The organism is Haloactinospora alba, from assembly GCF_006717075.1.
GTDB classification, from domain to species: domain Bacteria; phylum Actinomycetota; class Actinomycetes; order Streptosporangiales; family Streptosporangiaceae; genus Haloactinospora; species Haloactinospora alba.
This window is the reverse complement of sequence record NZ_VFQC01000002.1, coordinates 172,355-229,004: the sequence shown is the minus strand read 5'-3', so window position 1 is coordinate 229,004 and position 56,650 is coordinate 172,355. Positions and strand designations below refer to the sequence as shown.

The 56,650-nt window shown below is 69.2% G+C and carries 56 protein-coding genes (2 of these 56 cut by a window edge); 32 read left to right on the top strand and 24 right to left on the bottom strand.

Translation table 11 applies throughout. From position 1 onward, the window contains the following. Positions 1-1,416, top strand: the 3' portion of a protein-coding gene (gene pdxR / locus FHX37_RS18625) for a MocR-like pyridoxine biosynthesis transcription factor PdxR (protein ID WP_246062438.1). It extends 69 nt beyond the left edge of the window; only the last 1,416 of its 1,485 coding nucleotides appear in the window; its start codon lies off the left edge, out of view; its stop codon occupies positions 1,414-1,416. Between the two features lie 48 nt (positions 1,417-1,464). Here the strand turns inward: pdxR and FHX37_RS18620 are convergent, their stop codons facing one another. Further along, positions 1,465-2,088 (bottom strand): sulfotransferase family protein, encoded by a 624-nt coding sequence (locus FHX37_RS18620; protein ID WP_141925517.1) that lies wholly within the window; start codon positions 2,086-2,088, stop codon positions 1,465-1,467. Between the two features lie 47 nt (positions 2,089-2,135). On the opposite strand from FHX37_RS18620, the gene FHX37_RS18615 reads away from it, so the two are divergent. After that, positions 2,136-2,900, top strand: coding sequence for a TetR/AcrR family transcriptional regulator (locus FHX37_RS18615; protein WP_141925516.1), 765 nt, complete (start codon positions 2,136-2,138; stop codon positions 2,898-2,900). A 246-nt stretch (positions 2,901-3,146) separates the two neighbouring features. Here the strand turns inward: FHX37_RS18615 and FHX37_RS18610 are convergent, their stop codons facing one another. From FHX37_RS18610 to FHX37_RS18595, 4 genes are read right to left on the bottom strand one after another with little or no spacing between them, the layout of a single operon-like run. Further along, positions 3,147-4,499 (bottom strand): acetyl-CoA carboxylase biotin carboxylase subunit, encoded by a 1,353-nt coding sequence (locus tag FHX37_RS18610; RefSeq protein WP_141925515.1) that lies wholly within the window; start codon positions 4,497-4,499, stop codon positions 3,147-3,149. Beyond that, positions 4,499-4,735, bottom strand: a complete 237-nt coding sequence (locus FHX37_RS18605) for an acetyl-CoA carboxylase (RefSeq protein ID WP_141925514.1) — start codon at positions 4,733-4,735, stop codon at positions 4,499-4,501. Before FHX37_RS18605 ends, FHX37_RS18610 begins: the two co-directional genes overlap by 1 nt. A 35-nt stretch (positions 4,736-4,770) precedes the next feature. Beyond that, positions 4,771-5,748: a 5-oxoprolinase subunit C family protein gene (locus FHX37_RS18600; protein ID WP_141925513.1), complete on the bottom strand. Its 978-nt coding sequence runs from the start codon at positions 5,746-5,748 to the stop codon at positions 4,771-4,773. Beyond that, entirely contained in the window at positions 5,745-6,647 is a 903-nt protein-coding gene (locus FHX37_RS18595; RefSeq protein WP_141925512.1) for a 5-oxoprolinase subunit B family protein, read from the bottom strand. The genes FHX37_RS18600 and FHX37_RS18595 overlap by 4 nt, the downstream gene beginning before the upstream one ends. Before the next feature lie 194 nt (positions 6,648-6,841). Between FHX37_RS18595 and FHX37_RS18590 the strand changes: the two genes are divergently transcribed. Beyond that, on the top strand, positions 6,842-7,615 hold the full coding sequence (locus FHX37_RS18590) for a LamB/YcsF family protein (RefSeq protein ID WP_141925511.1): 774 nt from the start codon (positions 6,842-6,844) through the stop codon (positions 7,613-7,615). Positions 7,616-7,624: 9 nt separating this feature from the next. On the opposite strand, the gene FHX37_RS18585 is transcribed toward FHX37_RS18590, so the two are convergent. The 4 genes from FHX37_RS18585 to FHX37_RS18570 form a co-directional block, all read right to left on the bottom strand. Next, the gene (locus tag FHX37_RS18585; RefSeq protein WP_141925510.1) at positions 7,625-8,665 is read right to left on the bottom strand and encodes a 5-oxoprolinase subunit C family protein; all 1,041 of its coding nucleotides are present in this window, start codon (positions 8,663-8,665) and stop codon (positions 7,625-7,627) included. Further along, positions 8,662-9,597, bottom strand: coding sequence for a 5-oxoprolinase subunit B family protein (locus FHX37_RS18580; protein ID WP_141925509.1), 936 nt, complete (start codon positions 9,595-9,597; stop codon positions 8,662-8,664). The genes FHX37_RS18585 and FHX37_RS18580 overlap by 4 nt, the downstream gene beginning before the upstream one ends. A gap of 20 nt (positions 9,598-9,617) precedes the next feature. Continuing rightward, a complete protein-coding gene (locus tag FHX37_RS18575) occupies positions 9,618-11,132 on the bottom strand; it encodes a PucR family transcriptional regulator (protein WP_170181638.1) in 1,515 nt (504 codons plus the stop codon). Between the two features lie 144 nt (positions 11,133-11,276). Next, positions 11,277-12,284: a zinc-binding dehydrogenase gene (locus tag FHX37_RS18570; RefSeq protein WP_141925507.1), complete on the bottom strand. Its 1,008-nt coding sequence runs from the start codon at positions 12,282-12,284 to the stop codon at positions 11,277-11,279. 365 nt (positions 12,285-12,649) lie between these two features. Here FHX37_RS18570 and FHX37_RS18565 point away from each other — a divergent pair, with 365 nt between their 5' ends. The 4 genes from FHX37_RS18565 (at position 12,650) to FHX37_RS18550 (ending at position 16,687) form a co-directional block, all read left to right on the top strand. Beyond that, positions 12,650-13,678: an NAD(P)-dependent alcohol dehydrogenase gene (locus tag FHX37_RS18565; RefSeq protein WP_141925506.1), complete on the top strand. Its 1,029-nt coding sequence runs from the start codon at positions 12,650-12,652 to the stop codon at positions 13,676-13,678. 306 nt (positions 13,679-13,984) lie between these two features. Then, on the top strand, positions 13,985-14,338 hold the full coding sequence (locus tag FHX37_RS18560; protein WP_141925505.1) for a hypothetical protein: 354 nt from the start codon (positions 13,985-13,987) through the stop codon (positions 14,336-14,338). Between the two features lie 241 nt (positions 14,339-14,579). Beyond that, entirely contained in the window at positions 14,580-15,581 is a 1,002-nt protein-coding gene (locus tag FHX37_RS18555; protein ID WP_141925504.1) for an NAD(P)-dependent oxidoreductase, read from the top strand. Continuing rightward, complete coding sequence (locus tag FHX37_RS18550) at positions 15,578-16,687, top strand: DUF1015 family protein (RefSeq protein ID WP_141925503.1); 1,110 nt, start codon at positions 15,578-15,580, stop codon at positions 16,685-16,687. The genes FHX37_RS18555 and FHX37_RS18550 overlap by 4 nt, the downstream gene beginning before the upstream one ends. Positions 16,688-16,723: 36 nt before the next feature. On the opposite strand, the gene FHX37_RS23005 is transcribed toward FHX37_RS18550, so the two are convergent. Then, positions 16,724-16,882, bottom strand: a complete 159-nt coding sequence (locus tag FHX37_RS23005) for a hypothetical protein (protein WP_170181637.1) — start codon at positions 16,880-16,882, stop codon at positions 16,724-16,726. Positions 16,883-17,147: 265 nt separating this feature from the next. Between FHX37_RS23005 and wrbA the strand changes: the two genes are divergently transcribed. The 3 genes from wrbA (at position 17,148) to FHX37_RS18535 (ending at position 20,735) form a co-directional block, all read left to right on the top strand. Then, positions 17,148-17,753, top strand: coding sequence for an NAD(P)H:quinone oxidoreductase (gene wrbA, locus FHX37_RS18545; protein WP_141925502.1), 606 nt, complete (start codon positions 17,148-17,150; stop codon positions 17,751-17,753). 255 nt (positions 17,754-18,008) lie between these two features. Beyond that, positions 18,009-18,668 carry a TetR/AcrR family transcriptional regulator gene (locus FHX37_RS18540; RefSeq protein WP_141925501.1) on the top strand — a complete coding sequence of 220 codons (660 nt, stop codon included), beginning with the start codon at positions 18,009-18,011 and terminating at the stop codon, positions 18,666-18,668. A gap of 411 nt (positions 18,669-19,079) precedes the next feature. Further along, the gene (locus tag FHX37_RS18535; RefSeq protein WP_141925500.1) at positions 19,080-20,735 is read left to right on the top strand and encodes an ABC-F family ATP-binding cassette domain-containing protein; all 1,656 of its coding nucleotides are present in this window, start codon (positions 19,080-19,082) and stop codon (positions 20,733-20,735) included. A gap of 198 nt (positions 20,736-20,933) precedes the next feature. On the opposite strand, the gene FHX37_RS18530 is transcribed toward FHX37_RS18535, so the two are convergent. Beyond that, complete coding sequence (locus FHX37_RS18530) at positions 20,934-21,428, bottom strand: hypothetical protein (RefSeq protein ID WP_141925499.1); 495 nt, start codon at positions 21,426-21,428, stop codon at positions 20,934-20,936. A 227-nt stretch (positions 21,429-21,655) separates the two neighbouring features. On the opposite strand from FHX37_RS18530, the gene FHX37_RS18525 reads away from it, so the two are divergent. Beyond that, positions 21,656-21,844 (top strand): hypothetical protein, encoded by a 189-nt coding sequence (locus FHX37_RS18525; protein WP_141925498.1) that lies wholly within the window; start codon positions 21,656-21,658, stop codon positions 21,842-21,844. Between the two features lie 582 nt (positions 21,845-22,426). Here FHX37_RS18525 and FHX37_RS18520 read toward each other — a convergent pair. Beyond that, positions 22,427-23,080, bottom strand: coding sequence for a TetR/AcrR family transcriptional regulator (locus tag FHX37_RS18520; RefSeq protein ID WP_141925497.1), 654 nt, complete (start codon positions 23,078-23,080; stop codon positions 22,427-22,429). A 95-nt stretch (positions 23,081-23,175) separates the two neighbouring features. Between FHX37_RS18520 and FHX37_RS18515 the strand changes: the two genes are divergently transcribed. Further along, positions 23,176-24,414: a DUF418 domain-containing protein gene (locus tag FHX37_RS18515; RefSeq protein ID WP_141925496.1), complete on the top strand. Its 1,239-nt coding sequence runs from the start codon at positions 23,176-23,178 to the stop codon at positions 24,412-24,414. Positions 24,415-24,450: 36 nt separating this feature from the next. After that, on the top strand, positions 24,451-24,807 hold the full coding sequence (locus FHX37_RS18510; RefSeq protein WP_141925495.1) for a YrhK family protein: 357 nt from the start codon (positions 24,451-24,453) through the stop codon (positions 24,805-24,807). 45 nt (positions 24,808-24,852) lie between these two features. Here FHX37_RS18510 and bla read toward each other — a convergent pair whose 3' ends face one another. Then, positions 24,853-25,776, bottom strand: coding sequence for a class A beta-lactamase (gene bla, locus FHX37_RS18505; protein ID WP_141925494.1), 924 nt, complete (start codon positions 25,774-25,776; stop codon positions 24,853-24,855). Between the two features lie 148 nt (positions 25,777-25,924). Here bla and FHX37_RS18500 point away from each other — a divergent pair, with 148 nt between their 5' ends. Together FHX37_RS18500 and FHX37_RS18495 are read left to right on the top strand one after the other, a co-directional pair. Then, the gene (locus FHX37_RS18500) at positions 25,925-26,812 is read left to right on the top strand and encodes a LysR family transcriptional regulator (RefSeq protein WP_141925493.1); all 888 of its coding nucleotides are present in this window, start codon (positions 25,925-25,927) and stop codon (positions 26,810-26,812) included. Beyond that, entirely contained in the window at positions 26,809-27,711 is a 903-nt protein-coding gene (locus FHX37_RS18495; RefSeq protein WP_141925492.1) for a serine hydrolase, read from the top strand. Before FHX37_RS18500 ends, FHX37_RS18495 begins: the two co-directional genes overlap by 4 nt. Before the next feature lie 20 nt (positions 27,712-27,731). On the opposite strand, the gene FHX37_RS18490 is transcribed toward FHX37_RS18495, so the two are convergent. Next, positions 27,732-28,367 carry a hypothetical protein gene (locus FHX37_RS18490; protein ID WP_141925491.1) on the bottom strand — a complete coding sequence of 212 codons (636 nt, stop codon included), beginning with the start codon at positions 28,365-28,367 and terminating at the stop codon, positions 27,732-27,734. A gap of 154 nt (positions 28,368-28,521) precedes the next feature. Here FHX37_RS18490 and FHX37_RS18485 point away from each other — a divergent pair, with 154 nt between their 5' ends. Continuing rightward, positions 28,522-29,571 (top strand): type III polyketide synthase, encoded by a 1,050-nt coding sequence (locus tag FHX37_RS18485; protein WP_141925490.1) that lies wholly within the window; start codon positions 28,522-28,524, stop codon positions 29,569-29,571. Between the two features lie 36 nt (positions 29,572-29,607). Beyond that, positions 29,608-30,081 (top strand): nuclear transport factor 2 family protein, encoded by a 474-nt coding sequence (locus FHX37_RS18480; RefSeq protein WP_141925489.1) that lies wholly within the window; start codon positions 29,608-29,610, stop codon positions 30,079-30,081. A 24-nt stretch (positions 30,082-30,105) separates the two neighbouring features. Here the strand turns inward: FHX37_RS18480 and FHX37_RS18475 are convergent, their stop codons facing one another. The 3 genes from FHX37_RS18475 to FHX37_RS18465 form a co-directional block, all read right to left on the bottom strand. Next, positions 30,106-31,125, bottom strand: a complete 1,020-nt coding sequence (locus FHX37_RS18475) for a methyltransferase (RefSeq protein ID WP_246062437.1) — start codon at positions 31,123-31,125, stop codon at positions 30,106-30,108. A gap of 178 nt (positions 31,126-31,303) precedes the next feature. After that, on the bottom strand, positions 31,304-31,552 hold the full coding sequence (locus FHX37_RS18470) for a DUF397 domain-containing protein (protein ID WP_141925488.1): 249 nt from the start codon (positions 31,550-31,552) through the stop codon (positions 31,304-31,306). Continuing rightward, complete coding sequence (locus tag FHX37_RS18465) at positions 31,549-32,409, bottom strand: helix-turn-helix domain-containing protein (protein ID WP_141925487.1); 861 nt, start codon at positions 32,407-32,409, stop codon at positions 31,549-31,551. Before FHX37_RS18465 ends, FHX37_RS18470 begins: the two co-directional genes overlap by 4 nt. A 186-nt stretch (positions 32,410-32,595) precedes the next feature. Between FHX37_RS18465 and FHX37_RS18460 the strand changes: the two genes are divergently transcribed. From FHX37_RS18460 to FHX37_RS18415, 10 genes are all read left to right on the top strand, one after another. Further along, positions 32,596-33,156, top strand: a complete 561-nt coding sequence (locus tag FHX37_RS18460; protein WP_141925486.1) for an ATP-binding protein — start codon at positions 32,596-32,598, stop codon at positions 33,154-33,156. Positions 33,157-33,250: 94 nt separating this feature from the next. Further along, positions 33,251-33,622 carry a hypothetical protein gene (locus FHX37_RS23735; protein ID WP_246062436.1) on the top strand — a complete coding sequence of 124 codons (372 nt, stop codon included), beginning with the start codon at positions 33,251-33,253 and terminating at the stop codon, positions 33,620-33,622. 158 nt (positions 33,623-33,780) lie between these two features. Beyond that, positions 33,781-34,731 (top strand): phosphoenolpyruvate carboxykinase (ATP), encoded by a 951-nt coding sequence (locus FHX37_RS18450; protein WP_141925485.1) that lies wholly within the window; start codon positions 33,781-33,783, stop codon positions 34,729-34,731. 632 nt (positions 34,732-35,363) lie between these two features. Further along, positions 35,364-35,594, top strand: a complete 231-nt coding sequence (locus FHX37_RS23300) for a hypothetical protein (RefSeq protein WP_211351953.1) — start codon at positions 35,364-35,366, stop codon at positions 35,592-35,594. Between the two features lie 18 nt (positions 35,595-35,612). Continuing rightward, positions 35,613-36,317 (top strand): HAD family hydrolase, encoded by a 705-nt coding sequence (locus FHX37_RS18440; protein WP_141925484.1) that lies wholly within the window; start codon positions 35,613-35,615, stop codon positions 36,315-36,317. Positions 36,318-36,627: 310 nt separating this feature from the next. Continuing rightward, positions 36,628-37,212 (top strand): MDR/zinc-dependent alcohol dehydrogenase-like family protein, encoded by a 585-nt coding sequence (locus FHX37_RS18435; protein WP_141925483.1) that lies wholly within the window; start codon positions 36,628-36,630, stop codon positions 37,210-37,212. After that, on the top strand, positions 37,205-37,999 hold the full coding sequence (locus FHX37_RS18430) for an apurinic/apyrimidinic endonuclease family protein (protein WP_141925482.1): 795 nt from the start codon (positions 37,205-37,207) through the stop codon (positions 37,997-37,999). The genes FHX37_RS18435 and FHX37_RS18430 overlap by 8 nt, the downstream gene beginning before the upstream one ends. Further along, entirely contained in the window at positions 37,996-39,027 is a 1,032-nt protein-coding gene (locus FHX37_RS18425; RefSeq protein WP_141925481.1) for a glycosyltransferase, read from the top strand. The genes FHX37_RS18430 and FHX37_RS18425 overlap by 4 nt, the downstream gene beginning before the upstream one ends. A gap of 81 nt (positions 39,028-39,108) precedes the next feature. Next, a complete protein-coding gene (locus FHX37_RS18420; protein WP_141925480.1) occupies positions 39,109-40,152 on the top strand; it encodes a phosphotransferase enzyme family protein in 1,044 nt (347 codons plus the stop codon). Positions 40,153-40,286: 134 nt separating this feature from the next. Next, positions 40,287-42,887: a Gfo/Idh/MocA family oxidoreductase gene (locus FHX37_RS18415; protein ID WP_141925479.1), complete on the top strand. Its 2,601-nt coding sequence runs from the start codon at positions 40,287-40,289 to the stop codon at positions 42,885-42,887. 773 nt (positions 42,888-43,660) lie between these two features. Here FHX37_RS18415 and FHX37_RS18410 read toward each other — a convergent pair. After that, positions 43,661-44,395, bottom strand: coding sequence for a hypothetical protein (locus FHX37_RS18410; RefSeq protein WP_141925478.1), 735 nt, complete (start codon positions 44,393-44,395; stop codon positions 43,661-43,663). Between the two features lie 689 nt (positions 44,396-45,084). Between FHX37_RS18410 and FHX37_RS18400 the strand changes: the two genes are divergently transcribed. After that, a complete protein-coding gene (locus FHX37_RS18400; RefSeq protein WP_246062435.1) occupies positions 45,085-45,414 on the top strand; it encodes a hypothetical protein in 330 nt (109 codons plus the stop codon). A gap of 318 nt (positions 45,415-45,732) precedes the next feature. Here the strand turns inward: FHX37_RS18400 and FHX37_RS18395 are convergent, their stop codons facing one another. Continuing rightward, on the bottom strand, positions 45,733-46,302 hold the full coding sequence (locus FHX37_RS18395) for a TetR/AcrR family transcriptional regulator (RefSeq protein WP_211351952.1): 570 nt from the start codon (positions 46,300-46,302) through the stop codon (positions 45,733-45,735). Between the two features lie 93 nt (positions 46,303-46,395). Between FHX37_RS18395 and FHX37_RS18390 the strand changes: the two genes are divergently transcribed. Further along, the gene (locus FHX37_RS18390) at positions 46,396-47,598 is read left to right on the top strand and encodes an MFS transporter (RefSeq protein ID WP_141925476.1); all 1,203 of its coding nucleotides are present in this window, start codon (positions 46,396-46,398) and stop codon (positions 47,596-47,598) included. Between the two features lie 279 nt (positions 47,599-47,877). Continuing rightward, a complete protein-coding gene (locus FHX37_RS18385; protein WP_141925475.1) occupies positions 47,878-49,140 on the top strand; it encodes a L,D-transpeptidase in 1,263 nt (420 codons plus the stop codon). A gap of 76 nt (positions 49,141-49,216) precedes the next feature. On the opposite strand, the gene FHX37_RS18380 is transcribed toward FHX37_RS18385, so the two are convergent. The 5 genes from FHX37_RS18380 to FHX37_RS18360 all read right to left on the bottom strand — a co-directional run bounded on the left by FHX37_RS18380 (position 49,217) and on the right by FHX37_RS18360 (position 55,245). Continuing rightward, positions 49,217-49,882: an ATP-binding cassette domain-containing protein gene (locus FHX37_RS18380; protein ID WP_141925474.1), complete on the bottom strand. Its 666-nt coding sequence runs from the start codon at positions 49,880-49,882 to the stop codon at positions 49,217-49,219. 46 nt (positions 49,883-49,928) lie between these two features. Beyond that, complete coding sequence (locus FHX37_RS18375; protein WP_141925473.1) at positions 49,929-51,998, bottom strand: bacteriocin-associated integral membrane family protein; 2,070 nt, start codon at positions 51,996-51,998, stop codon at positions 49,929-49,931. A 144-nt stretch (positions 51,999-52,142) separates the two neighbouring features. After that, the gene (locus tag FHX37_RS18370; RefSeq protein ID WP_141925472.1) at positions 52,143-52,472 is read right to left on the bottom strand and encodes a lactococcin 972 family bacteriocin; all 330 of its coding nucleotides are present in this window, start codon (positions 52,470-52,472) and stop codon (positions 52,143-52,145) included. Positions 52,473-53,268: 796 nt separating this feature from the next. Then, positions 53,269-53,550, bottom strand: a complete 282-nt coding sequence (locus tag FHX37_RS18365; protein WP_141925471.1) for a hypothetical protein — start codon at positions 53,548-53,550, stop codon at positions 53,269-53,271. Between the two features lie 12 nt (positions 53,551-53,562). Then, on the bottom strand, positions 53,563-55,245 hold the full coding sequence (locus FHX37_RS18360; RefSeq protein WP_141925470.1) for a sodium:solute symporter family protein: 1,683 nt from the start codon (positions 55,243-55,245) through the stop codon (positions 53,563-53,565). A gap of 472 nt (positions 55,246-55,717) precedes the next feature. Between FHX37_RS18360 and FHX37_RS18355 the strand changes: the two genes are divergently transcribed. Beyond that, a complete protein-coding gene (locus tag FHX37_RS18355; RefSeq protein ID WP_141925469.1) occupies positions 55,718-56,512 on the top strand; it encodes a DeoR/GlpR family DNA-binding transcription regulator in 795 nt (264 codons plus the stop codon). Then, on the top strand, positions 56,509-56,650 hold the 5' end (the start) of the coding sequence (gene galT / locus FHX37_RS18350; RefSeq protein WP_141925468.1) for a galactose-1-phosphate uridylyltransferase. 938 nt of this gene lie beyond the right edge of the window; the window shows 142 of its 1,080 coding nt (coding positions 1-142); it begins with the start codon at positions 56,509-56,511; the stop codon falls past the right edge of the window. Before FHX37_RS18355 ends, galT begins: the two co-directional genes overlap by 4 nt.

Sequence of the window (56,650 nt, the reverse complement as noted above, 5' to 3'; positions counted from 1 at the left end):
ACCGGCGGAGGGGGCCGGGAGCCGCGGTCGGACGACGGCACCGGTTCCGATCTCCACCTCGACCTCAGCGGCGGTGGGAGCCTCCGCGCGCGGCTCATGCGCGCCCTGCGCGAGGCGGTGATCTCGGGTCGGCTGGCGCCCGGGACGCGCCTGCCCTCCTACCGTGCGCTCGCCGCCGACCTGGGCATCGCGCGTAACACGGTGGCCGACGCCTACGCTGAGCTCGTCGAAGAGGGGTGGCTGACCGCCCGCCGCGGGGCGGGAACCCGCGTGGCCCAGCGGGCCGCGCCGTTGGAACCGGAGCGTCCGCCCCGCACGGCGCCGACCGGACGCCGCCCCGCGCACGACCTGCTTCCCAGCTCGCCGGACGCCGCCGCGTTCCCGCGTTCGGCCTGGGCTGCCTCGGCCCGGCGGGCGTTGGAGAACGCCCCCACCGAGGCGTTCGGTGTCGGCGACCCCCGCGGACGCGGCGAGCTGCGGCGCGCCCTCACCGGCTACCTGGCGCGCACGCGGGGCGTGCGCACCTCCGCCGACCGTGTCGTGGTGTGCTCCGGTCTCGCGCACGCGCTGCAGCTGCTGCGTGCGGCGCTGGGCGGGACGGTGGCGGTGGAGTCGTACGGTCTCGCGTTCCACCGCGACCTCCTCACCGGGGAGGGGAGCGGTACCGTGCCCGTCACGGTCGACGAGTGCGGGGCCCGGGTGGGGGAGTTGTCCGGTACGGAGGCCGAGGCGGTGCTGCTGACTCCCGCCCACCAGTTCCCCCTGGGCGGGCCGCTGCGTCCGGAGCGTCGGGCGGCGGTCGTGGACTGGGCCCGCACCACGGGGGGAGTGGTGTTCGAGGACGACTACGACGGGGAGTTCCGTTACGACCGCCAGCCCGTGGGGGCGGTCCAGGGGCTCGACCCCGAGCACGTCGTCTACCTCGGCTCTACCAGTAAGAGCCTCTCCCCGGCACTGCGGCTGGGATGGATGGTCCTGCCGGGGTGGCTGGTGGACCGGGTCCTCGCTGTGAAAGGATCCCGGGAGACCTCCACGGGGGTCGTGGACCAGCTGACCCTCGCCGACTTCGTGGAGCGGGGAGGCTACGACCGTCACCTGCGCCGGATGCGCCGGGTGTACCGGCGGCGCCGGGACCAGCTCGTGTCCGTGTTGGCCGAACGCGCGCCGCACGTCGGGGTCAGCGGTATCTCCGCCGGACTGCACGCGGTGCTCGACCTGCCCCCGGGAACCGAGGACGCGGCGCTGCGCGCCGCGTCGCGGCAACGGTTGGCTCTGGAACCGCTCACCGCCTACCGGCACCCGGACAGTGTGGCGCCTCGGCGGGAGGGGCTGGTCATCGGTTACGGGACACCGCCCGAGCACTCCTATCCGGGTGCGCTCGAGGCGCTGTGCCGGTCGCTTCCCGCTGCGCCGTGACGCGCCCGGGGCCTGACGCGGGGCCCTGGGCGCGGCGGAGTCACCGGTTCACCGCTCGAAGGAGGGGGCGTAGGTGGACAGGATCCGGTGGAACTCCGAGGAGTCGTTGACGTGGGGGAACGGTTCGTCGGGAGGGGTGGCTCCGAGGAAGTCGCACAGCGGCTGCCATCCCTGGGCGACCTCGAAGACCAGGAGTTGCTCGGCGGGGACGCTCGCTTGCACCTCCTCGTTGTGCCGCTGGAAGGCGGTGATGGCGCGCTCCCGGTCGTCGGGGCCGCCGTCCAGCACCCCCGCCATGAGTTTGTTGATGAGTTCTCCCATCGGTCCTTCCCGGCTGGGCAGGGCGCCGCTGTCATTGTTGAAGAACGTGGAGTTCACGCTCTGCCACCAGCGTTCAGGGTCGCGCACGGTGAGGATCACCTTCGCTTGGGGGTACTGCCGGGTCAGCTCGCGCCAGAAGGCGCATCCGGGCCAGTCCACCGTGGCCTGGTACCCGTCGAATATCCGCGGCCAGTCCGCCTGGCCGTCGGCGGCCGACAGCCACAGGGGCGCCTGTTCGGGGCGTTTCAACAGCTCGACCATGTGGTAACAGGGTCCGAAGCCGAGCCGCTCCAGCGCCGACTTCAGCGACAGCGTCCCGGTACGCCCGAATCCCGCTCCGAGCACCATCATGTCCGATCGCCTCCCGCATCGTTGTTCAACGCATGTTGAAGAACACTATGGCAGAGAAACCCGGATGCCGACAGGGGGCGGTGTACGGTCAACGGCACGACAGGGGCGGTAGTCTGAGCGGCAACCGAGCGAACCAGCAGATCACCGAGGCGAAACCGGTCAGGTACCACGTGCAGCACGGCGACACCGATCCGGCCGCACGGCACGATCCGCCCTCGCGGCGCACCGGCCGCTGGCGGACGGGGCAACGGAACCGGGAGAGACTCCTGGAAGCCGCGCGGGCGCGTTTCACCCGGGAGGGATACGACCGGGCCACCGCCCGCGCGATCGCGGCCGACGCCGGCGTCGACGTCGCGATGGTCTACTACTTCTTCGGCAGCAAGGAACGGCTGTTCGCCACCGCCGTCGTCGCCCCGCAACACCCCTTCCAGGTCCTGTCCGACCTGCTGGAGGACGGCACCGAGGACCTCGGGGCGCGGCTGGTGCGCGCGTTCCTGGAGCGCTGGGAGAGGGAGGCGTTCGAACCGTCCCTGGCCCTGTTCCGCTCCGTCTTCGAACACCAGCCCTCGCGGACGGCGCTGCAGGAAGCGCTGCAGGGACCGGCGGTGGAGCGGCTCGCGGCCAAGGCCGGGGTCAGTGAGCCCGGCCTGCGGGTGGAGCTGGTGACCGCGCACCTCATGGGGCTGGCCGTAGCCCGCTACGAGATGACCAACGGCCCGCTGGCGAACGCCGACATCGACACCCTCGTCGCCTGGGTGGGGCCGGTGGTGCAGCGCTACCTCACCGGTCCGACACCGGAGGCGGGGAACTAAGGCCTGTTTCGGTGGACGCTTGTCCTGCTACGCGTCGCCCCAGCGCCGCCTGGCCGCGTTCTCGCCGGTCGGCAGAGGGTCCCCGTTCCACCTCCCCTCTCGGCCTTGCCATACGGCGCTGGATGCGCCGCTCGCGACGAACAGACCTCCGGGCCCCGGAACGAGAACGCCGACCGCGACGCGAGAGGAGAGGAGGGAGGGGCATCGCGGCCGGCGTCTTCCCGGCGGGGTGTCGCACCCGCGCGTTCATTCCCGGTGGGAGAGCCACTCCTCCAACCAGGCGGTGTGGAACGTGGCCTTGCGTACCTCCGGGGAGGCGAGGAGCGCCTCGTGCAGTGGCCGGGTGCTGGCGACCCCCTCCACCCCGAGCTCGCTGACGGCCTGCCCCGCCCGGGCGAGGGCCTGCTCCCGGTCGGTTCCCCAGCAGACGAGCTTGGCGATCATGGAGTCGTAGAACGGGGTGATCCGGTCGCCCGGGACGAACCCCGTGTCGATCCGGATCCCCGGGCCGCCGGGCAGGTCGAACCGCGTCAGCTCACCGGGGGTGGGCATGAAACCGTTGTCGGGGTCCTCGGCGTTGATGCGCAGTTCGACGGCGGAACCGTCGAGGGCCACGTCCTCCTGGCGCAACGCCAGCGGCCCCCCGCTGGCCACACGCAGCTGCTCGGCGACCAGGTCCACACCGGTCACACACTCGGTGACGGGGTGTTCCACCTGGATGCGGGTGTTCATCTCCAGGAAGTGGAACTCACCGTTCGGCGCCACCAGGAACTCCACGGTTCCCGCGCCGCGGTAGCCGACGTGGGCGGCCAGGCGGGTGGCGGCGGCGGTGATCTCACCGCGGAGCTTGGGCCCGATCCCGGGGGAGGGCGCCTCCTCGAGGAGTTTCTGCCGGCGGCGCTGGACGGAGCACTCCCGATCGAACACGTGTATGACGTTGCCGTGGTCGTCCGCGAGTACCTGCACCTCCACGTGCCGCGCGCCCTCCAGGGAGCGTTCCAGGTACACCGTGTCGTCGCCGAAGGAGGCGCGCGCCTCCGCGCGCGCCGTCGCGAGCACCCCGGGCAGTTCCCCGGCCCCGCGCACCGGCCTGATCCCCTTTCCGCCGCCGCCCGCGGACGCCTTGACCAGGAGCGGGTAGCCGATGTCCGGTGCCGTTTCCAGGGCGGCGTTCTCGTCGGCGAGAGGGCCGCTTCCCGGGATGACCGGTACCCGCGCCTCCTCCGCGGCCGCCCGGGCCGCCGCCTTGTCCCCCATCCGCGCGATGACGGGGGAGGGGGCGCCGACGAACACCAGCCCCGCCTCGCTGACCCGCCGGGCGAACTCGGCGCTCTCCGAGAGGAAGCCGTAGCCCGGGTGGACGGCGTCCGCCCCACTGGAGCGGGCGGCCTCCAGGAGCGCGTCGGCGTTCAGGTACGACTTGGCCACCGACGACGCGCCGATGTGCACCGCGTCGTCCGCGAGGCGCACCCACCGGGAGTCGCGGTCGGCGTCGGAGTACACCGCCACCGCCTCGATCCCGGCCGCGTGGCACGCCCGGACCACCCGCAGCGCGATCTCACCCCGGTTGGCCACGAGGACTCGCCGCATCCCGCCCATCAGCCGTCCACCTCGGCGATCTCCTGGCCGATGGACACCTCGTCGCCGTCCTCGACGAGGAACCGGGTGAGGGTGCCCTCCCGTTCCGAGCTCAGCTCGTTGAAGTTCTTCATCACCTCGATGAGGGCGACGGTCTGGCCGCTGGCCACCGTTCCGCCCTCCTCCACGTAGGGAGCGGCCTCCGGGGCGGGCCGCCGGTACACCACTCCGGGCATGGTCGCCTTGATCGTCGCCATCCTGTTCTCCTCCCTCGTCAGGCCGTGAGTACTCGTCAGGCCGTGAGTAGTTCGCGCACCCGGGCCAGGCGCTCGCCGCGCTCCCGCCGCGCCTCGAGCGCGTCCTCCAGCCCGACCGACACGAAGGACACCTGGTCGCCCGTCTTGGTCTGGGCCATCCGGTCGCGGTCGACCGAGACCACCGTGCCGATCGTGGCGTAGCCGCCGCCGGTGACCGCGTCGTTGAGCAGGACGATCGGCTCGTCCCCTCCGGGGACCTGGATCGAACCGACCGGATAGCCCAGGTCGACCACGTTCGCCGGCCCGCTTCCCGCGCCGTGCGGCTGCTCGCGCGGGACGAAGTCCAGCGACCAGCCGCTCATGCGGTACCCGATGCGGTCCGCGTCCTTGGTGACCTTCCACGGTTCTCCCAGGAACGACTTCAGGGCGCCGTGGGTGAACCGGTAGGAGCACAGCCCCACCACCGTGCGCGCCTCGGTCACCTCCGGGAACCCGGGCCGAAGCTCCTCCGGGACGGGGCGCCCGGAGGCCGGCGGCACCTCGGTGGCGCCGAGCGGGAGCCGGTCTCCGTCGGCGAGTTTCCGGCCGTCCAACCCGCCGCCCCCCGTCAGGGTGTAGGTGGAGCGGGAACCGAGGTACTCGGGCACGGCGATCCCGCCGCTGACCGCCACGTAGGGGCGGGCGCCCCCGGTGACCGGGGAGAGCGAGAGCACGTCGCCGGGTCCCACCGGCAGCGCCCGCCAGGTGTCGGCCGGTTCGCCGTTGAGGGTCACCGGGGTGTCGGCCCCGGTGACGGCGACCAGCCGCGTGTCGGTGAACTCCAGCCGCGGCCCGATGTAGGTGGCTTCCAACGCCGCCGCGCCCTCGCTGTTCCCGACGAGCAGGTTCCCGACCCGGAACGAGTACTGGTCCATGGCTCCGGAGGGCGGCATACCGATGGCGTAGTGGCCGTCGCGACCCGCGTCCTGGACCGTCGTGGACAGTCCGCCCGTGTGCACGAGGAGTTCGGTCAACGGTAGAGCACCTCCAGCAGGTCGCGGTTGACACCGTCGGGGTCGGACAGGAACTCGGCCGGGCGGAACTCCGCCTCCCGGATGCGGTACCGGAACGTTCCCGCATCGACCTCCGAGCGCAGCCGCTCGTACTCGGCCGTGTCGATCGCCCGGTACCGCAGGATGTCGCCCGGCCGGGGGAACACGACGCCGGAGGCGAAGTCGGGCAGCCGCTGCTCCGCGTCGAACACCGGCGCCGGGGCGATGCCGAACAGCTGGTAGCCCCCCGCCCCGCGTACCGGGTACACCACCGCGAACGCTCCGCCGTAGCCGAACGACCGTTCCGGGGTGTCCGTCCGGGGGCGGACGTACTTGGGCACCTCGATCTGCCGCTCCCGGGGGACCATCTGGTAGCTGAACGGTAGGCCCGGGACGAAACCGAGCATGGTGACGATGAACGGGGCGCCCGACAGCGCCTCGGTGAGGCGTTCGACGCTGGAGAAGCCGTTGATGCGCGCCGCGTACTCGAGGTCGGTCGCCTCCGGGTCCTGGTGCCGGTCGCGGAACCGCAGCACTGTCTCGCGGGTCCACGGGTCGTCGTAGAGCACCGGCACGTCGACCACGCGGGTCCGTAACGTGCGGTCGGCCGCCACCTCGGACTGGGAGCGTTCCAACCGCTGCAGCTCGGCCACGAGCTCCTTGGGGTGGAGGCGCTCCGGGTCCACCCGGATCATGTAGGACGCGTTGGAGGGGCAGATGTCGACGATCCCGTCGAGGCCCTCCTCGCGCAACGCGGAGGTGATCGCCATGGCCTTGAAGTTGGCCTCCAGGCTCATCGCCTGGTCGATCTCGACGAAGACGAACTCGTCCGCGCCGAACTCGTAACGCGCCGGCGGCAGCGTTACCGCTGTCGTGGTCACATCGCCCTCCTCGCAGTGGTGGTGTCCGACGCGTCGCCGGCCCTTCCGCCTGGTTGCCCCACAGCCTGTGGGATACGCCACGCGACATCCAGTGGCCCACTCGGACAACGCCGGCCGAGCGGTTGTACGAACCGTTCAATTGCCCCTCTCAGGGGCGGGGCGCACAGTGGTCGCGCACTGTTTGGAGGTGACCCATGAAGGAACTGGTCGACCTGAACGCCGACGCGGGGGAGAGCTTCGGCCGGTGGCGACTGGGGGACGACGGCGCCCTGCTGCCCCAGGTGACCTCGGTCAACGTCGCCTGCGGCTGGCACGCGGGGGACCCGGCCACCATGCGGGACTCGGTCGAGTTGGCGCGGGACAACGGTGTGGCGCTCGGGGCGCACCCCGGTTTCCCCGACCTCGCCGGGTTCGGACGGCGCGCGATCGCGTTCTCGCCCCGGGAGGCGGCCGACGCCTGCCTGTACCAGTACGGGGCGCTGCGCGGGTTCGCCGACGCGGCCCGAACCCCGGTCACGCACGTCAAACCGCACGGTGCGCTCTACGGGCTGACCATCCGCGAACCGGACGTCGCCCGGGCCGTGGCCGAGGCGGTGGGGTCGGTGGACGAGGAGCTGGTGGTGATGCTGCACGCCGGCTCCCCCGCGGAGTCGGCCGCTTCCAGCGGGGCCCGCGTCGCGCGGGAGGCGTTCGCCGACCTCGACTACGGCGACGACGGGCGCGTCGTCATCGAGCCGGAGCCGCAGGAGAAGGACCCGCACAAGTGCGCCGACCAGGCCGCGGCGATCCTGCGCGGCCAGGTCACCACCATCAGCGGCGGGACCGTCGACATCGACGCCGACACGATCTGCGTGCACGGCGACCGGCCCAACGCCGCGGCCGTCGCCCGGGCGGTCCGCGCCAGGTTCGCCGAGGAGGGGGTGGCCGTGGCGCCGGTGCGGGACGTCCTCGCCGCGCGCCGCGGCTAAGGGCGGCGGTTACGGGAGTTGTTCCAGGTGCCGGGGGTCGAGGGGGTACTCCATGTGCCGCGCCAGCGGCACCGCCTCCTCGGCGTCGATCTCGCGGAACCGGACCGTGTCGTGGCCGGGGCGCAGCTGCCCCACCCGCCACACGGCGGCGTGCACCACCGTGGCCACCACGGCGAACCCGCCCGAGGTGGGGCCGTCCGGACCGAGGATCATGGGGACGTCGCCGTTGATGACGACCCCGCCCAGAGGGAAGCTGACGTCGAGCACGTTCGAGGGGTGGCTCCCGGCGACCCCGCCGTCGGAGCGGGGCCAGGCGAAGGTGTGCGCGTTCAGCCGGGTCGACAGCCGGTCGGATCCCAGGTCCACCCGCCAGGCCGTGGTGCGGAACTGCGCCCACGCCTCCTCGGTGAAGAACTCGGGAGGGTCGTGCGGCCCGCGCATCACCTCCACCTCCCAGTGGCGCCCGTACACGGGGCGCAGCGGAGGAGGGACGCGCAGTCGGGCGGGGGCCGGGCCGGCGGGCATCCCGTCGAGCAGGTCGCCCCGGACCAGGGCGCGTCCCTCGAACCCGCCGATGGCGCCGACGGTGTGCGTGGCGCGCGAACCGAGTACCCGCGGCACCGTGAATCCGCCGGACACCGCCAGGTACAGCCGGAAGCCCGGGCCCCGCGCGGTGCGGCACACCAGCAGGTCCCCCGGAGCCACCGGAACCGACTCCCACAGCGGCACGGCGCGCCCGTTCAGGGTCGGCTTCGCCCCGTCGGCCCCGCACAGCGCGACCGTTCCCCGACGGCGGAGGCGGGCGGCGAAGCGCCCGGCGGGTATCTCGAGCGCCGCCGTGCCCTCGGGGTTGCCCGCGAGCACGTTGGCCAGCCGGAACGCGAGGTGGTCCGCGGGGCCCGCCGGGAAGAGGCCCCGGCGCTGCAGTCCCAGCCGGCCGGGGTACTCCTGGACGGTGGTCTGCACGCCCGGGTCGAGCACCTCGATCGCCGGGGGAGGAGGGGCGTTGCCGCCCGAACCGGTGTGGCGCGGGGAGTCCGTTCCGGTCATCCGGCCCCCGTTCCCGCCGCGCGGGAGGGGTCGTGTCCCCACCGCGCGAGGTGGTCCGCCACGGAGAACGGCTCCTCCGCGATCCGGTACCGGTAGCGGCCCTCGAAGACCTGTTTCCGGGCGTCGCGGAGTTCGCGTTCGCTGACGCGGGTGAAATGCACCCGGTCCGCCGGCCTGACGAGGAAGGGATCCGTGGCGAAGGCCGGGTGGTGGCCGACCATGTCGTAGATCGGTACCGTCCTGCCGAGCAGTTGGTAGCTGCCCGGTGACTCGACGGGGTAGATGGCGGCGCACGGCCCGCCGAGGCCCACCGATCCCTCCGCCGTCCACCCCCGGGTCGGGTTGTACTTGGGCACCGACAACCCCAGTCCCGGTTCGAGCGGCAGCAGGAACGGAAGCCCGGGGGCGAAGCCGGTGAACGCCGTCCACAGCTCGGTTCCGGTGACGGCGGCGTACAGCGCCTCCGCGGTGGGGAACCCGGTCTGTTCGACGATGTAGTCGATGTTGCTGCCGCCGGCGGTGTTGGCGGCGTCCGGACGGATGGTGGTGACGTAGCGGCGCACCGCCTCGCGGCAGGACGTGTCGTCGAAGGCGATCGGCAGCGTGATGACGCGGCTCGGCAGCACCAGGGAGGTGATGTCCGGTTGCGCGTCGTGGGTCGCGCGTAACCGTTCGATCAGCGCGTCCCGGCCGGTCCGGCGGGGGTCGAATCGCACCAGGATCGAACGCAGCCCCGGAGCCGCCTCGACGAGGCCCGGCGGGGGGTCGGTGGTGAGGCGGTCGAGCACCGACACCACCAGGAAGTTCAACCGCAGGTCCAGTTCGTGCTCGCCGTACTCGATCATCACGTACTGGTCGCCCGCCTGCCGGTACGTGACGGCGGGCCACCCGCCGGCGGGGCCGGTGACCCCGATGGTCGCCGTCGCGGCCACGCTCGTGCCTCCTTCCCGGGTCAGGAGAGTTCCCGCACGCGCAGCGCCAGCCACAGTTCGGCGCGCGCCGTCGGGTCCTCGAGGGATGTCTCCAGCAGTTCCGTTATCCGGTCGAGCCGGTGGCGCATGGTGTGCCGGTGGATTCCCAGCGCCGTCGACGACCCGTCGATGTGCCCGTTGTGCTGCAGGAAAACGCGGAGGGTGCCGGACAGGTCGACCCGGGACCGGTTCGCGTAGCGTTCCAGCGGTTCCAGCAGCGTCTCGGCCCAGCCGCGCACCGCCGGGGTGTCGAGGTGGGTGAGCAGGCCGGCGGTCGCGACGTCGCGCGCGAGCAGGAGCCTCTCGGGGCTCTCGCGGCTCCCGGCCTGTACCGAGCGCACGCGCCGCAGGGCGTCGGGGAGCTCCCCGAAGGCCACGGGTTCGCTCGCCACGGCCCTTGACCGCGGGACGAGGTGCAGCACCTCCTCCAGCGCCTGCAGGTCGCCCTCAGCCGCCGTCACCAGGACGGCCACAGTGGCGTCGCCGTACGGGGCGACCAGCGCCCCGGCCTGGTTCAGCGCCCGCTGTTCCTCCGCCGTCCGGAGCAGGTGCTCCGCCCGCTCGGCGGGTGCGTTCAGCAGCGCCACCCGCAGCGGCTCCCCGGGAAGCACCACGTCCAGGGCGGCGGCGTTGTCCTCGGCCGGCCGGGCGTCGCCGGACAGTGCCAGGCGCAGCACGGCGGACCGTTCCCGGCGCCGGGCCTCGCGCGTCTCCCGTTCGCCGGCCAGGTCCAGGGCCAGCACCCCCGCCGCGGTGGCCAGGACGGAACGTTCCGCCTGACTGAGGCCGTCCGCCCGGGCGGCGGCGAGGTACCCGTCGGCGCCGCCGGCGTCGAGCGGAAGGACCGAGACGTGCTCGCCCGCCACGGTCAGGGAGGCGGAGTGCGCCGGCGTGTCCGGCGGCAGCTCCTCCAGCTCCGCCCGGATACGGGCGGCGTACCGGTGCGCGGAGTCGGGGGAGGCGTAGCGCACCCTCCCGTGCCCGTCGAACACCAGTACCCGGCAGCTGAGTGCCGCGGCGAGCCGGTCGGTGACCGGCCGGGGACCGCCCGGGGAGGACCCGGCGGTGACCAGTTCCCGCTGCGCGTCGACCGCGGAACTGAGCGCGTCCTCCTGGTCGTAGGCGATGGTGGCCGCCACGGTCTCACTGATCGCGATGAAGGGGGTGTCCCGCGGCACCAGGACCAGGGGCAGGTCGTGGTGCCTGGCGGCGTCGACGAGCCCTGTCGGGACCTCCGCGTGGTCGAACCCGACGCCGAACCCCACTCCCGCCACACCGCGCGTGGCGAGCCGTTCGATGTAGGGGTGCCAGTGGGCGGCGGTGTCGGGGGCGTTGAGCCCGGTGGTCAGCAGTAGTTCGCCGCCGGAGAGGAACGGCGCCGGGTCGTCGAGTTCACTGACGTGCACCCACCGGATGGGGCGCGGTGTGTCGGACTCGACCAGCGGCCGTACCCGTAGTTCGTCGCGTCGCGCGAGCCACCGCATCGTGGGACGCATTCCACCTCCTCCCCGGTGTCGGGATGCACACATGGTAGGAGCGCACCGGGGGTGGGGTGGTGGGAACGGCCGCCTCCCCGGCCTTCGGAGCGGAGGGGCGCCTCGGGGCCGGTGCCGGGGAGGGGCGCGCGGCGTTCTCCGGTGTCAGACCACCAGCAGGGTCTTGCCGACGGTGGAGCGCTGTTCGAGGGCGGTGTGCGCCTCGCTGGCCCGTTCCAGGTCGAGGGTCTGGCCGATGACGGGCCTGAGGTGGCCGGCGGCCGCCTGCTCCAGTGCCCTGGTGGTCACCTTCCCCTTGCCGGCGGCGTCCAGGCGCGGCAGGTCGAACAGGGTGGTGACGCTGATTCCGCGCCGTTGCGCCGCCGCGGGGTCCACGTCGGCGAACTCGCCGCCGGTCGCGCCGTAGGTGACGAACCGGCCGCCGGCCGCGACGCTGTCGAAGGCCTGGCGGCCGAGCGGCCCTCCGGCCCCGTCGATGACCACGCTGGGGCCGTCGCCTCCGGAGACGCCGCGTACCCGCTCCACCCAGTCGGGGGAGGAGTAGTCGACCGTGGCCTCGGCACCCAGTTCACGGGCCAGCTCGCGTTTGCGCTCGCCGCGGGCCGCGCCGATGACCCGCGCCCCGGCGTTCCGGGCGAGCTGTACGAGGAGGCTGCCGGCCCCGCCGGTCGCCGCCGTCACCAGTACCCGGTCCCCCGGTTCGATCCGGGCGTCCTCGGAGACGCTGATGGCTGTGGGGCCGTCGTGCAGCAGTGCCAGTGCCGTGTGCGCGTCCACCCCCTCGGGGAGGGGGATCAGGCCGTCGGCGGGGGCCAGGGCCTGTTCGGCGTAGCCGTGCGTGGGGACTGCCGCGAGTCCGGTGCCGGGATCGCGTGTGCCGGTCGGGGTGACGACCTCGGTGCCGACCCATGCCGGGTCCACACCGTCGCCGACCACGGCCACCCGGCCGGCGGCCCCGTTGCCGGGAACGTAGGGAGGCCGTACCGGGAAGTGCTCCTGCCCCCAGCCGCTGCGTAGCTGGGTGTCGAGGTACATGACGTTGGCCGCGGCCGTCTCGACGACGACCTCTCCCGGGCCGGGGGAGGGGGCGGGGACCTGTTCCGGCGTCAGTACCTCGGGTCCGCCGAACTCGTGCACCTGGATCGCGCGCATGGGGGTGTTCCTCTCCTGCTCGTGCGTCTCGTTGCCGCTACACCGGCCACCCTCACACCTCAAGTTTGGTTCAGGTCAACGTGTTCGGAGTGTGGGATTCCCGCGCGGCGCCGCATCCCGCGGCTCGCGGGCCGAGACAGGCGACCACGCTCCCGGCGGTCTCTCCGGGCCGCCGCGCGGACAGCTGTCGGAACTCGCCGCCGTGTTCCCCGCCGGAGCGCCCTACCGTGTCACGCCCGTACCCTCCCCGGGCGACAACGCTGCGGCCGACCGGGGAGGCGGGGCCGGCCCGGATCCCCTTCCCCGAGGGGCGAGCCTCGGAAGCGGGGGTCGGCACCCGGCGCCGTGTACTAGTCTCCCGCCCGATGGTTCCAACATCGATGCGCGCTTCGGTGCTGCGCGCGGCGGGAGACGTGGCGACCGAGGAACGGCCCGTTCCGGTTCCCGGCCCGCGTGAGGTGCTGGTCCGGGTGACCGCCGTCGGCACCTGCGGTTCGGACACCCACTACTACGAGCACGGACGGCTCGGGCCGTTCGTGGTGGAGGAGCCGCTCGTGCTCGGGCACGAGGCCGGCGGGGTCGTCGCCGCCTGCGGCGCGGAGGCGTCGCGCCACACCCCGGGGCAGCGCGTCGCGCTGGAGCCGGGTGTGCCCTGTTTCACCTGTGCCCTGTGCCGCCAGGGGCGCTACAACCTCTGCCCCGAGATGCGGTTCTTCGCCACACCGCCGGTGGACGGGGCGTTCTGCGAGTACGTCGCGCTGCACGAGGAGTTCGTCCACCCGGTGCCGGACACGCTTTCCGACGAGGCGGCCGGGCTCGTGGAACCGCTGTCGGTGGGAGTGTGGGCCAACCGCAGGGCGGGGGTGGCACCCGGCGCGCGGGTGCTGGTCACCGGGGCGGGGCCGGTCGGCCTCATCGCGGCGCAGACCGCCCGCGCGTTCGGCGCAACTGACGTCACCGTCACCGACGTCAGCCAGCGCCGGTTGGAACTCGCCGCGGAGCTGGGGGCGAGCGCGACCGTCGACGCGGGGCGCACGCCGCTGCCCGAATCCGGAGTGTGCCCGGACGTGCTTCTGGAGTGCTCGGGGGTCCCCGCGGCGGCCTCGGAGGCGATCGGCACTGTGGACCGCGCCGGCCGGGTGGTGCTCGTGGGGATGGGCGGTGCTGAGCTTTCGCTCCCGTTGTCGCACGTGCAGAACTTCGAGATCGAGGTGACGGGCACGTTCCGCTACGCGAACACGTGGCCGGCGGCCATCGCGCTGGCCGCTTCGGGGAGGGTGGAGCTGGACCGGCTCGTCACGCACCGCTACGGCCTGGAGGGAGTGGCGGACGCGCTCACCGTGTCCGCGCGCGACGAGACGGCGGTGAAAGCCGTCGTACACCCGCAGGAGTGAGCGGGAGCCGAAGCGGAGGAGGAACCCGCGCCCGGCAGCGGCGCCCGGAGCGGTGGAAGCCGGGAACACGGACGTACACGTCTGGTCGCGTACGTGCTGCTACCCGGAGCCGTCTGAGCGATAGTGCTCGGTCCCGTTCTCCGCCGCCCGCGTAGTCTTCGTTCCCGGTATCGAGGCGCGGCGAGGGAGCGGCATGGTCCAGGACGATGGCCCGAACGGGGATCCGACACCCTCGGAAACCGCCCCGACGGCAGGACAAGCGTCCGAAAACACGACCGAGCCCCGGCCAGTGCGGCCCTGGGCGCTGTGGCCGTGCTGGCGGCGACGAACATCGCCGTTTCCTACGGGTGGGTCATGTTCAGCTTCGGGATGTTCACGGCGCGGAACCCGGGATGGTTCGTGTTCGGCTTCACGGTCGTATCGATCGCGCTGTTCGGGGTGGTCTCCGGCCTTTACACCTGGCAGCTTCGCCATCTCGGCGTTCGTCGGCCGTGGGTGATCGCCCCGCTCGTGACCGCTGGGGGAGCCGTCCCCCTGGCGCTGGTGTCCGCCGCTGGCGCCGGTTTCCTGTCCCTCTGGTTGTTCCTCGCGAGCGACGCCCTGGTCGCGGTCGCCGTTTACCTGGTCACGCGGGCACAGTCCAAGCGCTCTTCCCGGTAGGGGCAGGGGCGGCGGTCCTGTCGCACCGTCTCCGGGCGTGTCCCCTGAAAAGGGTCCCTAACGGCCGGTTCCGGTAGGCGTGCTGTTCCCACGCGTTTCGGGGTTGCGCGCTGCCGTGCGGTATTGTCACTATTGCGTCATAAAAAACGCGATGTGTAATGCGGAACATCGTCGTGCTTGGTCGCGGCGGTGAACAGACCGGTACTCACCGCGAGTACGCCCTCGTCAAGGGAGCGGCCCGATGAGAATCCTCGTCGCCGACGCGTTTCCGCCCGAGTCCCGCGCGGAACTCACCCAGCGCGGACACGAGTGCCACTACGAGCCGACCACCACCGCGGAGCAGCTTCCCGGCGCGCTCGCGGGGGTCGAGGCGCTGGTCGTGCGCAGCACGAAGGTCACCGCCGAGGCGTTCGACGCGGCGGGTGACCTGCGCCTGGTGATCCGCGCGGGTTCCGGAACCAACACCATCGACCGTGACGCCGCCTCGCGGAACGGCGTCTACGTGTGCAACGTCCCCGGCCGCAACGCAGCGGCGGTGGCGGAGCTCGCCCTGGGGCTGCTGCTCGCGATCGACCGCAGGATCCCGGACAACGTCGCCGAGCTGCGCGCGGGCACCTGGAACAAGGCGGAGTACAGCCAGGCGCGCGGAATCCTGGGGCGCAGGGTCGGTGTTCTGGGACTGGGCCAGATCGGCCTCGCGTTCACCGAACGCGTCGCCGCGCTCGGTACCAGTGTGTACACCGTCGCCAAGCAGGGGAGGGATCCCGAGATCCTGGAACGCGCCCGCGCCGTGGGGGTCACGTTCGTGGACACCCCCGAGACCCTGGCCGCCACGTGCGACGTCCTGTCGGTGCACGTGCCCGGCGGGGACAGTACCCGTGGCCTGGTCGGCCGGGACCTGCTCGGCGCGATGCAGCCGGGCGGGATCGTGCTGAACACGTCCCGCGGCGACGTGGTGGACGAGGACGCGCTGCTGGAGGCGATGGACACCAAGAACGTGCGGGCGGGCCTGGACGTGTTCTCCGGTGAGCCCGGAAGCGGCACCGGAACGTTCGACTCCGCGCTGGCCCGCCACCCCAACGTGTACGGCACGCACCACATCGGTGCCTCCACCGAGCAGGCGCAGCAGGCGGTGGCCGACGGGGTTGTGCACATTGTCGACGAGTTCGGTGCTGGCACGGTGCTCCACTGCGTCAACCGCGACTCCGGACTGGCCGCGCTGCACCCGGACGGTTCCACATGAGTACGGCGCGCGCCACACCCGAGGCCGCCCTGCGCGCGGGGGTCACCGTGCGCCCACCGCGCCTGCTGCTGGCGGACCACCAGACCGCGGACCAGCCGTTCGGGCCGGACAGTGTGCGGCGGCTGTTGCGGGAGGGGACGCTGCGGCGGACCCGTTTCCCCGTGGTCGTGGTGTACCGGGTGGTTGCGGGTGACCACCAGCAGACCGGTGTGGTGGCCGAGGTGGCCGTTTCCGACTACCGGGCGGGGCGTATCCGGCGGCACGAGGCCACCGACCCGGACCGGGAACGAAAACTGGTCGACTACACCGAGAGGGTCCACGTCGAACAGACCCCGGTGATGCTGACCCACACCCCGCGGGAGCGGTTGCGCGACACCCTGGCCGCGACGACCGCCGCGGCGCCCGACGTGGAGTTCACGGCCGACGGCCGGACCCACAGCGTGTGGGTCGTGGAGGACACCGAGCTGCTGCGGATGGTCCACGGGGAACTGTCGTCCCTCTCCGAGCTCTACATCGCCGACGGCCACCACCGGATGGCCTCGGCGGACCAGTACGCCGCGCGGCGCGCCGAACTGGGGCCGGACGCTCCGGCGGCCTACACCCTCGGGGCGTTGTTCCCGTGCGACGAGATGCGCATCTTCGGCTACCCGCGCGGTGTTCCCCGCCCCGTCGGCTGGTCGACGGGCGATGTGGTGTCGGCCCTGGCCGCCGCGCCCGGAGTGGCGGGGATCGAGGAGTGCCCGCCCGCGGAGGGGCCGCACCCGGTGCCGGGCACGGCCGCCGTGTTCCTGGACCGCCGGTGGTACCGGCTGTGGCTGGGCGAGTCCCACGACGGCGCGCGCTCCTCCCTGGACAGCGTGCGGCTGGACGAGGGGGTGCTCGGTCCGGTGTTCGGTGGCGTCGGCCCCACCTACCCTCCGGGGGCCTACGGGATGGAGGCCCTGGCCGGATGGTGCGCCGAGCACGAGACGGTCGGTTTCCTGCCGTACCCGCCCAGCGTGGCCGACGTTATGGCGGTGTCGGACGCGGGCAGCGTGATGCCGCCGAAGTCGACGTGGTTCGACCCGAAGGCTCCCCAGGGCCTGTTCGTCCGGGAGCTCTCCTGAACACCCGGCCGGCCCGGGCCCCGGGGTGGCCTGCCGTCACCCGGAGGGCCGCAGGTACTGCAGTGCTGCCGGCCCTGACCGCAGCAGGAGGGTGAACGCGCCGCCGCCGGCGGCCAGCGGGCCGTGTGGCATGTCGAGGGAGAGGGCGAGAACCGCCGCCGTCCGGTCGACGTTCGGTGTGATGACCAACGTCACTTTTCGCTCCCGCTCGTCCGGTTCTCGGGCGTCCTGTGCCGGGTGCCTCCCGTGTCCACGACCCGGGAGTGGCCCCGTTTTCTCTCTCCTGACCTGCGATAACGCGTGGTGGGGCGCTGGTCCGCCCGTGCTGATCGCAGCGCACGATTCGAAACGGAGAATTCTCCGGAACCGGGTTGTATATGGAGAGTTCTCCACTTATTGTGGTGCGCGGCTCCACCACACCGGGGCGAACCATGCAAGACCTACGGAGAGGACCACACCCATGTCCGTGAACGTCGCCGTCATCTACTACTCCTCCACCGGCAACATCCACTCCCTCGCCCGCGCTGTGCAGGAGGGGGCCGAGAAGGGCGGTGCCGAGGTGCGCTTCCGGCGCGTGCCGGAGCTGGCCCCCGACTCCGCCATCGACGCCAACCCCGCCTGGCGGGAGCACGTCAACGCCACTGCGGACGTTCCGGAAGCCAGTCACGACGACCTGACCTGGGCTGACGCCTACGCGTTCGGCACACCGGTCCGGTTCGGCACCATGGCCTCGCAGCTGAAGCAGTTCATCGACGGCACCGGCCCGCTCTGGTTCAACGGCGAGTTCGCGGGCAAGGCCTTCACCGGGTTCACCAGCGCCATCAACATGCACGGCGGCAACGAGTCCACCCTGCTCTCGCTGTACCACGTGGCGTTCCACTGGGGCTCGGTCATCGTGCCGCCCGGGTACAACGACCCCAGCATCCCCGAGGCGTACGGCAACCCGTACGGCACCGCCTACCCCTCGGGCATGAACGGCGACCCCGCCAACGAGCAGGTGCTCGCCGCGGCCCGGTTCCAGGGCTACAACCTGGCGAGCGTGGCTGCCCGACTGGCCGACAAGTGACTCCGCACCGGGAACGGGTCGCGTCCGACCGTGTCCGCGACTACGCTCACGTACCAGCACGTACCTCTGGCCGACGAACCGGCCCCGGCGCGTGCGACACGATCGGTACCGCGGCCGGGTCGGGGTGACGCGGTGCGCACCACTCCTCCCGGCAGGTTGACCGGCGGTTCCCGGGTGCGCCCGCTCCTCCCGGAACGGAGAGCGGGCGCACCCGGGAAACCGGAGGCGACCCCGCGAACGGAAAGGCAGGGACCCGTGGCACCGCCGCGCTCCAGCAGCCGCGAGCTGCCCGTCGTGGGCCAGCGGCCCGCGGAGCGGGCCGACGCCGCGCGCAACCGGCGCAAGATCCTCCAGGCCGCTGCGCGGTTCGTGGCGGAGAACGGTCCCGAACAGCTGTCCCTGGACGAGGTCGCCGGCGCCGCCCATGTCGGGGTCGGTACCGTCTACCGCCGGTTCGGCGACCGCGCCGGACTGGTCCAGGCGCTTTTGGACGACCAGGAGAAGCGGTTCCAGGAAGCGTTCATGCAGGGGCCGCCGCCGCTGGGGCCGGGCGCGTCGGCCGCCGCCCGCATCCGGGCGTTCCTGCACGCCCTCGCCCGGCGGACCGACGAGGAGGCCAACCTCATGCTCCTCACCGAGGCCGCCAGCCCGGAAGCGCGCTACGGCAACGGCCCCTACCCCTTGCACTGCCTCCACCTGGCGACGCTGCTCGCGCAGGTGCTGCCGGAGGCTCACACCCACTACCTCGCCCACGCCCTGCTCTCCCCGCTCCGGGCGAGTCTGATCATCTACCAGCGGCGGTACGAGGGACTCACCATGGAGGAGATCACCTCCGGGCTGGACGACCTGCTCGCAGGCACAGGCATTCCCCTGGACAGACCCGCGGAGACGGATGGTGGACCGGACTCCGAGTGATCCCGGGTGCACGCTGGTCGGGGACGGACCGTTAGCGCGGCGCGGAGCCGGGGAACCGGCGCTCGGCGGTCCGTTCCGGCCACCGTGTCGGTGCGCATGGCCCGGACCGGAAAAGACATTGTGCCGTGCCGGGCGCGGCAGTACCGTGAGTGGCGTCCGTGGCGTCGTCCGTGGAGGTGCACGGTGCGCATCTGAGGTCCGCGACCATCGCGCGGTTGGGCAGCAGCAACCGACACCGCTCCTGTGTCCTGCGGGGCGGAGTGTCGTGCCGCTCGTGCCGACCGTGTGACCGTGACCTCGGTGCGGGGAGTGCGTCCCCACCCGCCGAACGGGCCGTCCCCGGCGCGGCGAGCCGCGCGGTGTTCGCGTACGCGATTTCCCATTCCCGTGTTCGCGACCGCGAGGAGGCCCATGACCGCCGCACCCACCCCCGCTGTCACCTGCTGTGACCTCACGTTCCACTGGCCGGACGGCACCCCCGTGTTCGACGGGCTCACCGTGAACCTCACCTGCGGGCGCACCGGCCTCGTCGGGGACAACGGCACCGGCAAGTCCACCCTGTTGCGACTGCTCTCGGGCCACCTGCGCCCCACCCGAGGGTCGGTGAGCGTCACCGGCACCCTCGGATACCTTCCCCAGGAGGTGACGCCGGGCGCTGAACTGCGGGTCGACCAGGCCCTGGGCATCGCCGAACGGCGTGCCGCGCTGCGCGCCATCGAAGCGGGGGACGCGCGCGAGGAGCACTTCGACACGCTGGCCGACGACTGGGACGTGGAGGAGCGCGCCCGTGCCGCGCTGGGCTCCCTGGGGCTCGGGAACCTCGAACTGGACCGGGACACGGGTCACATGTCCGGCGGGGAGAGCGTACTGCTGCGCCTGGCCGCGCTCCTGCTGAGGAGCCCGGACGTGCTGCTGCTCGACGAACCCACCCTCAACCTCGACCTCGCCGCGCGCCGCCGGCTCGTCACCACCGTGGAGAACTGGAACACCGGCACACTCGTCGTGGTCAGCCACGACCGGGAACTGCTGGAGCGCGTGGAGAACATCGCGGAGCTCCGCTCCGGGGAGGTGCACACCTACGGCGGCGGATGGTCGGACTACACCGCCGCGGTCGCCGCCCAGCAGGAGGCCGCCGAACGCGACCTGCGCGTCGCCGAGTCCCAGGTGCGGCGGCAGAAGCGCGAGCTGGAGGAGACCCGGACCAAGCTCGCGCGCCGTCAGCGCGCCGGGAGGAAAGCGCAGGCGCAGCGGCGTGTACCGGGAGCCGTGGCCGGGGAGCGCAAACGCGCCGCCCAGGAGTCGGCGGGCAAACTCCGCGGGGTGCAGGAGGAGCGTCTTGACCAGGCGCGGGAACGGCACGCGGAGGCCGCCCAGCAGGTTCGCGACGACGCCGAGATCCGGGTGGAGCTGCCGCGTACCGCCGTGCACGCCAGGCGCACCGTCCTGCGTATGGAGGATGTGCGGCCCCGCTTCGGTCGGCCGCACGTGGTCGACCTCCAGGTACGCGGGCCGGAACGCGTCGCTCTGGTGGGACGCAACGGGTCCGGCAAGAGCACACTGCTGCGCACGCTGACCGGGGAGGTGTCCCCGCTGTCGGGGACGGCCGAGGCGCTCGTGCCATTGCGGTTCCTGCCGCAGGACCGCGGCGTGCTGGACGACAGCCGCAGTGTCCTCGACAACGCGGCGCTCTTGGCGCCGGAGGCCACGGAGAACCACATCCGTGCCCAACTCGCGCGGTTCCTGTTTCACGGGAAACGCGCGCGGCGTCCGGTGGGCGACCTCTCCGGCGGGGAGCGGTTCCGGGCCGCCCTCGCGGCGTTGATGCTGGCCACCCCGGCGCCGCAGCTGCTCGTGCTGGACGAGCCGACGAACAGCCTCGACCTCGCCAGTGTCCGGCAGCTGACCAGTGCGCTCGACTCCTACGAGGGGGCGCTGCTCGTCGCCAGCCACGACCTGGCGTTCCTGGAATCGGTCGGCATCACCCGCTGGCTCTTTCTGGCCGAAACCCTGCAAGAGACCACCGCTGAGGAGGTCCGCGACCTGGTGGACGGCGAGGACACCGGGTGAGACTTCGAGCCGGTCCGCCGCCTCGCCGGGGTGCGGGCAAGGCGGCCTGGTCGACGGTGGCGGCGATGTAGGTGTCGTCGGGTGCGGCGGACGTGTCGACAAGGCAGAGGACAGAAATTTAGTTTACGGTATCCGCCCCCGGGGGTCCCGTGAGGCTGTGGCATGCAGATACTACTGTTCCAGCCTTTGTATGAATTCTTATTTCAAGAAAACCAAAACCCCCGAGATGAGGGAGAGGGCAAAAATGAGTGGTGCGTTTGCTTTTCCGATAAAAGAAGAGAAGCATGCACGCGCTGTCAGCGCGACAGCTCCTCCAATAAAAATTGAAATAGATATGAAAAATGGATGATAAAAAAGGGGGGTGCAAATAAATTCCCCACACGCGAAGCTCGAATAGTACATGTATGCGGCAGCGAACCCTGTCAGCATTCCGCTTCCGGATACGACAATCCTGGCTGCTTTCGCGCTGAGGCCAAGGATGTAAGCGACGAATGCCGCTATGAGGCTGGGAGCTGCGATGCCGCAATACCCTATCAAAATACCATAAAAGTATATCGTGTAGTCATGGTTATAGGTCGACGGGTCCCCGTAAAAGAAATAAATAATATAGTACAAAGCAGAAGCAAGCGCTCCGGCAATTGCGGGGGGCCGGACGAGCTGATTTAATGTTTTTCTTTCCTTTGTCGTTTCCACTCCTGTGTTCTCCTTTTTATAATTATCGCATATGTCAGGGTCCCTGTTCTCGGCATGCCCCTGTTGTCTCGGAGTAGTGTTATTCAACCCCAGGTCTCTATTTTTTGGGTGCGTTGCGCATTATTTATTTTGCGACTGCTGGTGTCAGGTGCTTCGTCCCATGGTTGGATACTATATGCAGAAGATGGGAAGCAAGAAAAAGGAAGTCTTTTCCTTCAAAGTGTGTGATGAATATCATCTTGGCCGGATTTGGCCAAACCTTCACGTTTGCTGATGCTTTCGGGTGTTTTTGCTGTCGCGAACTGGTGTTTCTATTATCGGTCGGCATTGCCCGATGGTTTTTCCTGGCCGAAACCCTGCGGGAGGTCACTGCTGCGGAGGTCTGCGACCTAGTGGACGGCGAGGATGCCGGCTGAGTCTGTGTTAGTTGTTCACCTGCAGAGGCGAGAGAAGGCAGAAGACGTTCCCTCGCGGCGTCCGTCTGAGCGCTCCCAGTGGTCCCCTGCGAAGCGGGATCCGATGCGCCGGCCGGGACCTCCAGGTTCAGAAGAAAACCAGAACCTCTAGGCGAGAGGAGGAATCCGGAACAGCGGGTTCTTCCCTTCCATCAAGAACAGGAAACAACGCGTAGTGCCAGGAAATCGACCGCTCCGGTGGCAAGTGAGAAAACGGGAGAAGAGGCCCGACGCGGGGAGGGCAGTATCACCACCACCGCCTGTGTTTCCCGAATGGTACATGTACAGGACAGCGACCCTCACGGCGGATCCGAAAACCCGGCACGGGCGCTCGTGAGGGTTTTCCACGATGGTAGAGCGTGCGAGCCACCAACGCTGCGACAGTGACGGGGTCCTATGACGCTGTACCCCAGCAGCGTTCCGAAAAGGGATTGCTGTAAAGGAAACACAGGAGATAGAACGCTGCGGAAACCAGAGGTCCGGTGGTCATGGGGGATCTGCGGAGGTTCCCTCTTTCCCCTCCGGGCCCTTCCGGTTCAACGTTCATTCCTCGCCGGTCTCTGTCCGTTGGCCGGCCGCCGGTTCGAACCCGAGCGCGGGCAGGATGGCCTGGTCGACGATGGCGGCGATGTAGGCGTCGTCGGGCGCGGCGAACGTGTCGACGTTGTACTTGAACATCAGGGACTCGCCGATGTCGACCACGACAGGGGTGAGACGCGCCGGGTCGATGTGCCCGTGCTCGGCGTAGTGCCGCAGTACGGTGCGGGTGAACCGGCCGCCCCGGGGTTCGAACACCTCGGCGTACAGCCGTTCGTGCAGATCGGGGCGGCGCCGCGCCTCGTCGAGGATGGACGGCAGTACCGCGGTGATGCGCGACTGCATGAACTCGTCGCGCATGAGGGTGAGTGCGGTGATGAGGTCCCCGCGCAGGTCGTCGGCGCCGGGGGAGGGGTGTTCCACGGGATAGAACCGGTGGAGCGCGTCGAGCACGATGTCCTCGGGTGAGGACCAGCGCCGGTAGAGCGACGGTTTCGCGGTGCCGGCCCGGCGCGCGATGCCCTCCATCGTGGTCCTGCCCAGGCCGTGTTCGGCGGTCTCGGTGAGCGCGGCGTCACAGATGGCGGACACGAGCTCCTCGCCGCGGCGGCGGCTGGAGCGCGGCTGGGAGGGCTCGTCGGGCGGAGGTGGGTCGCTCATGGCACTCGTGCACTTTCTTAGATACGGTAGCGTATCTTATTATCCGAATAGGATACGGAAGCGTATCCCCATGTGCTCCACAGTCGAGGATACTCATGTCCCAACACACTGACACCCCGTCGGCCCCGCCCGCGCCAGGAGCTCTCCCCGCACAGGCACGTTCCCTCGCCCCTGACCTCGCCCGGGGGTTCATGCTGCTCGTCATCGCCACGGTCCACGCCCACATGTTCCGGATGGTGGCGGCGGGCGGGAGCGGCTACACACTCGACGGTCCCCTGGACACGGCCGTCACCGTGTTCATGGCGCTGTTCGGCGAGAACCGCGGCTACCCCATGTTCGCCGCCCTGTTCGGCTACGGCCTCGTGCAGATATACCGGCACCGCAGCGCGGACGGCCACGAGTGGCCGTGGGTCCGCCGCCTGCTGCGCCGCCGCGGCCGCTGGCTGGTGGCGATCGGCGCGGCCCACACCGTTCTCCTGTTCTACGGCGACGTCATCGCCGTCTACGGGATCATCGCCCTGCTGTTCACCGCGGCGCTGCGGTCCACCGACCGCCGCCTGCTCACCCACGCCGCTGTCTGGCTGGCCGTCGGGCCACCCGTGTACGCGGTGGTCACCAACCTGGCCATGTCCGGTGACCAGCAGCAGTCGGAGCTGTACGAGGCCACCCCGCTGTCCGACCTGCTGGCGCGGGTGTTCACAACGCCCTTCCTCTGGCCCCTCATGATCGTGATCTCGGTGTTCCCGGTCCTGATCGGGGTGTGGGCGGCGCGGCGGCACCTGCTGGAGGAGCCGCTGCGGCACCGGACGCTCCTGCGGCGGATCATGATCGCCGGGATCGGCGCCTCCGTGCTCGGGGGGCTTCCCTACGCCCTGGTCACCGCCGAGCTGTGGCAGCAGGGAACGATCGCCACCACCGTCCTGTTCTGGCTGCACCTGGTCACCGGCTACGCGGGCGGTTTCGGCTACGCCGCGGCGATCGCGCTGCTCACCCTGCACCTGCGGCGGCGCGGCCCCGTCACCACCGCGCTGGCCGCGACCGGCCAGCGGTCGATGACGTGCTACCTGCTGCAGTCGGTGGCGTGGGTGGTGCTGGTCCCCTCCTACACGTTGGGTGTCCTGCCGACGCTCGGCGACGCCCAGGCGGTGGGCCTCGGCGCGGCGGTGTGGCTGGCCACCGTCGTTATCGCCGCCGCCCTGCACCGCGCCGGGTTCCGGCGCGGCCCCGTCGAGTGGTTCCTGCGCCGCGTGACCTACGGCCGGCCCGTACGGAAACCGGAGGCGACCGGGTCCGGGGCGGAGGAACACCCCTCCTCCCCGCACCCGGTGCGGTGAGGCGCGTCGCGGGAGGTCGCGGCGTTACCCTCGCCAATGGAGGAAGCGACCGTTCCCGCGGCGATCTCATCAGGGGAGGAGCCAGTGTCGCAGTCCCACCCCGGCGGGGCGCTGGAAGTGCGCTTCGGCCACCACGAACTCCTGGTCCGGAGGCGGTACGAGGCGCTCAGTATCGCCAACGACATCCTGATCGCGTTGTGGTTCATCGTCGGCAGCGTCATGTTCTTCTGGGAGAGCTGGACGACGGCGGGAACGTGGTGCTTCCTGGCGGGCAGTGTCGAGCTGCTCATCCGCCCGATGATCCGCCTGGCCCGGTTGGTGCACATCCAACGCGCCCGCGCCGCCGTATCCGACTCCACGAGAGGCGCGCGCGAGTCCGCCCAGGACTTCTGACCCGTTGCCACCGCAGCGCGCGGCGGCGGCAACGGAACCGCGCTGTCACCCCTGACCCAGCGCGTCCGCGACGACCCCGGCCGCCTCGGCGACGAGCGCGTCGTCGTACTCCGCGTCCTCCTCGTCCTTGCTGGACATGACCGCCAGCACGATCGGGTCGCCCTCCGGCGGCCACAGCAGGCCGATGTCGTTGCGGGTTCCGTAGCCGCCGGCCCCGCTCTTGTCGCCGACCTCCCACCCGTCGGGAACCCCGGAGCGGATCAGGTCGTCGCCGGTCGTGTTGTTGCGCATCTTCTCGCTGAGCACGTCCCGCTCGTCCTCGTTCAGGGTGTCGCCGAGCGTGTACTCACGCAGGTTCGCGGTCATCGCCTCCGGGGTGCTCGTGTCGCGGGTCTCACCGGGGACGGCCTCGTTAAGCTCGGTCTCCAGCCGTTCCATCCGGGTGGTGTCGTCGCCGATACCCTCCAGCGCCTCCTGGAGGCCCTCGGGCCCGCCGAACTCCTCGAACAGGAGGTTGCCCGCCGTGTTGTCGCTGTAGCGCATGGCGGCGTCACACACCTCCATCAGCGTCATGCCGTCGTCGACGTTCTCCTTCGTGACGGGCGAGTACTCCACCAGGTCGTCGGCGCCGTAGGTGACGACCTCCTCCTTGAGTTCGGATAGGGACCGGCGCTCCATCAGCGCGCCGCAGGCCAGCGGTTTGAACAAGGAAGTGTAGGCGAACCGCTCGCCGGCGCGGTGGGCGAGCTCGCGGTCACTGCCCGTGTCCACCGCGTAAACCCCGAGGCGGGCGTCGAACTCCTCCTCCAACTGCCGGAACTCCTCCTCGTGCGAAGCCGGGTCCTCCTGGGAGGAGGCTCCGTCGGAGGGGGAGGCCGGAGCCTCCTCCGACGCACAGCCCGCGAACACGAGGAACGCGGTGGTGGCCAGGGCCGCCGGGGCGGTGGTGCGGGCGAGGTCGGTCAGCATGGTGTGGCCCTCCTACAACGAGAAACATGGTCCTGGGCGGAAGCCGGCTCCCGCGCGGCCCCTGCCGCAACGCAGTCTCGTCCGGGACCGTGATGCTGTCGAAGACGCAAACGCGGGTTTCCATGCGGAACACGCATAGGATGCGGTCATGGATCTCGTCGGTGCCTGCCAGGCGTTCGTCCACGTGAGTGAACGGGGCAGTTTCACCCTCGGTGCCGCCGCGGCGCGGGTGCCCCAACCCGTCGCCAGCCGCCGCATCGCCGCGTTGGAGAGGCACTGGGGCGCGCGGCTGTTCGACCGTTCCACACGGCGCGCCACCCTCACCCCGTTCGGTCGGGAGATGCTCCCGTCAGCCAGACGCCTGGTCAGGTTGGCCGAGACGGTGGAGCTGGACGCGCAGCGGGCCAGGCTCACCCCGCTGCGTCTCGCGGTCCCGGAGGTGTGCTCGACGCTGCGGCTGGCGCGGTTGGACGCCGAAGCGCGGCGGGAGGGCATCCACCTCGACCTCCGCACGGCGCCGCCGAACGAGCGTGCGGAACTCGTGCGCTCCGCGGACGTCGGGGCCGCCCTCGTGGCGGTGCCGACGGACGAGGCCGCGTGGCGCGTTCCCCTGGGGGTGGCCGGGGCCGCGCCCTCGGCGCGCGTGGTGTACCTCGAGTCCCTCCGCCGCGGCCGCGCGGAGGCCGCGGCGTCTCCCCGCCGCGTGTGGCTCCAGCCGGAGGACGACGTTCCCCACGTCCGCGACCGCCTCACCGGGCTCCGGGACGCCGTCGGACTCAGTCCCGTCCAGGTGAGCGCCGCGGCCACGCTCCCGGCCGCCATGGCCGAGGTGCTGGAGTCCGACGACCTGTTGCTGGCCTCCCCCGGGCAGGCCGAGGAGCTGGGACTGGACTGGAGCCCTCTCGGTGAGCTCGACCTCGAACGCGGTTACGACGTCGCCACCAACGGCGGAGAGGATCCGCAGCGCCTGCGCACGGGACTGCGGCGGGGTGTCGCCCGCTGCCTGGGGGCCTCAGAGGAGGGGGAACCGGCGTGAGTACCGAGGCCCTCGTCCGGGAGCTGCGGGAGGAGCTCGACGCCGCCGGTGTGCGGGGTTCGTTCCTCGTGCGGGACCTGGACACCGGCGACGAGGTCGGCATCGACCCGGACGTGGAGTACCCCACGGCGTCTCTGGTCAAAGTGCCGCTCGTTCTGGCCACCCTGGAACGCATACACAGCGGTGAGCTCGACGGGGCGGCGGAGGTTCTGGTGCGGCCGCGAGGCGAGCCCTCCGGCACACCGGGAATCGACCGGTTCCGGCACCCGGCCCGGGTCGCCCTCGACGACCTGCTCTACCTCAGTATCGCCCTGAGCGACGGCGCCGCCTCCGACGCGCTGTTCGAACTCACCAGCCCCGCCGACGTCGCGGGAATCATGCGCGGGCTCGGGCTGCGCGGGATCACCGTCCGCAACATGATCCGCGAGCTCAACGAGACACCGGCCCAACGCCTCGACCCCGCGGAGAGGCACCTCGCGCACACCCTGGCCATCGAGGCGGGAACGGACGGGCGCGGCCACCGGGTGCCCCAGCTCGACGCGACCCGCGCCAGCTCCGGTTCGGCGCGGGCCTACGCCGACCTGCTGCGGGAGCTGTGGCGGCCCTCGGCCGTCACCCCGGCTGTCGCCGAGCGGGTGCGGGAGCTCATGGCGTCCAACGTGCTGCGGCAGCGGCTGGCGCCCGACTTCGCCTCCGACGCCTCCCGCTGGTCCTCCAAGACCGGGACTCTGCTCAACCTCCGCCACGAGATCGGCGTGGTCGAGCACGCCGACGGCCGGGCGTTCGCTGTCGCGGCGCTCACGGAGTCGCGGGTCGCGGCCAGCGTCCAACCGGAGGTCGAGACCCTGATGGGTCGTGTGGCGCGGCTGCTCCGCGACCACCTGCGGGAGATCGGTTAGGGGAGGGTGTCCCGCCGCCGTCACTGTTTGTGTTTGTAGGGGCCGGAGCCCGGGGGAGGGGTGTGTGTTTCCCGGAGCCGGCCCCGGTGGTTGGAGCGCCGCACGCCGGTGACGATGAGCGTGACGAGCCCCAGGAGGAGCCCCAGCGGTGCGAGGAGGAGCGCGCCGATGGAGCCGACCACGGTGAGGGCGGTACTGGAGCCGTCGGGCCCGTAGCCCACGCTGAGGTCTGCCCCGGTTTCGGCCGCGCACTCCATCGTGTACTCCCCGGGCTGGGTGACGTCCAACCTGGCGACCAGGATCCAGGTGTCGCCGTTGACCGTGGACTCGCTGTTGTATCCCGGATCGTCGATATCCACCCGCCCGTCGGGGCCGGTGAGTTCGCAGCTTCGCGCGACCTCGCTGGAGGGCACGTCGCGGTCGGCGTAGAGCTTCCACATGTCGGAGTCGGTGTTGACCTGTTCGGCCCGGAACGTGGCGGTCTCCGGGGGTGTGAACTCGGCCTCGGTGCTCGTGGCGCCGGCCAGGTTGACCATGCCCAGAACGAAGCCGGTGATCCCGCCGCCGACGCCGAGGACGATGAGGGCGCCGCCGATCCAGAACCACAGTTTCCGCGGGCGGATCTCGGAGGGAACGGAGGAGGGAGGTGTGCTCATCGGTGCTCCCGTCGGGGGCGGGTGGGGGTTTTCGCGTGCGGTTGTCGGCCCGGGCGACTGGTGCGGATTCTAGCCGGGTGCCCGTGCGGGACAGGAGTGCTGGGTAGGTCCTGGGGAGAGGCGGATACTCGCGGTACCGCCGGAAGGGGGTGTAATGGCACCGGCGCGGATCACCGGAATCGGGACGGCCTTCCCACAGACGGCGCTGGCGCAGGAGCGCCTGCCCGAGCTGCTGCCGGCCGGGCACGGCAACACCGACGTGCTGCACAAACTCCTGGACCGTTCCGGAATCCGGTGGCGTCGCCTGGCCGTCGACCCCGAGAGCGAGGACGTCTCCTCGTGGGGAACCCGGGAGCGGATGCGGCGCTTCCAGCGGGAGGCGCTCCCGCTGGCCAGGGACGCCGTCGCGGACGCCCTCACCGACGCCGGCGTCGACGCCGGCCGGGTCGGCCACCTGTGCGCGGTCTCCTCCACCGGGTACCAGAGCCCCGGTGTCGACTCGCGGCTGATCAGCGAGCTGGGGATGTCCCCGGCCACCCAGCGGCTGTTCGTCGGACACATGGGGTGTCACGCGGCGCTGCCGGGGCTGGCGGTGTGCACCGACTTCGTGCGCTGCCACCCGCACCCGGCGGTGCTGCTCAACGTGGAGCTGTCCTCGCTGCACCTCCAACCGCCGCCGTGGGACGTCGAGCAGCTCGTCATCAACTCCCTATTCGGCGACGGCGCGGTGGCCATGGTGCTGCGGGGCCCGGACGCTCCACCGGGCGGGGCGGCCGTGGTGGACACGGCCTCCTACACCGACGTGGAGCACGAGGAGCACATGACGTGGGAGGTGGGCGACACCGGCTTCCCGATGGGACTGTCGTCCCGCATCCCCGAACTGATCGCCCTGCGCCTCCCCGAGGTCGTGCGTGCCCTGCTCCACCCCCACGGGCTGGCACCGGCGGACGTGGACTGGTGGGCGATCCACCCCGGCGGGCGGAAGATCATCGACGCGGCCGAGGAGAGCCTGTCCCTCACCCCCGAGGCGACGGTGACGTCCCGCGCTGTGCTGGCCGAATACGGCAACTGCTCCTCGGCCGGACTGCCGATCGTCCTCGCGGAACTGCAACGGAACCGTCCGCTTCCTTCCGGCGAGCACGGCGTGGCCATGACTTTCGGGCCCGGACTCACCCTCTACACTGCCCTGTTACGGGGCGAGTGAGCCGAGGCGACCCTGCGTAACGGGGAGGGAGCCGTTGTGAGCGACGACGCCCGGCTGCGCCTGCTGTTGGAACGCGCGGAGATCAGCGACCTACTGGTCCAGTTCGCCCGATGCCTCGACGAACGCGACTTCGTCGGATACGCGCGCCTGTTCACCGCGGACTGCCTGCTGCGGCTCCCGGGCGCCCAGCACCAGGGGCGGGAGGGGTTAGCCGCGTTCGTCGCCGCCGACCTGGGGCGCTACCACCGCACCCACCACATGAGCACCAACCACCAGATCGAGGTCCGCGAGGACGGGGACGCCGGCGGTGAGGGGGACACCGCCACCTCGCGCTCCTACTTGCACGCCGTCCACCTGCGCAGCGACCAGGACCCGACCGACTGGTGGTCGGTCGGCGGGTGGTACGACAACACCTACCGGCGCGAGGAGGGGCGCTGGCGCATCCACACGGTCGACGTCACACCGGTGTGGCTCGACGAGGGAAAGCGGCACCCCGGAGGCGCCGGATAGGTCCGGGCTGCCCCGACGGATGGTTCAGACCGGGCGGGACTCGAGGACGCTGTTGCGGGAACCGGCGGACACGACACGTTGCAGGCGCAATCCCGCGTCGGCGAGCAGCGCGGCGTACTGCTCCTCGGTGCGCTCGCGCCCGCCGGGCACGACCAGCATCGACACGTCCATGGTGGCGGCCGGGCCGGGGGCGTCGGTGCCGGGTTCGGGCAGCACGGCCTCGATGACCAGAAGCCGGGCGCGGTCGGGCATGGCCTGGCGGCACCGGCGCAGGATCGCCGCGGCCTGCTCGTCGGGCCAGTTGTGCAGTACCCACTTCAACACGTAGAGGTCGCCTCCCGGCGGCACCTCGGTGAAGAAGTCCCCGCCGGTGAACACGCAGCGGTCCTCGAGCCCGTCGCGGCGGATCGCCTCCCGGGCGGACTCGGTCAGGCGGGGAGTGTCGAAGGCGGTTCCCGAGGCGGCGGGGGTGGCGCGCAGGATGCCGCGCAGCAGCGTTCCGGTGCCCGCGCCGACGTCGACCACGTGGCCCGTGAACGCGTAGGCCGCCAGCAGGCTGGGCAGCATCGCCCGAGTAAGTTCGGACATCGCCGCGTCGAACAGGGCGGCGTGCTCGGGTTCGCGTTCCAGGTGCTCGTAGAAGCTCTCGCCTGTCACGGCGGGGAGGGTGGGCTCCCCGGTGCGCAGGCTGTGCTGGGCACCGTCGATGACCAGCGGAACCACGGCGCCGTTCAGCCGCAGTGTGTGGCGCACGCTGTAGGGGTGGTCGGAACGCAGGGGGCCGCCCCGCGGGGTGAGACCGAAGGTTCGGGGCCGGGTCTCGGTGAGGATGCCGCGCGTGGTCAGCATGCGCAGCATCCGGTAGCAGGCGTCCGGGTCGCTGGAGGTGGCCGCGGCGATCTCCTCCGAGGAGCGGGGGCCGTCGGCGAGGAGGTCGGCGATGCCCAGTTCCGCGACGATCTGGACCGCCCGCGCGTGGATCAGCTGGTCGTCCATCTCCAGCAGGCCGTAGGCGTGCTCGGCCTCCCCGGCGTCATCGGCCACTGTCGCCCCCTTAGCCGGACAACCACTCCCGGTGCCGCGCTCGTCGCCGATACCCCCGAACACATGGGGTGCGAGGCCACGGTCGGACACCGATTGTAGTTAACCATTGCTCTATGTGGCAGGCGGAGGTAGCGCGTGGCCGGAGTGCCCTCCCCGATGCCGGCGCGGGAAGGAGAGGCTACAGCTCTCCGGTACGGGCGGCGGTGAGGAAGGCGTCCCATTCGGGCGCCGGGAACGTCAGGTGCCCCTTCTCGGGGTGTTTCGAGTCGCGTACGGCTGCCCCGGGAGAGAGCGGAGCGACCTCGACGCAGTTGACGTCTTGGCCACTGTAGCTGCTCTTGTGGAACTCGGAAGGGACGGGAGCCACTTCTACACAGTTCTGGCTGGCGCCGCTGTAGCTGCTCTTGTGGAATCTCAGCGCGTTCACTGGTAACTCTCTAATGACGTGGCGACCTCATTGATGAAGTCGATGGACTGGGCCACGGTGAGAGAAGCATTGAGGGCTTCTCGCCACATAGCGTCATGACGACGGATCTCTTCTTCCGTCTCTACGAACAGAATAGAGGAAGGAGTCTCCGCATAACCGATCGCGGGGTCCGCTGGTTCCGGGAAGTCCATGATCATGAACCCGCCCAGGTTAGCTGCGTGCATGCCGGCCGAGAACGGAAGTACGTGAAGTGTGATGTGTGGATGCCTGGCCACGTCAGTAAGGTGGTGAAGCTGTTCCTGCATAGCTTGGATGCCGCCTGCAGGCCGCCGTAGTGCGGCCTCGTCGATTATGGCTGCGTACTCCGGCGGATAAGCGTGCGTGAGGATGCGTTGCCGCTCCATCCGAGCATCGACGTGTCGCTTGACCTCTTCCTCTGCGAAGGCATTGGTGCCCGTGAAGACAGCACGTGTATACGCCGGTGTTTGTAGAAGACCCGGGATGACTTGGGCTTCGTACGTTCTGATGAAGGAAGCCTCGGCCTCGAAGTCCGGCAGTGCTTCGGCACCGAAGACATCCTTGTATTTGGACCACCAGCCCTGTTCGATGGCGTCCTTCGCTAACTGGTGCATCCCCAGCCGACGTTGGTTGTCGACCTCATAGAGCTGTGCCAGTGAGTCCAGGTCGGCCAGGCGGATGCGTTTGAGGTCGCCTGTTTCGAGCTTGCCGAGTGTAGCCCGAGGGATTGCGGCCTGTTTCGCAGCGGAGTCGAGTGTGAGTCCGGCGCTCGCACGCAGACCGCGCAGCACACGTGCGAGACGACGGCGCCGAACAGTTGGGCTGAGGGAACGTGCCATAGGGTAACTCTAATACATCTTCAAGAGATTCTCTATAACCCTTGATTTTGGAGAATCTCTGTATAGGATAAGTGTGTAGCTGGTCACCGAAACATCACCCTGAGTTGTCGTTGGTCAGCGTATCGCCCCATGTGGTGTGGTCGCACTCGTCCGCCAATCCTCTGTTCTACAGCCAAGGAGACTCTCATGCCTGTCCACTGTGCACCCGAACAGCTACACCAGGTAACCGTGCCGTTGCGTCTGCTCATCCCCCAGCAGAAACAGCACTACTTCACCCCTGACGCCGAACCGGTGCCCTTCACCCGGCGTGCCTTCGACTTCTGGGGCCAAACCCGCCTCATGCCCCTGGTGCACGCCTTCCTACGGTCCTGCACCACCGGCCAGCACGAGGAGTTCCGCTACCTCTTCGACCTGCTGGGCAGCGAACTCGCCACCAACGCCATGCGCCACACCCGCTCGGGCGAACCCGGCGCCACCTACACCCTGCGCGCCGATCGCCATCCCGGCGGCATCACCCTCACCTGCCGCGACAACGGCAGCCCGGGGCTGCGGATCTGGGACCGGCGTGACCGCCGCCACCTCACCGCCCGTTGGCCCGAGCCCGCCGGTGAGGCCGAGTCCGGACGGGGGCTGGCCCTCATCGACGCGCTAGCCACCAGCTGGGGCGACAACGGGTTCCCCACCCACCGACACGTGTGGTTCTTCCTGGCCTACGACCTGACCAACAGCGCCTGGGACGCCGCCTGACCGGCCACGCCCCAGGCACCCGGCCCGGGCGGTGCGCCCACACCTCTCGGGCCCTACTACCCACCCTGTGCATGTACGACCGGGAAGGAAAGCAATGCCCGAGACTACCCTCACTCCCGCCGCTGTCCCAGCTGTTCACACCACTACAGAGCCAGCCCCCCGTACCCTCGTTCCCCGGCAACGCTCGGCCCACGACAGCCCGTGCGTTGGATGCGACCACACCACCTGCCGCCAGCAGCGCTCCCTGTGCCAGCCCCGGTTGTACGGCCGCACCGTCGAGTTCGTCGCCGAACACCGCACCGCCGCCGCGATCCAGGCGCACCATCCCGGAGTGGTGGTGTGGTTCGGCGAGGCCACCCAGTCCTACTGGGCCGCCACCCCGGCTGGTCTCATCTCGGCCCCGGACGCCGACACCCTCCTGCTGGCCCTCTGGACCCACACCACCCCGCAACAATCCCGTCCCTGACGTGGAAGGCTTCGCGATTCCCAATGTCATCAACCGAAAACGGTATTGATCTGGCTCTCACCGATATTCGTCTGGCGGTCATCTCAGAACTAAGCGATTTAACCGAGCACGTGTCTGCGGTGATGGTTCCGCCATGCCGGAAGGCGCCTTGCGCCCTGATGCCGGACTGGCGACTGAACCTGGAGAACATGGTCGCGCTGGCCGATGAGGAAGTTGACGGGATATTCACCGACCGTCCTGTGCTGTCGTTTCCGCAGGGTGGGCCGCAGCTTGCTATCGAGAGGGAGGCGGCAGGGGTGCTGCAGGCGGTTGGGCGGTATCGGCCGAACAGCGTTGCGGTGCGTCTGGAAGTACGTACGGCCGAATGCCTCACCCGGCTTCTGCTTCCCGTCGGGAAACCCGAGGTAATGAGGTGGGCCGACTACGTGGCGCGGGTGTTCTTCGCCTCGCGCCTACTGGCTAGCGGCTGGCGGATGCTGCACGCCTCGGCGGTCGTACTCGATGGGAAAGCGGTACTGATTCTCGCTGATCAAGGTGGCGGGAAGTCCACACTAGCCCATCGCGCCTGCGTAGAGCTTGGCGCTGACTTTCTCGCGGATGATCTGGTACTGGTCTCAAACGAGGGAATGGTGGTGGGGTGGCCGACGCGAGCCGCTGTTCCGGCGGAGTTACTCAAGAACACCAGCGAGACGTCCGGGGTGATGCTGACGGGAGAGCGGCGGGAGCGGGTCGTGTTCACTCCCGCGGAGCACCGTTTCATGTTGGGCATGGACCACTCACCGCCTGTGCCGCTGGGTGCCCTGGTGTGCCTGCGCCCTCACTCCTCCGCCGTTGATCCCGTCGTCCACGCTAGCGTGCTCGCCGCTCCCTCCCGGGAAAGCTTCGTCGCGAAGGCCGCTGATGTCCCCGCGCAACGGTTGTTCGTCAGCGATCTGGTCGGCCTGATGGGTGGCCTTCGTTCCGCCCTGGGTGAGGAATCGTTCGAGATGGAGGAACGGTTGTGGGAAGTGCCGGCGGTGCTCCTCACGGTCGGTGACGCAGTGAGGCTCGCACATGCCCCGGTATGGGAGGTTCTGGCGCCGCTACTGCCGGAGTTCGGGAGGCGGTGATGCGACACACCTTCCGTGTGGACAGCGCCGGCCGGGAACTGGTTGTAGTGGCGCCTGGCCAACTCGCAGCTTGGTGGCCGGACATGAGTAGCCACGTTCCCGGTGCCAGCGCGGACGGGATGGCCCATATCGCCGATATGAGGGCCGACCTCACTGTCCCTAGCGCCCTTGGCCCACACGACACGCGGCGGTTGATCAACGCTTCCCTGCACCGACTTCACCTGCGCCACGACACGCTCAGCGTGCATGCCACGACCCTGGAACATCCCAGCACTGGGGAGGCGGTTCTGCTGTTGGGGGGACACGGGGCCGGCAAGTCCGTGACCGCTATGGCGTTGACAGCGCGCGGTTGGCGTGTGATTTCCGGTGACGTCACCCTCCTCGACACCACACCGTCTAACGGACCTCCTCGGGTCCGAGGTGGGACCAGGGCGTTCGTGGTTCGCCGCGCACCGGTACGACGATGGTTCCCACAGTTGGGTGTGGACGCGGACGGGCCGGAGAAGTTCGACCTCGCGGGATGCGCGGACTTCACCGATGGGAGCGGATCCGGTGAGCCAAGGCGGGTAGTGGCTGCTGCCGTAGTCGATGTGGATGGTGATCCCGCAGCGAGCGAAGGCCATCGGGAGAGGGTGGATTCCCATACGGCCGCCACGGTGTGGCTGCGGGCCAGTGCGCACCTCATCGACCGGGTGCTGGAGCGGTCGGACATGGTGCTGCGTCACGTCGAGGACGCTGACGCGGTGCGACGACGCGCTGGACTCGTGCGTGCGCTTGCCCGAACGCTACCCCTGTCCGCCCTCCGGGGCTCTCCTTCGGGGGTCGCTGACCAGGTGGAGCGTCTGGCCATCCCCACGAGCTGAGTAGAGAGGACACCCAGCATGGCGAGGATTCGCGCTCTCGCGATCGACTGCGGGGGCACACTGTCCCATTCCGCCCCGCGTGTGGAAGGAAGCATGGTCGCGTGGGTGCTCTCTGGTGATCTCGGCTTGCGGCTGCCCGAAGAATTCGCCGCCGCGTTCGACTCCGCCCATCACCGCGCTTGGCACGAGGACCGCGCCAGTGGCGCCCACACCCCGTTCTCCCGGGTGTTGGCCACGGCCGCGAGCCAGTGCGGCGTTCACCTGCCCGATCCGGACGGCGCGAGTGAGGCCGTGTTCTCCTCGCTCCCGGATGGCCGGATCGACGGCAAGGCGGCCCGTGCCCTACGACGGCTGCACCACACGGGTTTGCGGTGTGTGCTGGCGTGTGACACCCAGCGTCCGGAGACAGTTCGCCGTCACACGCTGGATAGGGCCGGTATCGGATCGTGCTTCCATGCCCTGGTGCTGTCGAGCGAGCTGGGGTGGCGCAAACCGCATCCGCGGTTCTACGCCGCGGTGATCGCGGCGGCAGGGGTCGATCCTGAAGAAATCGTCTTCGTGGGCGATACGCCCGCAAAGGATGCGAGCGGGCCGCGCGCCCACGACATGATGGCCGTCCTGATCGCCTCGGACGGCCGCCCGCACGGCCTGGATTCGCGGATCGGGGTGCTTCACCGCTTCGCCGAGCTACCGGCCTACCTGGAGGACCGCTATGGCATCTGAAATGTCCCCCGTCCCCACGCATCACGGCGCCCGTGTGCTCTTGAACAGTGGGCGAGCCGAGCTCCTGTCTCCGCGGCCGGTCCCGCGGGGGTCCGTTACCGCGTGCGTCAGTGTCCTTAGCCCGGGGACCGAACGCCGCCACCTGGCCGCGACCGCCTCCGGTCCAGCGCGTGAGGCGGGCTACATGAACCTGGCACGTGGCAGTGACGGTAGTTGGATAGTGGCGCCGGTCCCCCATGGTGCGGCGTTCTGTCCGGACCATCCCAGGGCCGTGGCTTGTGCGCCGGGCGCCTCGGTTGAGGTGGCGGCGTTGGCTCGGTTCCAGCAGATGGCCGTGCTCGGTCTGGATCGTCTCCCGGCGAGCGTGGAACTGGATGGGGCCGTGGTGCTCGGCTCTGGCCCGGTCGCCGTGGGGTGCGCATTGGGACTATATCGGCGGGGTGCTCGCAAGGTCCGGGTACGCACCGCGCGGCGCGGAGCGGCTATCGGACGCCTTCCCGCAACGCACATCGAATCCGGAGGCGGAGCCGCGCACTTGGTCATAGACGCCGTGGGCGCCCCCGAACGCGCGGCGTCGACGCTTGCTGCCGGCGGAGTCCTCGGACTGCTGGGAACTCCCGGCGAGGCGTCCACCATCGCCGCTGCGCAGGCACACCGGCAGGGATGGACCCTGGTCGGCATGCACGAACTCGCCGGTCACCATCCCGGCCGTTACGGGGAGGCCTACACCAGAGCCGTCGGGTGGTTGGCAACCGAGCTGGAACCGGAGTTCGTGACCTCGTTGTGCCGCACGGTCCCAGGGGATCGCGCCCCCGAGGAGTTCGCCTCCCTGACCAAGCCGGAGCGGCGCCAGCCGGAGCCGGTGATCCTCTTCGACTGGAGCAGCGATGGTTAAGGCTGACCCGGTGGGTGTCTACAGTATCTCGGTGCGCGGGTTCGAGGTGGAGGACCTGCTGGTATGGGCGAACGAGAACGCCATCCCCTTCCTCCACCTGCGCGGCGGTCCGCGCGGTGTCGACCTCGTCAACCGTTCTCCGGGCCAGCTTGAACACTGGCGGCGGGTAGCGCGTCACAGCGTGCCGGTTACGGGAGTGACGGCCGATGTCGACCTGGCTGATCTGGTAACGGGAGATGAGCCCACCCGCAGGGCCGCGTGGGAACAGGTGCGTCAGCTCTGTGCAGCGGCCCACCGCCTGGGAGCGCGATGGGTACGCCTGCTCGCCCGAGCCCCGCTCACCCGCGCGCATGCGCTGCCAAGCGATCCGGTCCTTCCCACCGCGTCCCTGCCGTTGCTGGTCGAACTCCACCACCCGCGTTGGTTGGATCCTGATGCCTTCACCGCCTTGGTGGCGCTGATGCGGCGCCATCGAGGAGTGCGGTTACTGGCCGATACCGCCCAGCTCGGTGCGGCCCTAGCGGGTGGGGGCGATCGCGGTATCGCCGCTGCGGTACTCGACTGGTCGAGGGTCGTGCACCTCTCGGATGACGGGACCGGGCTGACACACCCGGAGCGGGAGGAGATCGCCACGCTGGCCGCGCGCCGCGTGGCACAGGGACGGGCGATGGAGGTGGCACTGGAGTGGACCGGTACGGATCGCAGCCCCCGAGTGTGCCTGGATCGTTACCGCTCAGCGCTCGCTTGGTGGGCCCGAGTTCGCGCGCGCACTGGAGCGACGCGATGAGCGGCGGATCCGTGCGGCCGTGGGTGGTCGTCACCTCCTATCCGGCCTGGCCCAGCCCGTATTTCGCCGAAATGGCCCGGCACGCTCCTACCGAACTCGCTCTGGAGTTCAGTCCTGACCTGGACAGCCTCACCCGTGACGATGGCGGCGGCGTGATCAACCTACACCGCCTCAAGCGCCTCTATCGCACTGCCGAGGGCACCCGCACGGCGAACGCCGCCGAGCGGATGCTGTGTCGCCTGACCGAACTGCGTCGAGACGGATGGCATGTGGTGTGGACCGTCCATAACCTGCTGCCGATAGATGGGACCCCTCCTTGTGAGGCCGACCGTCTGGCCGCCCGCGGTGTCCTCGATTTGGCGGATACGATCATCACTCATACCCGCGCCGACGCGGCCCACATCCGTCGACTGGCCGACACGCCAGTCATCGTGGCCGGATGGGGCGGAATCACCGCGTCAACGGCACCGGTGACACGACCGGTCGCGGAGCTGGCCGCCCGTATGACGAGTGATTCCATGTCGGTACTGATGTTGGGCAACATGACGCCCTACAAAGACCCTCGAGGTGTCCTCGACGCTTTTCTTCGTAATAGCCGATCCTCTCGCCTGTTCCTCGTCGGTCCTTGCCCCCAGGAGGACCTGGCCCGAGAGCTGTTGGCGGCGGCGGATAACAGTGACGGCCGTGTCCAGGTGCGCTTGGGGCGCATCGCGCCCGAGCACATCACCGCGCTGTACCGGTCGGCGGATGTAGCCCTGTGTCCCTACCGCGCTGACGGGTCCTGGGAGTTCTTCTCCCGGGCCCTCTTCCCCTCGTCGGTGGCGACCGCGGTCGAGTTCGCCGTTCCGGTCGTCGCCCCCAATCTTCCCTCCATCCGGGAGATCACCGACGGACACCCGCGTCTGCTCTACCCCCCGCCGCCGGACCGGGACAGGCGCTCGCTGCCGCCGAGGAGCGCACCTGGCCACAGCCCCACCCCAATCGGCGCCACGGTTGGCGCGACGTCATGGCGACCTACCTCGACGTAGCGAAGACACTGCCGTCTGTCACCTCCCGACGCTAGCGTGGCCACCGATTATCCAGAGCTACCACCGGAAGGATCATCCGCGATGAGCGAACCGACCACCGCCGAGACGCACCAGACCATCCTGGCGACCCTGGCCGAGGACTACGCCATGGGAGAGGCCGAGGTGACCCGGCTGCCCATCGGTCAGGGCACGGTGAACTACCGAGCGGCCTGGCGGGGGCGTGACTACTTCGTCAAGCACTACCCCGCCGGGACGGACCTGGACGCCGAGTCCCAAGCGATCGACCTCACCGACCTCGCCGCGCGCCACGAGGTACCCACCCCCGGTCTGGTGCGTACACGCCAGGGGCAGGCGATCAGCCACCGCGACAACGTAGCGGTGTCGGTGTGGGAATGGGTGCGGGGCCATACCGTCACCGACGGTTTCACCCCCGCCCAGCAGGAGGCCGCCGGTGCGGCGTTGGGACGCATCCACCACGCCTTCGCCACCCACCCCGACAGCGCGAGGACGTCGCCGGAGCTGGAGACCTGGCTGCACCCCGACGTGACCGGGATCGAGGACACGATCACCGACCTGCTGGAACGCGTCGCCCAGCGGGACCACCGCGACGACTTCGACCATCTCGCCGAACAGACCCTCACCGAACGACGCCATGCTCTACGGGAGGTCCCCGCCCTGCTGGACGGATTGCCCGTGATGACCACCCAGGTGCTACACGGCGACTACAGCGCCGTCAACCTGCTCTTCGACGGCGAGCGCCTGAGCGCGGTGACGGACTTCCGCCCACCCGAGCCCTTCCTGATCGCCTACGAACTCGGCCGTATCGCCTTCGACCCGCGCACCGTGGTCCTCGACGAGAACTGGATCACCGCGGCCTCCCGCCTCGTCGCCGCCTACCTGGACACCAACCCCGCGGTGCGCGGTGAGGACGTGCGCGCGTGTGCCCGTGTGGCGTTGCTGCAACTGCTGCGGAGCCTGTATGGCGTCAAGCAGCACTACCGCAAACCGGGCCTGTACCAGAAGGACCTGGACGACTTCTGGCTGCTGCGCCACCGTGCCAGCAACCGGCTGCTGGCCCAGCTCGACCATGCCGAGGCGGCCCTCGACGAGATCACTCGCCGGTAAGAGACCTCGCACCATCACCTCCACCCAGCCGAGGAGCCTCATGACTCGCCCGCCAGCCGGGTCTTCCCGTCACGCATGGCGCGTGTTGCGCGGACCGGTTACCCCGCCCCCAGGTCCTCAACGCCGCGACGGACGTGGCCGCCAATCACGGCCTCACCATCCAACAGGAAAGCGACGACGCGATGCGCCTCGTCGTCTCCGATACGGAGTCCTCAGCGGTGAGCGTGTTCTGGAAACCACTTCCGCCCCAACCTCCCCACACGGTGGGTCACCAACTCACACCGCCAGAACACCTTGAGATCCTCATTCAGGCCGGTCCCGGAGACACCTCGGAGGCGACACGGGAACTGGGAGAGCACCTGGATACTTTGCGCCTGCCCTACACCGAATCCGAGATCGAGGGCATCACCACCGCGATGCCCCTCCTGGCGCACTACAGCAATCCCGATCCCGCCCTGGACGACTGGGCGCTGCTGTTTCGCGACCATTACCTCGAGCACAGCGTCGGGTTCCTCCTAGCCATGGAACGCGCCGGTATACCCCCGGAATGGATCTTCGCTCTGGCCAAGGGCGACCGCACCTACAACCGGGAACGGATCCACGCCACCTTCCACACCCGGGGATACCGCAGCGGACTACTCGACAATACCGCCATCAACACCCCAGAGGCCCACGGCGCCGAACTCACCGACGTCACCGCTACCCTCGACGCCTTCATCGACACCGCGCACTCCGCGGGGCGCAAGGTCCTCGTCGTCGACGACGGCGGTCTGATCGCCCGCGGCTATGGCGCCCCTGACGCCGAACGGCGGGTGGACGCGGCGGTCGAACTCACTGTCAGCGGCATCAAGCGCATCACCCAGGCCGGCCCACTGGCCATCCCGGTGCTGAACATGGCCCGCTCACACACCAAGACCTCGCTGGGCTACCCAGAGATCGCCGACTCCTGCCTGCGCCGCCTGCGCGCCCTCATCGGCGACCGCAAGTTCATCGGCCGCCAGGTCCTGCTCATCGGCTACGGCACGCTCGGTTGCCGCCTGGCACCAGCACTGCGCGGACTGGGCTGCCGTGTCGACGTGCTCGACACCGACCTACCCTCCCTCATCGCCGCCGCCGAAGCCGGATACCCCACTCACCGCAGCACCCCTGACGCTCTGCGCGTCACCGATCCGTTCCTGATCATCGGAACCACCGGTGAGCAAGCGTTGACCGGTGACGACCTGTCCTTCCTGTCCGACGGCGTGTTCCTAGCGCCGTTCGCCACCCGCGACTTCTCGATCCTGACCGAGACCACATCCTCCACCCATGACATCCCCGGCGTCGGACGCCGCGTTCGCCTCCCAGGCGGCAACACGGTGGTGCTGCTCGGTGATGGTCGTTCGATGAACCTCTTCGAGGCCGACTCGATCCCCAATCAGGGATACGACGCCTACCGCGCTGGCACCCTGATCGCCGCCAAACACCTGTGCGCCAACGCCGATCAGATCCCGCCCGGCCTGTACCGGGACCCCGCCGACGCGGCGATCGAAGCCGCTGGGCTCTTCGATGCCTACTACGACCGCTACCTCGCCCATCCCACCCAGTGCCCCAAGACCACAGGCATGACAACGCGAGAGCGCCGCCAGGTCAACGCCTGCGTCGTGGGCTATGGCAACGCCGGCCGCCTACACACCCAGATCCTCACCGAACTGGGCGCTGACATCACGATCATCGACCCCAAACACCAGGATGTCCCCAAGGGCCACCACTCCTTTCCGCACGACGTCGCCAACCTGCCCACCGTCCGGGCCGCAGCGATCGACCTGTGGTCCATCTGTTGCCCCACCGCCGATCACCTGCCAGTGCTGCGCGCCGTGCTGGAGCACAACCCCGCCGCCCGTGTGCTTGTGGAGAAACCCGCCTGTCAGGGGCACGAGATCGAGGAGTTCACCAGCCTGCTGGCTACCCATCCTCGCGCACGGGTCCTAGTCAACGACCAATACCAACACTCCACCGTGCTCCCCGCCTTCACCGACCTCCTGCGTGAATACGAAGGGCAGGCGCCCATCACCCACGCAGCGATCACCTTCACCAAGGACCGCACCGCCGACATCGCCAACGGGCGGTTCATCGACCGCACCTACGGAGTCCTGGGATACGAATGGCTGCACATGCTCGCGGTGCTGTCCCGCGTTCTCCCCGCCCCGCTCGTCGAGGCCTACTTCGCCTCCATACCCGAGGCAGCGGAACTCTGGGCTACCTACGACCCGCGGCTCTTCGTCGCCGCCCTCACCGAGCGCACCACTCTCGACCATCCCAGCGAGGGTCGCACCCGTCTGGAACTGGCCTCCTCCATCCTTGGCCCCAGCATCCTGCTCGGAACGGCACCGCAACCACGTTCACCCTGGCGCCGCGATATCCGCACCGCTGACGACCGGCACCGCCACGTCCGTCTGGAAACCGGTAACACCCGGTTCACCCTGCACCTCGAGCCCGTCACCGCGCCCGGAGGATGGCAACTGGAGCGCAATCATCACCGACTCACCGCCGAACGCGACAACCACCTGCTCTACGACGAGGTCTTGGAAGACTCACCCCTATCCACAGCGATCCGTTACGCGATGAGAAGCCTGCTGGACGAAGCACCCCTACCCGAGGTGGACCTGATACCACTACGGCGCATCGCCGCACTCGCCGAGATCCTGCGCGATCGCGCACCGCACGACACTCCCGCGTTCACAGTCACCAATCAATGACCGGTCCCCCTCCCCGAAGACCGGTTCGCACAGGCCGGGCCAAAACTCTGATCGCTTCCAACACCCCAGCCTTCTAAGAGCTCATCTCATTTGGTGAGTAAGCGGAGCACTCGCCCTCCGCGATTCGACCGGGTAGTAGTTGGGGGCTTCGTCTTCTTGCTGGAGCCATACCTGTTCAATCAGGAATGTGATGGCCAGCGCGCCGTCCCAGCGGTTCCAGTCGAAAACCGTCTCCAGTCCGCGCCATGTCGCCGTCGTACCGGCTGGCCGTGTGTTCGCGGTGTGGGTGCGCCCGGACTACGGACGCACGGACCGCGGTAGCTCCCACGGGACGGTCGCCGTGATCGACGCGGACACCGGGGATCTGGTCTGGCACCAACCGGTGCACAGTACAGCTGCCGACGGTGGGGGGAGGGCCGCGACGACGCGCTGTGTTTCACCAGCGACGGCACCTACCTGGCTGTGAGTGTGGGGATGACGGTGTGCACTGGTACGCGGCCGCGGACGGCGCGCCGGCCGGTCGCACACACCTGGTGGATGGAGTGAACGGGATGACTACTGATCCGCATCAGGGAGGGGTGCTGGTGGCCGGCAGTTCCGGCCTGCGGCGTGTCCACCCCACCGGTGACGTGTAGCGGAAGCACAGGGTAGATTTAGCTTTGGTGCGTAGCTGGTCACCAAAACATCATCCTGCGTTTTCGGTGGTCAGCGTATCGCTCCCGTACGGTGTGGCCGCACTCGTCTTCCTCTTGCGCATCGGTGGGCAGCAACGCTTATCTCGCTTTTCCGGTCGGAACATAACGATCCAGCGAGTCCACGATGCTGTTCGGTACCACCATCTCGCCGCTGGGGCGGGTGATGACTCTCCAGTCGCCCTCGCTCCACTGCAAATCCAGCACGTGGGAGCTTATGGCCTCCGGATCATCGATCTGTAGCGCCACATCCACTCGCGCGTAGTCGGGGTTGTAGGTCACCAGCTGCACCCCGGCCAGACGGCTGCGGATCGTCTCCTCATCCTTAGAGGGGTCTTTTAGCTTCTCCAGCGCGGCCTCTTTGCCCTCACCCTCGGCGAACATGCGCTGCACCACGTCTTTGCGTATGTCGGACAAGGACGACATCGCTATGAGGTTCAGTCCGGCTGCCACCGCCCCTTGCGGGGAGTGGGCATAGCAGTAGCGCACTCCGTTGTCGTCGACCTCACCGGGCCCGTGGCCGGGAAAGTGGGGCGCTTCCAGCGCACCTACCGGCTCCCAGGTCACATCCTCGGGAAACGTGTCGAACGAGCTGTCGGAGTTACCGTCCAGCCCACAGACACTGGCGCTGTCGTCGCTGCCCTTGGGCGTGGTGGTGCGCCCCTCCTCGGGCATCTCGTCTCTGGGCACACCGCCCCCCTCAGGGGTGGACCCGGTTGTGGGACTGCTGTCTGCGGCATTGGGCCCCTGGCCGCCCTCATCGGTGGCCAGAGTGGTGATCGTCACCGCGATACCCACCACGAAAATGGCAGCCACAGTTATCGCCGAGATCACGAACCCCCGACTCGCCCACGGAAGGTTCGCAGATATTGACGTGTCTGCTCCGTCAGAACTGTCCTCAGTCACAGGTCACACTCTCCTCGACACTCGTCAGGTAGCCAGTACACCGATCAGAGAACCGGCCGCGCCGATCAGAATCGCGCCGCCCCCTGTATAGTCGAGTTTGCCGAGGTGCTCACCACCCCCGGCGCATACTGATCGCCATCGTGGTCCCCACAGCCATCACCCAGCCCTGACGTGTATCTATCTAGCGCTGATGAGCCTGGATTCCAACGGGACCGGCCGCAAACGCTGGGCCAACCGCTGTAAAAAGGCCCTCAATACCTTCGAGGGCGCCTTACCGCAACACGCCGATAACCAGAAAATAATTACACCGAAACCTTGACAGGTCCCGACTGTGCGCCGTGCGGCTGTATTTCGGTATGCGCTTGGGCAGCTACGATCCCCCGCGCTGGTCGATATGCTCACTCGCCCCAACGCCTTTTTCCCCGGCAGGTTCCTGGCTGGTGCTGTCATCGTGACTTTGGCTTCTGCCGCTGTGGGAACCACGATTTCTGGAATTGCTGGAACCCTTCACAATTACAAGAGTGTGGATGGTGGCCGCTGGGAGGAGATCGCCGATGCGGGGTGGCAGGAAGTGTCGGTGTCGACGATGGTGAGGTCACGTGGACATCCGGCTGGATTCGGTGACGAAGAGTGTGGGGAACAGCATGGTTGAGGAGTACCAGAAGCGGGAGTGGACTGGTCAGGAGGCTGTTCGCTACGAGGCCGCTTTGGAAGCGATCAATGGTGCGGTCGGTGCCTACAGTGCGCTCATCGCTCGCGAAGAGGCCAAACCCGAGCCGGATCCTGCGGTCATTGCCGAGGCAGAACAGGGACGAAGTGAGTGCGCCAAGCACAGGAAGCAGCTGGATCCAGCCGACGCTGAGCAGGTGGCCCATACCCGGTCGCGCTTCAGTCAGCTCGCCCGCGAGATCCGTGAAAGGTCTCGATAAGCGGCGCTGAACGCTACGAACCCTCCTTAAAAGAGAACGCGCGGCTCTTCCACGGCGACATTCTCCCCAGCCTCCCGGAAGGGTGGTAGTCCCAGGGGCTCTCCCCGCGTGACCTCGTGACCTCCCAGACCGACTTTGGTCAGAGCCGCGTTCCACAGGACTCCGGTACGGCGGTTCCGAAGGAAGCCAGCGTCAGACTGCCGAGCATGGAGCGGGTCCCGCACCGCGCGCCGCAGCCGTCGCCTCGCTCGGCAGTGTGAAACCTCCCGTGCGAACCCACGGCCGCGCGTCCGGCTGACGACGCGCACCCCCGCGTCGTCAGGACGGGTGCTGGTCGTCCAGAAGTTCGTGCACCAGGGCGTCGACGCGTTCCGGTGTGATCTGTGCCGGGTCGAACAGGATGCGGTACATCATCGGCGCGACCAGGTGGTCGAGTACCTGGTCGGCGTCCGGGGCGGGTTCGCCGCGGTCGGCGGCGCGCTGCAGCATGACGCTGACCTGCTCGTAGGCGTACCCGCAGCACTGGCCGGTGTTGGCCGTTCCGGTGTCGCCGGCGATGACGTCGCGGATGTACTCCCGTCCCGGTGAGGAGGACATCTCCTCCAGGTACTGCACCGCCCACGCGTTCAGGTCGGAGGCCAGGGCGCCGGTGTCCTCGGGCGGGGCGTCGGGGCGCAGCCGTTCCGCGGCGACGTCGGAGAGCAGTTCCTGCAGCCCTCCCCACCGGCGGTAGACCGTCGACGGGGTGACGCCGGCGTGCTGGGCGACGAGCGGAACACTCAGCTCACTCCGGGAACGCTGGCCCAGCAGTTCCTGGACGGCGGCGTGCACGGACCGCTGGACTCGGGCGCTGCGCCCGCCCGTGCGGGTTCCCTGGATCGGACTCACACCCCCACTCTATCGCACAATCTTTGCTTTAGCTGCGGGAGAGGTGTACCGTCTTTAACGCAAAATCTTTGCTTTAAGTATTTGGGGAAACCTGTGTCCATCACCGAGTTACGACCCGCACGGTCCCGTCAGGCCCTGGGAACCGTTTCAACCACGGCGCTGCAGGCCAGCATCCTGGTCGCCTTCCTCGCCGCCTCCGCCGCACCCACCCCGCTGTACGCCCTGTACCAGGAGCAGTGGGGACTGCCCTCAAGCGCCATCACCGTCGTGTTCGGCGTGTACGCCCTGGCGCTGCTGACCGCTCTGCTCCTGGTCGGCCAGATCTCCGACCACATCGGCCGCCGCCCGGCCATCCTGGGCGCCATCGCGCTCGAGACCGCCTCCATAGCCGTGTTCCTCACCGCCGACAGTCTCGGTGCGCTGGTCGCCGCACGCGTCATGCAGGGACTGGCGACCGGTGCCGCCACCGGGGCGCTCGGCGCCGCACTGCTCGACACCGCCCCCGTCCGAGGACCGATGGTCACCAGCCTCGCCCCGATGGCAGGTATGGCCGCCGGCGTCCTGGGGTCCAGCGCACTAGTGCAATACGCGCCCGCCCCGATGCGCCTGGTCTACGCCGTCCTCATCGTCCTGCTCCTACTGCAGGCGGCCGCCATGCTGGCAACAGCCGAGAGCGCCGAACGCAGGCCCGGCGTCCTCGCCTCCCTGCGCCCACACGTCACCGTCCCGGTTCCGGCCCGCCGCGCCATGCTCGTCGCCGCCCCCATCGACATCGCCGTATGGGCACTGGGTGGCTTCTACCTCTCCCTGGGTCCCTCGCTCGCCACGGCCGTGACCGACTCCAACAATCCCCTGATCGGCGGAGCCGCCGCCTTCGCGCTGACGAGCAGCGGTGCAGCTGCGATCTTCCTCCTGCGCACCGCACCAGCACTGCGGGTCATGCTCATCGGTGCGCCTGCCCTGGCTGCCGGCGTCGCCACCACCCTGGCCGGAGTAGCGTTCGGGGCGAGCGCGCTCTTCTTCGCCGGTACCGTCCTGGCCGGGGTCGGTTTCGGCGCGGGCTTCCAGGGCGCACTGCGCACCGTGGTCCCCCTGGCCGCCCCGCACGAACGCGCGGGACTCATGTCGGCCTTCTACGTCCTCAGCTACCTGGCGATGTGCCTGCCCGCCGTCACCGCCGGCTTCGCCGTCGACGCCCTGCCGTTGACCACCGTGACCAACGTCTACGGGGCAGCGCTGATCATCCTCGCCGTCCTGGCCGTCCTCGGCACCCGCGCGATCAACCGCAGTTCGTGATAGTTATGAAACTCTGTGTAACAGATGTGATGATTGTGGCCAGAGTGCGGGTATATGTCCGATAGGGCTCGTCCTCTGGGGACGTACCACCGAAAACGAATTCCCGGATATAGGCGGAAAGGGTGTCTCGTATCGCTGTGTGCCACTGTTGGTCGGCGGTGCGGTATAGCCTTGCGAGAGTAAAAACCGGGAAAAGAACCAACCGGAGTGCTGGAGGCCGCACCCGTGGACGGTACCCCCCTACTCCCGAAACACCGCCGTCTGGGTACGGCGGTCGCCATGTCATCGCTCCTGCTCGTCGGGGCGTGCTCCACCTCCGCCACCAACACGGCGGGGGAGGACGCCGGCGCCGAGGCCGGCGTGAGCATCACCCCCGAGGACGGTTCCTCCGAGGTGGCGCCGGACGCGCCGATCACGGTCCAGGCCGACAACGGCACCGTCACCGAGGTCACCGTCGACCAGGAGCCCGCCGGTAAGGACAGCGCCGGCTCCGACGACCAGCGCGACGACGGCGACAGGGAGCTCGACGCCCTCACCGGGACGTTCAACGACGACAAGAGCGAGTGGGCCAGCGACTGGACCATGACCCCCGGCAACACGGTCACCGTGACCGCCACCGCGGAAACCCCCGAGGGTGGGACCGCCGAGGTCGTCAGCGAGTTCACCACCCGGCAGGCTCCGGAGGGCCAGCGGCTGGAGCTGGAGTCCAACCTGCCCAACAGCGGGGAAACGGTCGGTGTGGGCATGCCGCTGATCGTGAACTTCGACCGGCCCGTGGAGAACAGGGCCGAGGTCGCCGCCGCCATGGAAGTCACCTCCGAGAAACCCGCCAAGGGAGCGTGGAACTGGTTCCGGGACCGCAACGGGGAGTACACGAAGGCGGTGTTCCGACCCGAGGAGTACTGGGAGCCCCACCAGGAGGTGACCGTGGACATGCACCTGGCGGGGGTGAGGGCCGGTGAGGACGTCCACGGCGTCAAGAACCACCGCCTGGAGTTCGAGGTCGGCCGCTCCCAGATCACCCGCACCTCCAACGACACCCACCGCATGCTGGTCGAACGGGACGGGGAGCAGATCAAGGACTTCCCGGTCAGCCTCGGCGACGGCAGCGAACCGGAGTACCGCACCACCAGCGGCACCCACGTGGTGAAGTCGCGCCGCAAGGACTACACCATGGACTCCTCCACCGTGAACATCCCGGAGGGCAGCTCGGACTCCTACGAGCTGGAAGTGGAATACGCGATGCGGCTGACCAACTCCGGGATCTTCGCCCACCACTCGCCCGGCAACACGTCCCTCGGCGAGACCAACGTGAGCCACGGCTGCATCAACATGAGCCTGGAGGACTCGCGGTGGTTCTACGAGAACTCGCTGCTCGGCGACCCCTACGAGGTCACCGGCACCACCCGCGAACTGGAGGTCACCAACGGGTGGGGCTACTGGCAACGCTCGTGGGACGAGTGGCTGGAGAACAGCGCGGGCGGCGAGGCCGACAAGACCGACGAACCCGGAACCCCCGGCTCCCCCTTCACCGAGAAGTGAGTTCCTGTTCCGGGACCGAACCCTGGCCTGCGGTTGACGGTGCGAACGGCAGGTTAGGGCCCGACCGCGTCCCGGGTCAGCCGGTGGCCTGGGTCCCGACGGTGCTCTGGGACCCGATGGTGACACTGGTGTCACAGCCGTCGCGGACCCGGTCGTCGTGGGTGGCGAGGACGACGGTGCACCCGGCGCGGCTCATGTCGCGCAGCACCTCGACCACCAGGTCAGCGTTGTCCTTGTCCAGGGCTCCGGTGGGCTCGTCGGCCAGGATCAGGGCGGGTTCCTTGACCATCAGGCGGGCCAGGCCCACACGCTGCTGCTCTCCGCCGCTGAGGTGGTGGATGGTTTCCCTCTCCCGCCCTTCCAGACCGACACGCTCCAGCGCCTTCCGGTAGTCGGGCCGGTGCCGGCTGAGGAGGGGGCGGCGGACGCGGGTGGCGATATCGAGATTGTCAGCGACTGTGGCGTTCTCGACCAGCGCGTAACTCTGGAACAGGTAGCCCAGCACGTCGCGGCGGAAACGGCGGCGCCGGGCCATACCGAACCGGAGGATGTCCTGCCCGTCGATGAGGATCCGGCCGCCGTCAGCGGGTTCCAGCAGGCCCAGGCAGTTCAGCAGGGTGGACTTGCCCGCCCCGCTGGGACCGGTGAGGGCGAGCATCTCCCCGTCCTGGATGGTGAGGTCCAGTCCGGACCACAGGGTTCGGTCCCCGAAGGACTTGGACAGGCTCTCGATGGTGATCACGGGTGGCTCCCTCGGAGTGCAGCGGGTTCGGACGGGTGTGCGGGTGTCATCCCTCGGAGGCGCCTTCCCGGATGACACGGCGATGGAACGCGGTCAGGACCGCCACGACCAGTCCCAGGCCCAGCGCGGTGATCCCCAGGGCCAGGAACGGCTCGGCTCCGGTGGTCTGCTCTCCGGGAGGCGGCGGGGGAGTCGCGGGGTCGCGGAGCTCGTTTCGGGTGGTCACGGTGTCCCACGCGACCCACCCGACGAAGGTGACCGCGAGCAGGGCCTCGATCGCGAGCAGCGAGCGGTGGGTGGCGGCGAACCTCCAGCCGCTGATGTGCCGGGCGAAGATGGTCTGGGCGTTCTTGCGGGAGTGGATGATGCACAGGGCCGCTCCCGTGATGAGCAGTACCGCGGTACCCGCGGCGAGGTTGAACGCTTCCAGCCGGAAGTCCCGCACGAGTTCCTGGTACTCCTCCGCTGCGTCCCGCGCCGCCGGACGCAGACCGTTCACGTACGCGGACATGGGCGGATCCGCGGTGGCGTCCAGGACGTCCCGGGGGTCGTTGAAGATGACCGACTCCCGGGTGGCGTAGGAGAAGTAGGTAACGTCGTGCAGCACATCGGAGCCGTTCGGGACGGCCACGACAACCGGGTCCTCCAGGAAGGGCCGCTCACCGGTGGTTCTTGACGGGGTATCCGCCCCGTAGGTGAACACCGACTGTTCGGATCTGGTCGGGAGCGGCTCGACGTCGACGTTCAGATCCGGGCTGTCCCTGGTCTGCAGGTCTGTCCATCTCGGGATACCCGCCACCAGGTCGTCCTCGTGCTCCCGGCGCGACTCGGGGATGAGCAGACGCACCCGGTTACTGCCGTGGGCAGCCGCCTCGTAGCGCTGGCCCGAGGGGGACACGACTGGCTGTTCCTCCAGGTAGGTGTCGTTGACGATGAGCACCGGGAAGTCGGGGCGGTCGGATTCCCGCGGCGTGAAGCGCTCCGCCGGTTCCCGGGCGGCGAGCACGAACTCTCCGTCCGCGTCGGCGCGTCGGAGCCACGCGCCGGCTTCCGCCTCCATCGTCTCCTGCTCGCCGATACTCCCGCTGAAGAGGACGTGTGAGGCGTTTCCGATCTCCTCGTAGGCGTCGCGGCTGTCTCGCTGCTCCTCGATCGCCTGGGCCGAGGACAGTACGGAACCGGCGACACCGAGCACCAGAACCATGGTCGGAACCCGCACGGCGTAGGCGCCGACCGTGGCCAGCCGGGAGGGAACCCTTCCCTTGAGGGACTGGAGGATGCCGCTGCGGTGGACCAGTGCGAGCGCTGCCGTATGCGTCACCAGGCCGACCAGAATGAAGACACCGAGGAAGAACAGGGAGGCGTCAAGGAAGGACCGGAACTGCGCGAACCCGTTGTAGAACCCGAGGAAGGCCAGGGTGCCGGCGGCCGTGAGCGCGAACGCGGGGAGCCAGAACCGTCCCAGTTGCGCCAGGTCCCGGGCGAGGATACGGCGCATGGACCAGCCATGGAGGCGCAGCACACCGTAGGACCTGGCGTTGAGGAGGACGCCCGAGCCGACCGCGATGACGCCGCAGAGGATGACGATGGTGAAGCAGGCGAGGAAGATGTCCTCCGCGATGCGGTCGAACCATCCGGGAGGGTCCTCGTGCACCGTGCCCCGCAGACCGAGCTCCGCCAGCGTGTCCCGCAGCGCGTGGATACTCTCCTGGGGGCCGAAGACCTGGTAGAAGCCCCGCGGGTCGGCGTTGGCGCGCTCTTCGAAGGGGTGGACCTCGGTCCGGACATCCCGTCCGAACGAAGGGTAACCCTCGTCCAACCACGACGCGGAGCGGGAACCAGGGGCGCCGACAGCCAGGTAAAGGTGCCGCTTCCCACCGGGATCACGGAGATCGGGGGTGTCGAGGCCGACGTTGACACGGTGCTCCCGGGCGAGCTCCTCGACAGCGGCCACGACCTCGGCACTGCTCGCTGAGCCCTCGGAGTCCCTGATCCAGAGATAGGCCGACTGGTCGGTGACACTGAACTCGTCCGCGCTCCTCAGGGTGAGAAAGGCCAGGACCACAGCGAAGACGAGAAAGGTCGCGTGGATGAACGTGATACTTCGGTGCAGCAAGGGTCCGCCTGTTTTCTAGGACCACGTCGCGTTCTTCGCGCGCTCGGGCCGGGGCCGGGGAGCGTGGTGGATGCGGGTGTCCGCCGGCGGGATACATCCCTGCCGGCGGACACCGTCGTGTGCTCGAGCGGGTGCGGGTGTGCCTCAGCAGGTCGTCCTGTAGTAGCTCTCGTTACCGAACAGCTTGGTGGGGGCCTCGGTGATGGACCAGCTTCCGGCGGCGGCGGTGTCCCTGTCGGTGTACCGTCCGACGGAGGTGGAACCGTGGCACGTGCCGTTGTGGAGGTAGTCGGACCATACGTAGGACGTGCCCGCGCCGTGGTCCCACTTTCCGCCCTCGGGCGGGTAGGTGATCTCGGCGGAGGCCGCGCCCGCGGAGAAGGCGGCGATTCCTCCGGCCAGGAGAACCGGTGCCACCGCGCGGCGCACCATACTTTTCTTCCGGGGGTTGGATCCAGGTGTCAGGCGAGGCATTGTCCCTCTCCTTTTCTGTTGTGTTCCAGGGGGTGTGAAAACCCTAATCGGTGCGTCGCGGCCGGGGCAAGAATATTCGGGGGGAACGCGCAGGCGCGGTTTCCGTGTCCGATTGTTTCCTGACAGAGGAAAATGCAGGTCACGGGTTCGTGTTCGGCCGCGTGGCGGGAGCGGTGGTGCACGTGGGGTGTGGTGCGTCCGAATTCGGCCATTTTTGTGTTCCGATTGCGCTCCCGCTGGTCATGTGCTAATCGGGTCGATGGGGTTTCTTCTGGCATCGGAATTCTCATTATAAACTTCCGTCACATGACAAACTGAGGGAACTCCGGTTTGCGCGCAATTCAAGGGTGTGGTGACAATTATGTCTATCAGGGAAAAATATAATTAATGCGGTGTGTACCGAATTTTTCGGTCAGGTTGCGGGCGTCGCTGGTGAGGGGTGCGCGTTCCGTGGTGTCCTCCGGTCCGGTGGTGTCCGAGGCCACGGCCGCGAGGCAGCCTGCGCGCGACACCGGCGGCTACCGAGATCCGGAGCTCTGCGCGCCGGTGCGAACGGCCACGCTCCGGTGGCGGGACCAGGACGGCTCCGTAGCGATGCGGTGGTGTCGCTGGATGCGCGGTTGGGTCGGGGCGCCGGGAGGCCGTTCCCGCTGGCCCGCGTCACTCCCAGCGGAACTGCGCCGCGGCGACGGCGGTCGCGGCGGCTGGGGCTTGGGAACCGTGCGGCTCGGGGCAGGGCCGGCGTGGTCCCCCCGTGTGGCCCTGCCCGGGGCCGCGTGCCCCGGGCAGGGGCGGGTCACTCGGAGTTTTCGGTGGTGTCGGAGGACTCCTCGGGCATCCGTACGGGGCGCAGCGCCACCCAGCAGGCGAGGAAGCCGGAGAAGGCGAGCATGCCGAGCCCCGACCACAGGTTGATGTTGACGCCGGCCGCCTTGTCGAGCTCCTCCGGCGACTGGAACATGCCCAACCCGGTCAGGACCACCCCGTAGATGGTGAACAGCAGGGCGATCACCACCCGGATGTCGAACACACTGCCGGAGCGGCCGCCTCTCTCGGAACCGGGGGTTTCGGTGTTCATTGCGACTCCTCGTCAGTCGAAGATGAGGTTGAGCGCGATGGTGAGTGCGAGGACGAGCCCGGCCATCAGCGCCGGCTTGCGGTACCACCCCGAGTCCTGCCCGGTGGTGGAGGCCGTCCGGTCCTCCTTGGGGGTCAGGGAGTAGACCAGGCCGACCAGCTCGGAGTCGGCCTTGGGCCTGGTCACCAGGCTGACGCAGATGCTGGCCACGATGTCGACGACGAAGGCGGCGCCCGCCCCGACGAAGCTCGCGCCCTGTCCGGGAAGGTCGAGCACGCCGGTCTCGGCCAGGGAGAACACGAGCACGGCCGAACCGGTCCCGAGCACCAGCCCCACCCAGCCGGCGGTGGGGGTCATCCGCTTCCAGAACATGCCGAGGATGAAGGTGGCGAACAACGGCGCGTTGAAGAACGAGAAGAGCTGCTGCAGGTAGTCCATCAGGTTCTCGTAGCCGGAGGCGATGAACGCCGTGCCGACCGCGCCGACCGTGGCTCCCGCGGTGACCCACGGTCCCATCCTCAGGTAGTAGGAGTCGGGCTTGTCCCTGACGACGTAGGACTGCCAGATGTCGTAGGTGAACACCGTGTTGAACGAGCTCAGGTTGGCCGCCATCCCGGCCATGAAGGACGCCAGCAGCCCCGCTAGGGCGATGCCGAGGATGCCGTTGGGCAGCAGGTCCCGCATGAGCAGCAGGATCGCGTCGTTGTAGTCCACGTCGGCCGAGCCCCCGGCCTTGAGGGTGACGATCTCCGAGACCGACACCCCGGCGATCATGCCCGGGATGACCACGATGAACGGGATGAGCAGTTTGGGGAACGCGCCGATGATCGGGGTCCGCTGGGCCGCCGACATGCTCCTGGAGGCCATGGCGCGCTGCACCTCGACGAAGTTCGTCGTCCAGTAGCCGAAGGCGAGGACGAAGCCGAGGCCGAAGACGATGCCGAGGACGCTGAGGAAGCTGTTGCCGAAACCGGTGAGCTCGGTGGCGGGCCAGGCCGAGAGCTGCTCGGCCCCGCCGGGACTCTCGCTGACCCGCTCGACGAGCCCGGACCAGCCGCCCACCTTGTGCAGCCCCACCAGTGTCAGCGGCAGCAGCGCGCCGACGATCACGAAGAACTGCAGCACCTCGTTGTAGATCGCCGCGGAGAGCCCGCCGAGGGCGGTGTAGGTGAGCACGATGAGCGCGGAGACGATGAGGGACAGCCACAGCGGCCACCCCAGCAGCAGGTTCACGATGCTGGCCAGCAGGAACAGGTTCACACCCGCGATGAGGATCTGGGCGGCCGCGAAGCTGATGCCGTTGACCAGGTGGGCGGGCCGGCCGAACCGCAGCCGCATGAACTCCGGGACGCTGCGCACCCTGGAGCCGTAGTAGAACGGCATCATCACCAGTGCGAGGAACAGCATGGCCGGCACGGCGCCGACCCAGAAGTAGTGCATCGTCGGCATGCCGTACTCGGCGCCGTTGGCCGACATGCCGATGATCTCTATGGCGCCGAGGTTGGCCGCGATGAAGGCCAGGCCGGTGACCCAGGCCGGAAGCGACCGGCCGGACAGGAAGAAGTCCAGGCTGTTGGAGATCGAACGCCGGGCCATGAAGCCGACGCCCAGCACGAACACGAAGTACAGCGCCAGCAGCGCGTAGTCGACCGTGCTGGCGTCCAGCCGTAACTGCTCTTGGGCTAGCGCGTCCACGGTGGCCAGTCCTCTCTGAAAACGTCGTCCTTACCTCTGTGCGGGGGTGTTGGGTTGGACGGACATGACCCGGGAGAGCGCGTCGCCACCTCTCACCGGCAATCACCCAAACACATGTGAAAGTAATCACTCAGAAACATGGACATCATCTACACGTTGTCCATAATTAGTCAACACTTACGATCAATAATGAACAGAAGGGGATGTCCGGACGTGTCCGGATGGGGAGGGGTGTGCCGCGTCCGGCCGGATGCCGAGTGGGGCGAGAGGTACCGCCGGTGAGTGGGGTACGGAGATCCCGTTTCACCGCGTCCGGGGAGGTGGGGGGCGTTTCCGGTGGACTGGAGGGTTTGACACCCGCCCCGGACATGGGAAAACTTAGTCAAACACAATCCAACACGAACAGACAGGTGTGAGTGGTGTCCGCGCGCCCGGGGAGGGGCGTCTTACGGAGGCACGAGAGGGGGAGCGGATGCTGGCCGCGCAGCGGCAGGAGCTGATAGTCGAGAAGGTGCAGCAGTCGGGCGGTGTGCGGGTCACCGACCTCGTCGAGGACTTCGCGGTCTCGGACATGACCATCCGGCGCGACCTGGACGTCCTGGAGAGCCGGGGAGCGATCCGCAAGGTGCACGGCGGCGCCGTGACCCCCCAGGGCGCCAGCACGGAGGAACCCGGCTTCGAGGCCAAGTCGGAGCGTGAGGAACGCGAGAAGCACGAGATCGCCCGCGAGGCCGCGCGGTTGGTCGAGCCCGACAGCGCGGTGGGGCTGTCCGCCGGCACCACGACCCGCACCGTCGCCGAGTACCTGCGCGACACTCCCGGGCTGACGGTGGTCACCAACAGCCCGCGGGTGGCCGACGTGTTCTACCGGCCCGGACGCCCCGACCAGACCGTCGCGCTCACCGGCGGGTTCCGCACCCCCTCGGACGCCCTCGTGGGGCCGCTCGCCCTGACCACCGTGCGCAGCCTGCACCTGGACGTGCTCATCCTCGGGGTGCACGGGATACAGGAGCGCGCTGGGTTCACCACCCCCAACCTCATGGAGGCCGAGACCAACAAGGCGCTGGTGGAGGCGGCCCGCAGCCTCGTCGTGGTCGCCGACCACACCAAGTGGGGAACCGTCGGCCTCAGCACGATCGCCCCGCTGAGCCGCTGCGACGTGCTCGTCACCGACTCCCGGCTCGCCACCCCGGCCCGCGAGACCCTCGCCGAGCACGTGGGGAACCTGCGCATCGCCGACAGCGACGAGGAGCGGACGCCGCAATGAGGAAGACACCCGCGCGGCTGGCCGACGGGCGCGAGATCATCTACTTCGACGAGTCCGGCAGCCCGCACCGGGAACTCCGGGACCCGCGCCCCTCCGCCCCGCCGCCGACAGCCTCGGAACTGCGGTTCGACCCGCTGA

Coding starts and splice junctions, on each gene's coding strand:
- FHX37_RS18620 (WP_141925517.1), bottom strand. CDS start 2,088: ATGATGGTGCTCGGAGCGGGATTCGGGCGTACCGGGACGCTGTCGCTG.
- FHX37_RS18615 (WP_141925516.1), top strand. CDS start 2,136: ATGGCAGAGAAACCCGGATGCCGACAGGGGGCGGTGTACGGTCAACGG.
- FHX37_RS18610 (WP_141925515.1), bottom strand. CDS start 4,499: ATGGGCGGGATGCGGCGAGTCCTCGTGGCCAACCGGGGTGAGATCGCG.
- FHX37_RS18605 (WP_141925514.1), bottom strand. CDS start 4,735: ATGGCGACGATCAAGGCGACCATGCCCGGAGTGGTGTACCGGCGGCCC.
- FHX37_RS18590 (WP_141925511.1), top strand. CDS start 6,842: ATGAAGGAACTGGTCGACCTGAACGCCGACGCGGGGGAGAGCTTCGGC.
- FHX37_RS18585 (WP_141925510.1), bottom strand. CDS start 8,665: ATGACCGGAACGGACTCCCCGCGCCACACCGGTTCGGGCGGCAACGCC.
- FHX37_RS18575 (WP_170181638.1), bottom strand. CDS start 11,132: ATGCGTCCCACGATGCGGTGGCTCGCGCGACGCGACGAACTACGGGTA.
- FHX37_RS18570 (WP_141925507.1), bottom strand. CDS start 12,284: ATGCGCGCGATCCAGGTGCACGAGTTCGGCGGACCCGAGGTACTGACG.
- FHX37_RS18565 (WP_141925506.1), top strand. CDS start 12,650: ATGGTTCCAACATCGATGCGCGCTTCGGTGCTGCGCGCGGCGGGAGAC.
- FHX37_RS18555 (WP_141925504.1), top strand. CDS start 14,580: ATGAGAATCCTCGTCGCCGACGCGTTTCCGCCCGAGTCCCGCGCGGAA.
- FHX37_RS18550 (WP_141925503.1), top strand. CDS start 15,578: ATGAGTACGGCGCGCGCCACACCCGAGGCCGCCCTGCGCGCGGGGGTC.
- wrbA (WP_141925502.1), top strand. CDS start 17,148: ATGTCCGTGAACGTCGCCGTCATCTACTACTCCTCCACCGGCAACATC.
- FHX37_RS18535 (WP_141925500.1), top strand. CDS start 19,080: ATGACCGCCGCACCCACCCCCGCTGTCACCTGCTGTGACCTCACGTTC.
- FHX37_RS18525 (WP_141925498.1), top strand. CDS start 21,656: ATGAATATCATCTTGGCCGGATTTGGCCAAACCTTCACGTTTGCTGAT.
- FHX37_RS18520 (WP_141925497.1), bottom strand. CDS start 23,080: ATGAGCGACCCACCTCCGCCCGACGAGCCCTCCCAGCCGCGCTCCAGC.
- FHX37_RS18515 (WP_141925496.1), top strand. CDS start 23,176: ATGTCCCAACACACTGACACCCCGTCGGCCCCGCCCGCGCCAGGAGCT.
- FHX37_RS18510 (WP_141925495.1), top strand. CDS start 24,451: ATGGAGGAAGCGACCGTTCCCGCGGCGATCTCATCAGGGGAGGAGCCA.
- bla (WP_141925494.1), bottom strand. CDS start 25,776: ATGCTGACCGACCTCGCCCGCACCACCGCCCCGGCGGCCCTGGCCACC.
- FHX37_RS18500 (WP_141925493.1), top strand. CDS start 25,925: ATGGATCTCGTCGGTGCCTGCCAGGCGTTCGTCCACGTGAGTGAACGG.
- FHX37_RS18490 (WP_141925491.1), bottom strand. CDS start 28,367: ATGAGCACACCTCCCTCCTCCGTTCCCTCCGAGATCCGCCCGCGGAAA.
- FHX37_RS18485 (WP_141925490.1), top strand. CDS start 28,522: ATGGCACCGGCGCGGATCACCGGAATCGGGACGGCCTTCCCACAGACG.
- FHX37_RS18465 (WP_141925487.1), bottom strand. CDS start 32,409: ATGGCACGTTCCCTCAGCCCAACTGTTCGGCGCCGTCGTCTCGCACGT.
- FHX37_RS18460 (WP_141925486.1), top strand. CDS start 32,596: ATGCCTGTCCACTGTGCACCCGAACAGCTACACCAGGTAACCGTGCCG.
- FHX37_RS23735 (WP_246062436.1), top strand. CDS start 33,251: ATGCCCGAGACTACCCTCACTCCCGCCGCTGTCCCAGCTGTTCACACC.
- FHX37_RS18450 (WP_141925485.1), top strand. CDS start 33,781: ATGCCGGACTGGCGACTGAACCTGGAGAACATGGTCGCGCTGGCCGAT.
- FHX37_RS18440 (WP_141925484.1), top strand. CDS start 35,613: ATGGCGAGGATTCGCGCTCTCGCGATCGACTGCGGGGGCACACTGTCC.
- FHX37_RS18430 (WP_141925482.1), top strand. CDS start 37,205: ATGGTTAAGGCTGACCCGGTGGGTGTCTACAGTATCTCGGTGCGCGGG.
- FHX37_RS18425 (WP_141925481.1), top strand. CDS start 37,996: ATGAGCGGCGGATCCGTGCGGCCGTGGGTGGTCGTCACCTCCTATCCG.
- FHX37_RS18420 (WP_141925480.1), top strand. CDS start 39,109: ATGAGCGAACCGACCACCGCCGAGACGCACCAGACCATCCTGGCGACC.
- FHX37_RS18385 (WP_141925475.1), top strand. CDS start 47,878: ATGTCATCGCTCCTGCTCGTCGGGGCGTGCTCCACCTCCGCCACCAAC.
- FHX37_RS18370 (WP_141925472.1), bottom strand. CDS start 52,472: ATGCCTCGCCTGACACCTGGATCCAACCCCCGGAAGAAAAGTATGGTG.
- FHX37_RS18365 (WP_141925471.1), bottom strand. CDS start 53,550: ATGAACACCGAAACCCCCGGTTCCGAGAGAGGCGGCCGCTCCGGCAGT.
- FHX37_RS18355 (WP_141925469.1), top strand. CDS start 55,718: ATGCTGGCCGCGCAGCGGCAGGAGCTGATAGTCGAGAAGGTGCAGCAG.